We start from the raw sequence: 57,671 nt of genomic DNA, 5'->3' as shown, positions 1-57,671 counted from the left end.
CTCTAAGAGACATCGGTCAGGATCGGATCAAGGAACTGCAGAGGATACTTATGGATGATGACTGCTATCTCCCCTGGCACAAGCGTCAGATAAATGAACTGACCTTGCATGCTACACTGACTGCCACTGCCAATCCCGAGCCCCTTAGGGATGGGGTTGATCGGCCTGTAGGAGAAAATGACCACGCTTGGATTGGCAGTGTTAATGACTGTATCACTTATACCTTTGGTGCTGTAAAGCACGTAAAAAGGGCCCGTTTTGTCTTTGATACCGGGTTGGACCGGTCCTTCACCTTTACTTGGTTGGAAGGAAGACAACCAGCAGCACTACCACAAGAGCTGGTCACGGACTTTGAAATTGAAGCCCTAGTCGATGGTCAGTGGCAACATATCAAAGCCATCAAGAATAACTACCAAAGGTTAGTGTATGTAGATTTGGATCTTGCCGCCCAAGGCATCCGCTTTACTCCCAAAGCTACCCGAGGAGCCAGACAGGTTAAGCTCTATGGCTTCACCCTAGAGTAGCTTCGAATGTGCCGACGGTAAACCAAGGAAAGGTGGGAACAGACCGGTGGGAGAAGCATCCCACTACCAAAACCATGGACTATATTAATCATGCAGCAAAACATCTTTACGAGTATTATCCTCCTTTGACCAAGGAGGAGGATTTCGACACGTTTTGGGCAAGAACCATCGCCCAGGCCAAAGGGGTACCACTGAACCCCACACGAAAACCACATGCTTTTCCTAGTCCTTATATTCAAGTGTACGATATTACCTACCATGGGTTTGACCAAACCCCTATTCACGGTTGGTATCTTGTGCCGACCTTCACTAGCAATAACAAGCTTCCCTGTTTAATTCATTACCATGGGGCCCGGGGCAACCGAGGAGTGCCATCGGATTTTGCCCATTGGGTCTTGATGGGAGTCGCCGTCCTATCGATGGATTGCCGGGGCCAAGGTGGCCCTACAGGTAATCTAGCCACCTATTCGTGGGGGAATGCGCAAGTAATGAGCACCAAAGGCCTTTTAGATAAAGACGAATACTATTACCGGGCGGTCTATATGGATTGCCTTAAAGCCATTGATTTTGCCTGTGCCCAGGAAGAGGTCGATTCATCCCGAATTATTCTTGAAGGAACAAGTCAAGGGGGCGGACTGGTCATGGCTGTTAGTGCTCTTGACCCGCGACCGTTCTTGGCTATGGCCCAAGTACCAAGCAATAGCGACTTAACCAGACGTGTCGCAGGGGCCCATGGGGTCTTCGGAGCAGTTGGCGATTACCTGAGGAATTACCCTGAACAGACAGATCAGGTACTTAGAACCCTCTCCTATTTTGATACCATGAATATGGCCGATGCCATAAAGTGCAAGGTTCTTGCTTCTGTAGGCCTTAGGGATAACATCTGTCCACCAGAATGCTATTTTGCGACATACAACCGTATCAAGAGCGAAAAGGACATCTGTATCTATCCTTTTAATGGCCATGACGGCGCGGGGGCACTGCACCGGGAGGTGCAACTGAGATTCTTAAGAAAGAACCTAGGCTAGATCAGATAGTGTCCAACCAGGATTGCACTAATCATGGTTGTTCCAAGTCATAGATCGATTGGTGCATCTATTTAGAACAGCGGTAATTGACATCCTATCTATATTGTGGGTATAATTCCTGTTGGAAGTAGTAAGAGTGATAATCGTGTACCACACGCCTGGAGGGTAAGCCTATGTTAGATATGACTGTAGGTATACCGCGCGGGCTTTTTTTCTATACCTTCTACCCCATGTGGAAAACGTTTTTCCATGAACTTGGCGTAAGAGTTATAGTCTCGCCACAAACAACCAAGAATATTCTTGATGCTGGCGTAGAGGAAACTGTCACCGATGCGTGTATTCCAATTAAAGTATATCATGGCCATGTTGAAGCACTAAAGGAGCAGGCAGACTACATTTTTATCCCCCGCATGGTCAATTATCGAGGCAAGCAAACCTTTTGCCCCAAGTTCCTTGGTCTACCGGATATGGTGCGCTATTCACTGCAGGATTTGCCACCGATCATCAGTCCGCGGGTTGCAGTGAGGGGCAGCAAAAAGCGATTATTTGAAGCCTTCTGTGAAACAGGAATTTACTTTACCGATGACCGAAAAAGGATAAAACAAGCTGGACAAGCTGCCTTGGAAGCTCATCAGGCCTATCATGCGATGCTTCAAGGTGGTATGTCGGTAAAAAATGCTCTGCGGGCTGTAGACGATCGACCGGTCAAGGAAACACCAAACCCACAAACAGATTCCCTGCGACTGGCCATCTTAGGTTACCCGTATATTATTAACGACCAATACATCAGTATGAACTTAACTGAGCACTTGGAGAACTACGGCGTAGAGTATTTTACCTACGAGAACCTACCCTTTGATGCGGTCTATAAACAAAAATACTGGAATAGTAAGTCAGTCTTTTGGTATTTCAGCGATACCATCCTGAAGGCTGCCGCCTACGTTTTTGAGGGGCACGTACCAGTTGATGGCGTTATCCATGTGACCGCCTTCGGCTGCGGACCAGACTTTCTGGTCAATCGACTACTGGAAGGACAAGCTAAGGAAAAGGGTATTCCTTTTCTCACAGCTACCATTGACGAGCAATCCGGCAGCAGCGGGATGCTCACGAGATTGGAAGCCTTCTGTGATATGATCAGTCGTCAACAACGATTAGAGGGGGGAAATACCAGTGCGTAAGATCAGCTTTCCTAGCATGGGTAATTCATCAGTTGTGTTTCGTGACGTGATGGAAGGACTGGGCAATGAGGTGGTCTTCCCACCCAAGCCCACGGAAAAAACCCTCAGTCTTGGAGCAAGGTATTCCCCTGAGTTTGCCTGTGTTCCCTACAAGATTGTCTTAGGAACATATATCGAGGCCCTAGAAGCAGGAGCCAACACCCTCGTAACCAGTGGCGGATGTGGTCCTTGTAGGGCAGGGCTCTACGGCAATTTGCACGATGTGATCCTTAAGGATCTTGGTTATGATTTCGAGATGATTATCTTTGAACTACCCCGTTTTGGTTGGCGCGACTTCTTTAATAACATCCGAAAGGTTAATTCCAAACGTACACCCCTACCCCGTCTAATCAAGGTAATTCGGGCTGGATGGAACAAGCTTGTAGCCCTTGATGAAATTGAAAAGCTTTCCCATATTATTCGACCTAGGGAAACAAATAAGGGGGAGACTACCCATGTCTACAGGCAGTGCCTTGCTCAACTAGACAAGGCGCAAACCCTCCAAGACATCCGTCAGGCTAGAGCGGAGGGTGAACGGAAGTTGCGCAGCATCCCCCAGGATCCCACAAAAAAGCCACTTCGCGTCGGTCTTGTTGGGGAAATATACGTACTTATAGAGCCCTTTGCCAATCTGGATATTGAACAAACCCTCGGAGAACTAGGGGTTGAAGTGCATCGCTCGATTTACCTAAGCGGTTGGACTTTGGATAATACAGTGACCGATACCCTAGGCCAGGTGGGCGGACTTGATATTAAGAAGGCTGCTGCGCCGTATCTGCCGGAGATGATCGGTGGTCACGGTCAAGACTCCATCGGGAATACGATCATCTATGCGAATAGAGGATTCGATGGGGTTGTGCAGCTCTCTCCCTTTACATGTATTCCAGAGATTGTTGCCAAGAGTATTTTGCCCCAGGTAAGTAAGGACTACAGCATTCCGGTCCTCAGCGTGGCATGCGATGAGCTAACGGGAAAGGCAGGCCTACAGACCCGCCTAGAAGCCTTTGTCGATCTAATGGAGCGGAAAAGGCGGAGGGAAGCATCATAACGTTCAACCGAACCATTATCTACAAACAAGCAACTTCAAACCAGCTTACTCCCCTCCCACGATAGTAGCGTAGGTCACTAGACTATATTGGAACAGGAACCAGATCGAAATAACGGGCATAGGTACTTCACACCTATGCCCGTATGCTTAACTCATCTAATCTTGCCGGTTTAACTACTGCGTGATAAACCCATCGGTATATCCTAGTCCCTTTAGTTCCTCCAAAAGACGTTCTGCGTTGGACCGCTGACTAAAGGCACCAACTTGCACCCGGTAAGGTTTAGGAGTAATGTATACTTCATAGCCTGCGGCTTTTAACCGATTGGCCAATTGTTCGGCGTTTTCCCTAATGCTAAAGGAACCAACTTGCACCCGGTACAGACCATTCTGTTCCTCCGTCTTAGGGCTAGTCGTATTCGGTGACGAGCTCGACTTAACAGTGTCCGCAGACAGGGAATTAGATGGATCGTTGTTTTTATCCACGGAATTCATAACCTCTGTTGGGTCAAAAGCAATAGTCGGCGTGCTAGGACTAAGTAGATCCATTAACCATTGACCAATTAGAAATCCAATAAAAATGGCACAAGCCCCAACGGCAACGAGCACCATCGCAAATCCAAATTTACTTAGCCCCTTACTGCTTGTCTCTTTCTTGTCTGTAGACATAGAACCAGACCCTCTCTTAGTTGCTATTCTCAACAACCTGCTTTAACATTCGTCAACCTACGTGGTAATTCCTGCACAACAGCTGGCGCAGTTCCCGTACCAGATACAACGAACCGCTAATGCAAAGAACATCGTCAACATCAATTAGTCTCAACGCTTGTTCTAGTGCAACACCTGGATCTAGCTCAGCGTAGACCTCATCTAGATATGCGCTGGCCCGTTGCCTTAGCTCATGGGGTGAAGTGGGTCGCGTCCGGCTTTGCTTTGGTTGAGTAAATACCGCGACTTTACCCCTAGGCAAAAGGGTCCTCAGTATAGCGTCCACTTCTTTGTCCTCCATAATACTCATCAAGAACACAATTCTCCGCGTTGGGAGCAGATCACAAATAGCCTGCTTAAGTACCTCGGCTCCATCTAGATTATGGGCACCATCTAGAAGGATTAAGGGATTTGTGCCCATGATCTCCAGCCTGCCCGGCCAACTGACCTCACCCAGGCTTTTATGCACTAACCTCCAACAGAACCGGTCTTGTAGGAAGACCCTCGCCCCGGTGATAGCCGCACAAGCATTGATGATTTGGTGACGCCCGAGTAGATTTAAGTGTATCCTCTGATCCTCATAGGTAAAGACTGTCCCGTCCAACGAGACTTCTTGCACGTGCCAAGACGCAGGGTCAAGCTCATATACAGCACTGTGCTGCGCCTTAGCTATGTCCAGGATCACCCCTCTTGCAGCGCTGGATTGTGGGGTTAATACTAATGGTTTACCAGTCTTAATGATACCCGCCTTCTCAAAGGCAATCTGTTCAAGGGTGGTCCCAAGAACCCCCATGTGGTCCAAGGCAATGTGGGTAATCACCGCAACCTCTGGCACAATAATGTTGGTCGCATCAAACCTGCCCCCTAACCCCACTTCAATGACAGCACAGTCTACGGCTTCTTGGGCAAAATATTCTAGGGCTAATGCCGTACAGACCTCAAATTCAGTGGGTTGCTCCAACCCCTGTTGGGTAATCGGCTGCAACTTATCCACAAGGGCACTGAGGCCTTGATCAGAGATTGGTTCCCCATCGATCATGAAGCGTTCATTGAATACACCAATGTGAGGTGAAGTATAAAGGCCTGTCTTTAGTCCATGGGCGCTTAAGATTGCCGCGGTCATCCGGGCGGTAGACCCCTTTCCATTGGTTCCAGCTATATGAATTGCTGGAAAGCGTTCCTGCGGGTCGCCTAAGCTTTGGGCCAGTTGCCTAATACGTGAAAGGCCCGGCTTGGAGCCAAACCGGGCTAGACTTTCTAGATACTCTACCGCTTCAATATATCCCACTGCCATTCGTTCCTTTCGACCGATCAAGAGTACCTTAGACTAGAGTCTTTAAGGTCTCCTCTAGCTTAGCCTTCTGCTCCAGATACTCAGCAAGCTTTGCTCTCTCCTTTTCAACCACTGCAGGAGGTGCTTTCTTTACAAACCCTTCGTTTTCTAGCTTGGTTTGGCATCGTTTAATCTCATTTTCGCAGTCCTTGAGCTCACCTTGTAGTCTCTTGCGTTCCTCTTCAAGATCTAACAAACCCGCCAAGGGCAGATAGATCTCAACACCTGAGGCCACCGCGAAGATCGCTTGTTCTGGCTTCTTAGTGTTGGTCTTCAGAATTTCCAGCTCACCAAGTCCGGCCAGGGACTCCAGATACAACCGGTTCCTTTGTAGGATGGTTTGCTGCGGGTCGTCGGCATGCAGCACAGCTTTGATCTTGCGTCCTGGTGTCACTTGTTTCTCACTACGTACATTACGAATGCTGCGTACAACATCCATGATCAAAGCCATATCCATTTCTGCATCCTGGTCATACAAATCCTCCTGAGGAACGGGCCAAGGTGCCAAGACGATCGTCTCGCCGGTGCTCGGAAGGGCGTGCCACAATTCTTCGGTAATAAAGGGCATGAAAGGATGCAATAGGCGAAGCGTACCATCAAGCACCGTCCAAAGGACCCACTGGGCTGTGTACTTAGCCTCATCCCCTAGATGCCCGTAAAGATAGGCTTTAGACATCTCTACATACCAGTCACATAGCTCATTCCAAATAAACTCATAGAGAGTGCGGGACGCCTCTGCCAAATCGAAGCTATCTAGATACTCTGTAACCCGAGCCACCGTCCCTTGGTACCGGCTGAGAATCCATCGATCAGCCAGACTGCAATTGGCAACATCGTTTTTGGGTTTGAAGCCTTCCAGGTTCATCAAGGCGAACCGGGTAGCATTCCACACCTTATTCGCAAAGTTGCGGCTTGCTTCTACCTGTTCGGGGTAATAGCGCATATCATTACCAAGGGCGCCTCCTTTAACTAATGTAAACCGGAGGGCATCAGCGCCATACTCATCAATAACCTCTAAGGGATCCACACCGTTACCCAGGGACTTGCTCATCTTCCGTCCTTCGCTATCCCGGACTAATCCGTGAATCAATACTTCACTAAAGGGAGGCTCCCCTGTAAACTCAATTCCCATCACAATCATCCGAGCAACCCAGAAGAAGATGATATCAAAGCCGGTAACCAAAAGTGATGTTGGGTAGAACAGATCTAGATCCTTGGTTTGCTCAGGCCATCCCATGGTAGAGAAGGGCCACAGTGCTGAGGAGAACCACGTATCTAGCACATCAGGATCCTGGGTAAGGTCCTGGCTCTGACATTTAGGACAACGAGTAGGATCCTCCTTGCTAACAATAGTCTCGCCACAGTCATCACAATACCAAACGGGAATACGGTGTCCCCACCACAGTTGCCTAGAGATACACCAATCCCGAATATTCTCCATCCAGTTCAGATACAGCTTAGTAAAGCGTTCTGGGACAAACTTAACCCGTCCTTCAAGTACAACATCAATCGCCGGTTTGGCCAAAGGACCCATCTTTACGAACCATTGCTTAGAGATTAAAGGCTCCACTACAGAACCGCATCGGTAGCAGTGGCCCACCGCATGGCTGTGTTCCTCCACCTTCTCAAGTAACCCGCACTCTTTCAAGTCGGCTACAACCCGCTTGCGGCATTCGTTGCGGTCTAATCCCGCGTATTTGCCTGCCTCGGCGGTCATCAGGCCGTCTTCGCCAATAACCTGAATCCTGGGCAAAGCATGACGCTCGCCCATGGCATAGTCATTAGGGTCATGGGCCGGAGTCACTTTCACCAAACCGGTACCAAACTCGACACTTACGAAGCTATCGGCAATAACCGGAATACTGCGGCCGGTTAGAGGTAATCGCAGAGTCCGTCCCACCAGATCCTGGTACCTTTCATCATCGGGATTAACCGCCACCGCGGTATCCCCAAGCATTGTCTCCGGCCGGGTGGTAGCCACCGTAATATAACCTTCCCCATCACTAAAGGGGTATCGGATGTAATAGAGCTTACCGGGGGTATCCTCGTGTTCAACTTCCACATCAGATAGGGCGGTGTTACAGTCAACACACCAATTGATCAAGTATTGACCCCGGTAGATTAAGCCTTTTTCGTACAAAGACACAAAGACCTCTCTAACCGCTTTGGAACACCCCTCATCTAGGGTGAACCGTTCTCTTTGCCAATCACAAGAGGTGCCGAGGCGTTTGAGCTGGTTGGTAATCCGGTTACCGTATTTTTCCTTCCACTCCCAGACCAATTCCAGGAAGGCGTCCCGCCCTAAGTCATGTCTGGTGAGACCCTTCTTGCGTAGCTGCTCTTCAACCTTAATCTGGGTTGCAATGCCCGCGTGATCAGTACCTGGCAACCATAGGGTGTTATACCCTTGCATCCGTCGCCAGCGGGTAATGATATCTTGCAGCGTATTGTCTAGCGCATGACCCATATGCAATTGCCCGGTCACATTAGGAGGAGGAATCACCATGGAAAAAGAGGGACCTTCTTTGGTGTTATCTGCATGAAAGTAGTTGCCCTTCACCCAGTAATCATACCATGTTTCTTCCATACCCCTCGGATTGTATACTTTTTCTAGATTAGCACCCATCTGCCCAAAACCTCCAAATACCTTCCGCAACGTCTAACTCGTTTGCATATTACAGTAATTATACTATGTAGCATCTTTCAAAATCAAGCAGTAGAGCTTGAACCACAGCACTTCCGCGACTAACATGGAAAACATTGTCTAAAGTATACCGGCAATGTACGCTGGTCACTGTGCAGTATTTATTGGGAATCATCAAAAACGTGATTAGACAGTTCGCGCACATCAGTCAACTGGATCCGCTATGCACTCTTAGTTTGAAGGGTTTTGCCGTGTCCAAAATGTAGTACCTTTATCAAAACGGAGAATTTGGCTAGCAAGCATTTGAGACAGTTGATGAGTATTTGCAGGAGCCTCGAGAAAACGGAAGGACAGACCGTTATCAAGTGAAGGTTTGCGCAGTGTTACAGTCTGGGACGGTGTGACAGGCAAGGGAGCAGTGCCAGGAACGGATCATCTTAGTCTTGTAGATGGGGGAATGGAAACCAGAAAGTAACGGCCTCCAAACGTGGAGCGTCTGGAGAAGTCTAAACTTCCTGGCTGCCATTCCCCAAAGACTTAGTACACTTTGCCAGCATCTGCTACGAAGGCAGAGTTGCTTAACATTGGGTTTGCCTTTCGTGTTGGTAGTAACAGGTAGGCTTTAATCAAGATGGCTATCCGGTTGAATAGGAGACTGTCCGGACGCGACCGATGGTTCAATCCCGTGATCTCTTTATGACTATGGACTTTGAGCACTAGATGCTGTAACACGGCCAATGGGGAGAGAAGACCGTTACTATAACAGCAGGGCTGTCTGGGTCATTGTAAACCATCATAACTATGATAGTTTACCTTCATGGCTAAACGCTCCCCTTCGTCTTGTCATCGAGGAGCAATTCTTCTGCCCAATAATTGATTGTTCTTCTGAAAAGCCTCGCCAAAGGGAAAATAGCATCGTAACTTGCCGTACCTTTACCATTGGTTTGGAAGAACTGCTGCATATGTCAAATAGCAGTTCTTCCATAGGTAATCCTTATTCTACCACGAAGGTTGTGGTTGCCAATATCGTGTACCCACCATCTATAAACAAGTGAACTGCGTATTCATCGGAAGGTAGGGGCCACGTTGTTCCTGGAGCACCGCTGTATAAGACGACTTCGCCACAGACAGCTCCATCGGTATATGTCCAACTATACGATCCTTCACCTGTACCAGGTATCATCTCTTTAGGGTAGATGCCGATCCAAGAATCCGGGTGACCGGAACCATTGGAAAAACTGACCGTTATTGGTTCACTTGGTAAGTACACATTTTTCGTAACCTCAATGCAAGGCGACTCTGCGGACGCAACTTCCAGATCGTCCGGTAAAACTGCTGGCGTCAGGCTAAAGGCAGAAACCACAGCCCTGTGATCCGAGGGCCAAGGCGCGACAACAATATCGGTATAGATGCCATCTTCTCCTACGATCTCGCTCATTGCGGTGACAGATGGACCAGCGGCGTACACAAAGTCAATTCGATCGTGTACTTCATTTTGACTAGTATAGCCCGCTGGATAGCCCGGCGTCCAAGTAGGTGCTGGATGTGTCACTGGATCTGGGTGGATTTCGCGGTAGGTATCGCGAAAACCTGCTTCTTCAAGTGCGATAGATACAGGCCAGTCTACCTTTGTACGAAACTCTTCCTCAGAGGCTGCAGCAACATCACTAGTCCAATCAAGATGACTCGGAACGTTGAAGTCGCCGGTAAGAAAAACAGGAATGTCTTTTTCAATCAGTCCTTGTAGAGCGACTATTTTCGGTGCTATTTCATTCATGTGACCCTGTTCATTTGCCAGGACTCTATCAAGTGCGATTCCGTCACGCAAATCGTACGGGCCATAAGGCTGGTAATTCAGGTGCACATTAGAAACCGCTACTCCTCGATTATCCTCGAGTAGTACGTAAACGTAATGAACTGGTCCCGTTGATGGTATAACAATCGGGAAGCGACTCAGTATTTGCAGCTTTCGATGGTAATGGTAGCCCAAAGCAGCAGCCAGCCTCGGGAGATTCTCCTTAGATTCCTGGATACCAACAATATCTGCATCGGCTTGTTTAATTGCTTCAACTACCGCGTCAAAGTCAACCTTCGTGCCCCCCATCCAAATATTGAATGTCATTACCCTCAACTCTACAGTGTCATCCATCTCATTTTCGTATTCTGATTTTGCAGCACTGCTTGTTCCAACCATAAACAATACGATCAGAAATAGGACTAACAATTGTTGATATGCCTTTTTCACCCTTCATCGTCCCTTTCCTCAGAGTTTGTTATTCACTTAACTAAAAACATGACTCCGTTCCGCACCGGTGTATACCGGTATTATACCAGGCTTGGTAAGTCGTGTCAAAGAAGCTAGTTAATTTACGGCAGTTCCTAGACTTCTTGGTCTTTGGACAGGAACACCTAAAAAGAATGATACGACTTCATTTCGCCCAAAAAACGTAGCGTCAGGAGCTGAACGATGATCTGTAGGAAATGTGTGCGTACAATGAGGATCTGCTTGCCAAGTCTGTTCGTTTCAGCAAATCCTGGCAGACTACAAGACAAAAAAGCGCACCACCCTTCGCGGAGGGAGTGCACTGTTGCAGCAACGGTTTAACTCTGCTGGGATTTCTTCACTTGCATCTTGATTGAGTGAGCAAGCAATACGACATTCCACTCACTGAGCAAACCTGAAATCAAGGATGTCCCTGACAAACTCAGTACCCTGAGTAACAACTACAGATCCAAAGATGTCACAAATGAATGCCAGCGATACCAGCCAAAAGGCCGGCATCACTAGCACCTCACTCTATGGACTAACTAGGTCGCTTTCACCCTGCGGCGATAGGTAGTTTACTCACCAAAAGCAACCGCCAATCGATCTACTAGGATCTTTCCTTTAGTCTTATAGATTCCATTAGAATCACTGATTACAATCCGAACCCGTTCCACACGGTCGAGACGAACGTTTTCAACGTTCCATTTATTGGGGGTCTCGGCAAGATCGATCACCCATTCGTGCCAACCTTCCCAACCCACCTGCCCCCAAACTGAGCACTCTAGGAAACCATCCCAGAATAGAATAATTACGTTATGGGGGGTACCGTCACCATGTACCCAGAGCTTGACTTGATCGAACCCGTCGATATCCATCGGTTTTTCACAATCGATGATGACTTGTACTTCACTCCAGCTTTGATCGGGAGTGGTCAAGTCAAAGACCAGTGCAGCACTGCTCTTTCCTTCAATGGCACCATCGGAAGTAAGCTCGAATAGTTCCAGAATGCCGCCATTAGCCGCCTCGACCCGCAAATTCTCATCAGTGTCAAAGTCGTGAATTACCACCTCTCTAGCCGATACGGTGGCCCCGAGTAACACGACAAGAAGCAACACCAAGTATGTTCGTTTCACCTTAAGTTCCCCCTCTTCGCTATTTTAGTTCATTGAGTAATCTATCGATCTGACTTTTTGCGTTCTCTAGGATCTGTTCAATAGCCTGGTTCCCACCCATGTATTCCTGTAAGGATGAAGTGATGATCTCGATCGTATGCGGATATTCCACCCCAACACGGTCGATTGGCGCTGACATCAACCGTTCAAACACCGCCTCGGTGGCCCGCCAGCCAGCAAGGGCGGCATCATCTGCCGCGATCATGTCGACAAGAATTGGAAGATTGCTTTTTAGTGGCACCATGGGAATGGTGGGACCCATCGCTTCCAAGGCCTCAGGCGAGGTTAACATCCACTCAATGAAATGCCATGCTTCGGCTGGATGTTCACTCTCTCGGTAAATGCCTACTGAATGGCAGGTAAGGGGCGGATGGAACCCAAACCCGGCCGGTCCTTGGGGCAAAATTGTAATCCCGCTACCAAAACGAACATAGTCCATGATCTTTGTGGCTTCCTGACTCCAGTTGGTAGTCATTGCCACTTGGCCGGTGATAAAGCCGATCTTATTGTTGACCAACTCAGCAGGGGCCTGAAATCCATAGACAATATCTAGCTCCTTTAGAAACCTAAAGGCATTTGCCGCTTCGGTACTGCTAATTAGGGATTCGGAACGATCCGGCGCGTACATTTGCCCGCCAAAGGCGTACAGCAAGGGCTGCCACAGCGCAATGTGGGAGCTTGCTCCAAAATCTATGGCCCATTTGCCTTCCCGCGGATTGGTTAGTTTCTTGCCCGATCCAAGGAGATCATCCCACGACCAATTATAGGTAGGATATGGTAAGGCGGCCTCGTCAAAGGCCTGACAACTATAGTTAATGAAGACCACCGGCGATGTGTCCCATCCATGAAACGGAAAGCCATATACTTTACCGTTAACCCGGATCGTCTCGAGAGCTCCCGGCAGAAACTCATCCTCATACGGTATTACTAGATCGGTTAGATCCATGAGCGCATTCCATTCCGCCATTTGTCCGTAGACAAAGGAACCTTCTGAGGAGATGATGTCCGTCGCCGCGCCCCCCGCAACCAGTACTGGCAAACGTTCCTTGTAGAAGTCCCAACCAACGACGTTGTTCCGAATAACTATGTCCTTATCGGGAAATGATGCATAGTAAGCTTGGATAATACGCTCGTTACGGTCAATTACTGTCTGATCCCCCCAGGACATCCATTCCAGATGAACTGTGGCCGTAGCTACTGTGCTGATCAGGATTACGATTAGACAACACAAAACAAGACAGAAACTTCTCTGTTGCACCACAGGCTCCTCCTTTTAGTGAACAATCTAGAGCGTGCTTAACTCCTTGGTACCTACACCTGTGATTGATATCGATTACAATAACAACATACTTCGATCCACGACCGACTCAATCCTGCCAAAAACGTCATTGTGCCTATCTGGTGCTAAACCAGGCTATTACAGGACAAAAACAACATTCACTCCGTTCACATACTCTGTGTCATTAGCTAGCTTTGCTGTTACACCCCCTTGATTGGCAAAACGTATGCCTACTATGTAACCACGTTGGAGCTCACAGACGGTAAGAGTTGTGGAAACGGATACCACTTTGCCCGGTTGAAGATCCGCCATGTGGCATACCGGTTTTGCGCAAATAACACTTCCCTGTTCATCGGTGATGACCACTTCTAGCTTCGACATACCATGGGGGGCGGAGAAACCATAGTTAGTGAGTTCCAATGATACCTCCACCTGATTCCCCGACACATCCGCCTTGGCATTGTGTGCTTCAATGTAGTAACCTAGGTAATCCCGGATATATTCAAACAGTGAGCGGGTTATTGGGTTACCGTCGGAGTCTTTAAGCCAGGCCGGGGCATAGCGAAATTCGTTATCATCTAAGAAGGCCGCATCTACTATGATCTTCTTCCATTCCTGCATATTGTGGGTAATGAACGGACCACTTTCCTTGTAATTATGAACAATGCTCATCGTAGAGAAGTAATGGTTCATCAGCCGTTTTGCTACGCCAACACCATCGATAACCCCATTGTTGAAATACTTGTCCTTGCCCCAAGGCATTTCCCCATCTACCAACATATTCCTGCAGTCTGTGATATACATAGCATACAATGGACTTGCGGGTAGAGCAGTGCTCCACGCATGGTCAACACCAACCAGATAATCGTCATGATAGGATACCCGGTCTCTTCTTAGGTCATCCTTTCTCAGTACGTCCTTATAGCTAGCCAGTCGAACCTGAACCACCTTATCTGGTGGCGTCATATCTATGATGGCCTCCAAGACCTGCCGTTTATCATGTTCATACTTTGCGTTATGCCATTCCCCCCACATACCAATGAACCCTGCCTGAATGACATGGATAATGTCGTTGTTCTGTGCCACGATGTCCCTTAGCTGCTCAATATGTCTGAGCATTTGCTCGGTCGTCGGCCCAATTTTCGGACCAGTCTCCTGGTATTCGTAGGCGAATCTTAACAGAATCTGCATGTTCTGCTTTCTAAAGAACGCGAAGTAATCCTGCAGATTTATCAGGGCACGATCGTCTAGATCCTTCGCTGAGTATTGGGTAAGATATATGTAAACCTGGGCCAGCTGAGGGGCCTCATCTTCGTAGTACTTGATCTGCGTTAGGGCATACTGCCTTGCATCCATCACACTCTCTAGGAGATTACCGGTCGCAATATCCATATTCAGTTCAAGTCGAAACCCCCTATTAGGATTATGTAGCAACTCCTCGCTTTTAGTTCCCGGCAATGGCTTTAGCCGATCAGCATAGCAAACAGCAGGCAAATGTTCTTCTATCGTCCTCAGTGAATCTGGGGTTGTTTCTGCAATCATCTTCCCGACTGTCCTCTCTGTGCTCATAGTAGCTTCCCTTTCTGATTGATCTATCACGCCATCCTCTAGTGCAAGTACACGCGTATGGCTATCAGCCACCCAGTTCAGCCCCGCAGAGCTTTCGCCCTTAGCACCGACGTTGGCGGCAATTAAGGTCAGGTTCGTAGCAGAGGATATCGACAAAGCAAGACTCCGTCCCAAAGGTAAGAAGAGCATCAAAGTGAATATTAGTAACACAATCCAAACTGTGGGTAGCATCCTCGATTCTTGCCCAGCATATATAGACGACCAACGTTGTCTGTTCAAGCCTTATGCACCTCACTAAGAAAATCGTTTTTCAATGTGCCTCACTCGGTGGCTTTTTACGTACTCCATTTCACCGCAGTAGGTCTTTGGAAGTAGAAGCGTACCCATCACATTATGGCCTTTAGTCCTAGGAAACTAAAAGCCACAAACCAGTTGACTCGACCAAACCCGTTTAGGCAAAGTGGGTTGTAACATACCGAATTATCGGAACTGATTCGTTGTTGCTGATTGACCAAGTTGCCTTCGTTAGCACTAGCACCCATCTTCTTCTGCAATCGATTACATTCGTGGTGCACTGCCCTGACGCAGGACTCATTGGCCACCGTTAAACACAACCCTGCTTCATCCACCTTTAGACGCAAAGTGAGATAGATATATCTACCTGTGATAGCCATCTACGGATAACAGTCACCGAATAACAGCTCGTTAACCTCCAATGATATCGATTACAATGTCTATACTTCGCCATCGCGCAGGGAGACTCCTGCATACATTTGTCAATTCCTTTTTAGGAGCAATTCTTCGAACCTACTGATCCACGCATGCAAAGCTTCGCTTGGTGGATCTGACACACAACAGGTGAGGAAATTTCGTTAGCTAATCGTTTTTGGATAGTGACTATCGCTGCGGCAGCCATTTCCCTGTGCGGTATGGCCACCGATGCCAACGGGGGAACAGTCATCGTGCTTTCAGGTATATTGTCAAATCCGACGATAGAAATATCCTCAGGGACGCGCAAGCCCATCTCCCGTACCACCCGTAGGATCTTAAGGGCAATAAAGTCACTATGCCCAATAATAGCAGTGATTCCTCTCGCTTCAATAAAGGAGGGCAGCTCCTCCCTAAGGGCTTCAACTAAGTCCTCTCTAGTACCTACGTAGGGCATGGTAAGCAAATGACTACTAAGGCCACTATCCCGGAGCGCTTGCTCATAGCCAAGGCAGCGGTCTGTTTTGATGATAGGCCCTACGAATCCGATGTGGCGATGTCCTAAGGATAGCAAATGATTGCATACTTTATAGGCCGCCTCTTGTAGATCCACGCCGATCACATCGAACTCACTTTCGCCAAGACAATCCCCCAGGCCAATCACCGCTGCACCCTGTGCTTTGATTTCCCGGGCCGCATCCCGCCGTTTACCCTCAAGGGCACCCGGGGCAACTAGGACACCGTCCACATTGACACTTCCAAAAGTGTAAAGTCGCTCAACACCTACCTTTTCGCAGCCATCATCATTGCTCACGATGACAACGAAACCCTCCTCTTTGGCGACATCGTCCACAGCTCGGGCTAGAACCGCGTAGTATGGGTTCATGATATTCTCCACCAAAAGCCCTAGAATTCCTGTTCTATTGGTTCTAAGTGCCCGAGCTAAACGACTAGGAGAGCGAAACCCCGTTTCTTCTATAGCCCGGTAGACACGTTCACGGGTGTGGGAAGCAACAAGAGGGCTTTGGTTTAGTACCCGTGAGACCGTAGCTGAAGAAACGCCAGCCACTTCAGCAACTGTGTGGATTGTTGCCCGACCCAGTGGTTCAGGCTGTTTGTGATCCCACGCCTCGGAACGCACTTTTTCCTGGGGCACCAATACTCCTCCTTTCTCTATGGCGGCGCAACTATTTTTCCTTGCGTCTATCGTACTTTCTCTTATACTAACATGTAATCAGCGCTGAAGAAAGAGATCAAGACCAATCGCAGGCTGTTGCCTTGTTACGTTTGGACAACTAGCGAATATACAAAGACAGTACTATCCCCTGCCTTTCCGGCAAGGGGCGTTATCCGCAACTGTCCTTGACCCCACTTACAACCTTACGGGCAAAAGGACCACCCGAAAACCAGCATAGGCAGTCCTTGTTGTAGGTGTCCTCTCTAGAAGCCATCGGTTCTTATCCTGGGGCTTTTTCTGCTATAAAATACCGCTCTGCAGAACAGGCCAAGTATCAGCACACCCTTCCTCGTCATCGGGAAGAGTCCCCACCTGTAAAAACCGATGGCTAGACCCATCGCGGTCAAGCGAAATTCGATTCTTATCTTTGCGCTAGCCCATCAGTAACGCCATAATGGCTTTTTGTGCATGAAGCCGGTTTTCCGCCTGATCAAAGACGATGGAGTTGGGCCCATCCATGACTTCATCAGTAATCTCCTGGCCTCGGTTGGCCGGTAGACAATGCATCACCATTACGTCAGGTTTGGCACTCTGTACTAGTTTTTGGTTAACCTGGTATTTTCCAAAGTCCCTAAGTCGTCGTTCTTCCTCGGCCTCCTGTCCCATACTCGTCCAGACGTCGGTGTAAATTACGTCCGCCCCGGCGACTCCCTCGTAGGGATTGGTTGTTAATTCCACCAGGGAACCGTGTTCCTGGGCAGTAGCCTTAGCCCACTCGACTACTTCTGCATTGGGTGCATAGCCCGGTGGATAGGCAATGCTAACGTTGACACCCATTTTGCTGCAACCGACCATGAGTGAGTGGGCCATATTGTTCCCATCGCCAACGTATGCCAGTTTAAGCCCCTGTAGTCGGCCCCGTTTCTCTTGAATAGTAAAGAGATCACTTAGTACCTGACAGGGATGACAGAAGTCGGTAAGACCGTTAATTACCGGGATGGTGGCGTTCTGTGCCAAAGTATCTACTTCCGCCTGCTCAAAGGTCCGAATCATAATTCCATCTAGATAACGGGACAGTACCATCGCCGTATCATACACACTTTCGCCACGGCCCAGCTGAATGTCATCGCTGTTTAGGTACAGACCACGCCCACCAAGTTGATAGATACCTACTTCAAAAGAAACCCGGGTTCTCGTCGATGTCTTCCGAAAGATCATCCCCAGGGACTTGCCGGCCAGCAGTCCATGGGGTTGACCCATCTTCTGTGCTTTCTTTAACCTTTGGGCTACCTCAAGAAAGCGTGTAAGCTCCTGGGGGGAAAAGTCATATAACCGCAGAAAGGACCTTCCCCTTAGACTCTCTGTAATCTCATCATTTGGAATTAGAACTTCCCTGTTTTCCAATTTACTCCCCCCACAGTCTAGATTACTGGGTAGATCCATGCACTGCATCAGGCCAGGTCTTGCGCTCGACTGCGGGCAAATACTCAATCGCATCTTCCGAAGGTAAATCTTCCTCCAATGCCTTAGGTACTAAAGCCACATCCAGTACCCGGTCCATATGCTTTACAGTAATAATCTCCAGTTTTTCTTTGATCAAATCAGGAATTTCCTCTAAATCCTTTTTGTTCGCCTCAGGTATAATCACCTTACGCATACCTGCACGTTGTGCAGCAAGGAGTTTCTCCTTCAGACCTCCAATGGGCAATACCCGTCCCCGTAAGGTCAGTTCCCCTGTCATTGCCACATCCCGATGCACATAACGCCCCGTCAAAGCCGATGCTAAGGCCACCGCAATGGTGATGCCTGCAGAAGGACCATCCTTTGGAATTGCCCCCTCGGGTACATGGACATGGATATCATAGTCCTCATAAAAGTTCGGTGGAATGCTTAACTCCACGGCCTTGGAGCGCACATAGCTGAATGCCGCTTGGGCCGATTCCTTCATTACATCCCCAAGCTTCCCGGTTAGTACAAGTTTACCCTTACCGGGAACAACAACTACCTCAATAGATAACACATCGCCGCCGTACTGAGTATAGGCAAGACCATTGACCAACCCAATCCGGTCTTCTTTTTCGCCTTGCCATTCATAGTATTGGGGCGAACCTAGATATTTCTCCAAATTACGCATGGAAATGCTAATCTGCTTCTTCCCACTTTGGACAAACTCCTTAGCGGTCTTCCGACAAAGGGAAGCAATCTGGCGTTCAAGACTACGTACTCCGCTCTCCCTAGTATACCCGTTGATAATCTTGCTGATTGCTGCGTCGGAAAACCCAAGTTGTTTCTTCTTGATCCCATGGATAGCCATCTGCTTTGGCACCAAATGCCTTTTGGCGATCTCTAGTTTTTCATACTCTGTATACCCTGGGATCTCGATGATTTCCATACGATCCCGCAGAGCCGGTGGAATATCGCTTAGGACGTTTGCCGTCGTAATAAATAAAACCTCCGAAAGATCATAGGGTACTTCCAGATAGTGATCTTGGAAAGTATCGTTTTGTTCAGAATCTAGCACTTCAAGTAGTGCCGAGGCAGGATCTCCACGGAAATCCGAAGTCATCTTGTCTACCTCATCCAAAAGCACTACTGGATTCACTGCCTCAACCCGGCGCATCACTTGGATAATCTTGCCTGGCATTGCTCCCACATAGGTCCGTCGGTGACCGCGAATCTCCGCTTCGTCCCGAACACCACCCAGGGAGAACCGATGAAAACGTCTGCCCATGGCCCGGGCAATGGATTTACCCAGGGAGGTTTTACCCACCCCCGGTGGCCCGGCCAAGCACAAAATGGGACCCTTGACTTTGCCCGTCAAATGGCGCACCGCCAAAAACTCTAGGATTCTCTCCTTGACTGTCTCTAAGCCAAAATGGTCCTCATCCAGCACCTTCGCCGCGTAGTCAAGATCCAGTCGATCTTCGGTCTTAAAGGACCAAGGTATGGCTACTAACCAATCGAGATAATTCCTGATCACTGTTGCTTCAGCCACCATCGGCGGCATCTTATACAATCGTTCTAGCTCGTAGAGGGCCTTTTTCTCTGCCTCGTCGGGCATCTGGGCCTCAGCAATCTTCTGTCTATACTCCCTAATCTCAGGATTGCTGTCTTGATCCTCTCCAAGTTCCTTTTCAATCGCCTTAATCTGTTCTCGTAGATAGTATTCCTTCTGGGATTTCTCGATCTGTTTGCGGACCCGCAGATGGATTTTCTTCTCCAACTGCATAATATCCATTTCCTTGGTCAACAACGTGCATAGAAGCTGCAGACGTTCTTCAACATCAATGCTCTCAAGAACTAACTGCTTCTTCTCCACAGGCAGAATCATCTGGGAAGCGATTGTATCCGCAAGCCTGCTTGGACCCTCCACAGTGTTTACGGTGGCGAGGATCTCCCCAGGCATGGAGCGACTTAGTTTAACATACTGCTCAAACTTGGTTACCGCGGTACGCATTAAAGCCTCCACTTCTCTAGTCTTAATCACATCAGGTTCCAGTGCGTAGGCCCGTACCTTATAAAATGGTTCTTCATGTAAAAAATCAAGAATGCGGCCCCGGGATACCCCCTCGACTAATACCCGCAGCTGTCCTTCGGGCATCTTAAGCAGCTGTTTTACCTCGGCAACTGTCCCAATACGATAGATGTCTGCCGGTTCTGGTTCCGCCTCCTCGACATGCCTTTGGGAAGCCAAAATAACGGTCCGCTCACGGATCATCGCCTCTTCCAGGGCCTTGATTGAACGGGTCCTTCCCACATCGAGGGGGGTTACCGTATGGGGGAAAACCAGCATTCCCCGTAATGGAATTAACGGCAGCTCTTCTACCCGTGTTACCTGCTTCTCCTGTGCCACCCACATCACACTCCGAACAGAACGTTCTAGTTGTACCGAAAAACAAAAGCAGTTACATAAGTAACCGCCTTCCGGTATGATATTATACACTATTATTCTATTCGGTGTGGTGAATTCCTGCCGCAAATTGAAAACGAGGGTGGTCATTGCCTGGTAAAGAGGACATTTTTAAACAAAGGTACCGGTTCCTATGGATACTGGACCCGGAATCCTTGCCGCATCCACCCCGGTTTCTTTCTGCTTCCGATACAAAGCCACCTCCAAGACCTCGGAAATCTCCGTCACTCCTACTACCTCAATATCTTGCAGGGCAGCAAATAACTCCTGCCAATTCTCATGGGGTATGATGACCCGCTTCACCCCCGCCAGCCGAGCAGCTTCCACTTTGGCCACAATCCCACCCACCGGTTTTACTTTACCGTGAATGGATACCTCCCCGGTCATCGCCACAGTGTTATCTATTGGTTGATTCGAAATAGCGGAGTAGATGGCACAAACCATCGCCACTCCCGCCGAAGGGCCATCCACGGGAGTTCCACCGGGGAAATTGATGTGGATATCGTAGTCCTTTGGTTCAACACCCAGGGCGTTTTTCAGAATGGTAATCACATTGTCCACCGAACCCTTCGCCATACTCTTGCGTCGCATCCGGTGGTTACCACCACCTAGTTCTTCCTCCTCAACTACTCCGGTAATGATCAGTTCGCCGCGCCCAGGTTGACTCGCTGGAATAGCCGTTGCCTCAATTTCCAGTAGTACCCCCATATTGGGTCCATAAACCGCAAGTCCGTTCACAAGCCCCACCTCGGGAGCGTCCGGAATCGTTGCCTTGGGGCGGGGATTGTACTGACCACTGGCAACTACCCACTCCACATCTTCCTGCTCGATACTACGCCTACCTTCCGTCTGGGCGATGCCCGCCGCCAGTTGAATCATATTCACAGCTTCCCGCCCGTTGGTAGCATACTTCTCTAACACATCGAGCACACCGTCTGGAAGCGTAAAACTGATCTTTTTTGCCGCCATCTGAGCAATCTTCCGTACTTCCTCAGCTAATAATGGACGGAAATACACTTCCATACAGCGGGACCGAATTGCCGGAGGGATATCCCAAGGCATTCTCGTGGTAGCACCAATGAGGCGAAAGTCTGCGGGAAGACCCTTCTGAAAGATCTCATGAATATGCAAAGGAATATTTGTATCCTCCGAGCTGTAGTAGGCACTTTCTAGAAACACCTTGCGGTCCTCTAATACCTTTAGCAACTTATTCATCTGGATTGGATGTAGCTCTCCGATTTCGTCAATGAATAACACCCCGCCATGAGCTTTAGTGACTGCACCAGGTTTTGGCTGGGGAATGCCGGCCATACCCAACGGTCCAGCACCTTGGTAAATTGGATCATGCACCGAGCCCATGAGCGGATCCGCAATGCCCCGGTCATCAAACCTAGCGGTAGTTGCATCCACTTCCACAAACACAGCATCGGACCGGAAGGGGGACAGGGGGTTCTTCTTCGCTTCTTCAAGCACTACCCTGGCCGCTGCGGTCTTTCCCACGCCAGGAGGACCATAAATAAGCACATGCTGGGGATTAGGACCGCACAGGGCAGCCCGTAAAGCCCGTAGCCCATCTTCTTGCCCTACAATATCCTCAAACCGGCGAGGCCTCGTTTTTTCAGACAGTGGTTCGCTTAACGAGATAGCCTTCAGCTTTCGGAGCTTCTCTAACTCCCTTTTTGATTCCCGGTCAATGGCGGACTTATTCGATTGCTGTTGCTTAAGCAGATTCCAAAAGTAAAGACCGATTACGATCGCAAAGAATAGGTTAATAAGCCCCACAACGGCCATCAGATTCATGGTTTCACCTTCCCCTAGACTTCTCTTAACCTATTATGCCCAAGGCGGACACCTTTAAACGTGTTCTTACCTGTTTTTCAAATCCACTCTCGCAAAAGAAGACTCAACACCACCTTGAGCATATATGGCAATTGGCCGTATTAATGTTAACCCACGATTCACCAGGTTTTTCCTAAATTGACTCAAAAGGTAGTCCGTGTTAGCATTGAGTACAGTAGTAGCTTAACGTGCATTCAAGCCTCTCCCGCGCATTTGTCCAATCTCCATTAGGACCAAGATGGCAACACATCTACAAAGCTACTTTAGATCATACGAGAAGCTGGACAGCCAGGAACACCGTGCGGGGAGAACACTAAATGAGGGTGATGGGGATTGTCCACCAATGGACAGCAAGAACGGGGTAAAGGCATGTCCCGGAAAACTATTGTAATTGTCTTGGGTATCTCAGTTGTGCTTTTTGGAATCGGGGCACTACTACAGGATCCTCTTCGTCTGCATCCTGCCCTATCAGCGGTTGTGGTAGAAATAGACTCCGGCGAAATATTGTATCAGCACAATGCCGAAAAACGAATTCCTCCTGCGAGTCTTACTAAGTTGATGACCGTCCTTCTTGCTGTGGAGGCCATCGAAAGTCGTCAGGTAGACTTACTGGATCTGGTTTCAGTAAGTGAATATGCCGCCTCAATGGAGGGCTCCCGCGTCTGGCTTGGCGCAGGAGAGTGTTATACTGTTGAGCAACTTCTGATGTCTTTAATGATCGCCTCAGCAAATGATGCAGCGGTTGCCATTGCTGAATACCTGGGTGGAAACGAACCCCAGTTTGTGAGCCGCATGATGGAAAGGGCTGACGAACTAGGTATGCAGAATACCCGCTTCGTAAATGCAACCGGTCTTCCCGCACCCGACGGTGAGGAGGAAGGATTCACTACTGCTACCGACATGGCCCGTCTGGCCCAGGAAGTGCTTTGCCACCGGCAAATCCTCGAGTGGAGCCGCACCCCAAGTCAAGTGCTTCGGGAGAATCCCTTGTTTGTTATGCGCAATACAAACCCTCTTTTGGGAACATACCCCGGCTGCGACGGACTAAAAACCGGGCACACCGAGGCCGCTGGCTATCATTTGATTGCCACAGCTAAACGAAATGGAGTTCGGCTAATTTCCGTAATCATGCATACTAACAGCAGACGGGCCCAAGCGGCCGCTTCTACCCGTCTGCTAGATTATGGGTTTAGGAAATGCATGGACACACCTGAGCTAGTCAGCTCCCCCTAAAGCCCGAAAGAATCACGTATCACGTCCTTTGTTAGTGCGACAACATCAGGCCGTGCAACCCGCGTTAGATGATTGGATGGTAGATTGATGTCGTAGGGTCCTAATGGCTGATCCTTGAAACGCTTTCTCGAAATTTGCCCCCCCAAAGACTCCATCACTCCAGGAACTATACGCTTATGTACAGAGATACCCCTTACTACGTAATCTAGTAGGCATTAATCTGTTTCTGACACACCAGGAATTTCATGGTACACTGTGGAATATATGTATATAACCTGATTTCCGAGTTTGTCCGTATATTTCTTTAGGAGGTGTTAGTAATTAGACGAATTATTGTTTGTTGTTCACTTTTAGCACTAATTTTGTTGTGGCCGCTTACAAGTTCAGCAATGTACGCTCCCGAGGGAATAGACACCGGCGTTATTAGTCGAGCGAAGTCCATGGCAACAGAGTACATTGACGAGCCCGAGTTTCTGGCTTTTGCACACAAAACGGGGCACCTTATTCAAATCCTTAGTGAAGACAACAGTACTGTAATATGGCTTCATCTTTTTACACCATATGCCCGAATGCTAGACAAACTACATCGAGACATGAAACAGAAACAACGAGAAGAACAGAACCGATTTACAATTACAGGTGACACCTCAATCACCGAAGCCTCAGAAGACGAATTGGTCCTCCTCCCAGGGATGTTTTCTAAATTTCCAATAAGGGCCGAAGATCTATGGCTGGAATTCCACCTTCCAGAGTCCGGGGAAACGATTCAACCTCGAGAAATAAGGCAATCTGACTCCGGCCCGATATCCGATTCTGACCACGATTATTGCTTCGCGGCAGTAGTCGAGTATGTTTTTTTGATTCATGATTTTCCAATGGTTAACGGAAACGCCGACTACGAAGTAGTAGCTGTATTTACTCATGCAACAGGCGAGACCATCGACGTCATTGCCAAGACAACTATTGATCTGTCCCAGATTGACTGAATTGCTCCGGAATATGCAGTTTCGATCCTGATGCCTATACATACTGTGAGATACTTAGCAAAGACTCAGAAGGATGGGAGTACCGGTACGAAACCAGTCCACATCTTGGTACTGTCAATCAGTTCTTTGCTAAGAGTGAGCAGTACCTTTCTTTTGAGCACGAAGAAAAGGATCCGTATACTGCTACTCCACCTATTGAATGGTATGACTGATTCCCAACGTTGTCTACATGTATGCAGGGTGGCGCCCGACGCGACCACCCTGCGTTCTGATCAACTCGGATTCACTTGACCATGTATATGGATAGAAAGACCTTCCATCGACTAACCGCGGTTACACCAAGCACATGCATCCAAAATAATATGAGGCCGATATACCTAGGGATGAGCAGAGACGTCCGCAAATAGTCATCCGTCCGTAGACCCATCTTCGATACGCCACGTTACATGAAAGTTCCCCTGGGCCCCTTCACCTGTTACCACAACCCGATAGGTACCCGTCCTGGTAATATCAACCCTAGTCGTTGTTTCCTCGGCACCAGCTTCAATAGTAGAAATGGTAGCTTTGTCCGGCCCGACAACTGAAACAGAGATAGACCCTCTTTCAAGATCTGCGCTGCAGCTCAGACTTAGGTACTCACCCTCCTTTGCCTTAACCCGCTGAGATTGTGTCCCATCAAATCGACGAAAACGAGCCTTAATTGTTCCCGGATAGCTATTACTCACCCACCCGATCTTCACTGCCCCATCACACCCGACAAGGCCTATGGCAAGAAGTAAGGTCAACATCAGCATAACAAAACGTCGCAATTAAATCCCCCAATTCCTCTCACTATCGTTGATGCTATGCACAAAAGATGCGAAAATTCATTCTAGATCATATCATGTTAAAAAGAGGCTGTGCAAGGCGTTTAAAAAAGTATAAACTGTGTTTCGGGGATAATGGTGGCATAGTCGAATATCGCGTTTCCAGCGGCCCCGAGTGGCATACTCAAGACAACCCGCGCACCTTTTCTCCGCTTGCCCCATCTTCATAAAAGGAGGTGAATCCTGCGGATCATCGCTCTGATGCAGAGCTTATTCACTTGGCCACATCCAGAGATGTCGGCATCGGGCTCAGTTCGTATCGGACAGCAGGAGAGCATCCGCCTACAAGTGATTGATCTTTCTAAGAACATCACCGAAAGTAATCTGCTGATGTAAGGATTTGTCACATAGATAAGTCACGCTGTGTTATGCCGGAGCTACAATGGTCGGTTGTGGAGCCAGGGTAACTATGGGAATTCATGGCATGAGTCACTACCCCACACCCAACGCCTTAGTATCGATGTTGCTTGTGTTCATTGGTACGACTGCTTAGCAGATATTGCACTATCAGTTTAGACAGACGGAGGATTATCTGCCTAAAGAAGGCCTACCCTAGGGTAGGCCTCTTTTTATGCCGATACTTCTTTTTGCCCCACCTTAACAATTTCTGGCGGGCTCTTCTCCAACACCGCATCCCTGGTCACAATGCACTTGGCAATGTCATCCCGAGAGGGAATCTCAAAGGAAATATCTAGCATAATCCCTTCTATAATCGACCTCAATCCTCGGGCTCCGGTCTTCAACGCCATCGCTTGTTCTGCAATCGCCACCAGGGCATCTTCCTCGAACTCAAGCTCAACGTTATCCAGTTCAAAAGACTTCTTAAACTGCTTTACCAACGCATTCCGGGGCTCGGTAAGAATCTTAACTAACGCACCCGCATCAAGGGCATCCAAAGCCACCATAATCGGGAGACGACCCACGAATTCAGGAATTAGCCCAAATTTCAGTAGATCCTCGGGCATCAGCTGCCGCAGAATTTCACCAATGGGCTTTTCCTCCTTGCTCCGGATATCAGCGCCAAAGCCAATTGCCTGCCGACCAACCCTATTCTCGATAATCTTTTCTAGACCATCGAAGGCGCCTCCACAGATAAATAGGATGTTGGTGGTATCGATCTGAATACATTCCTGATGGGGGTGCTTTCTGCCGCCCTGGGGTGGTACACTGGCAATGGTCCCTTCAAGGATCTTTAGCAGGGCTTGCTGTACACCTTCACCGGATACATCCCTGGTAATCGACGGATTCTCGGATTTACGAGCAATCTTGTCGATCTCATCAATGTACACAATGCCCTTCTCTGCCCTTTCTACATCGTAATCCGCAGCCTGGATGAGTTTTAGGAGGATATTCTCCACGTCTTCGCCCACATACCCAGCTTCAGTTAACGACGTAGCATCAGCAATAGCAAAGGGAACATTAAGAATCCTTGCTAAAGTCTGCGCCAACAGGGTCTTTCCACTACCCGTGGGACCTAGTAACAAGATGTTACTTTTTTGAATCTCCACATCGTCGCCCCATGTTTGGGCATTCATCCGCTTATAGTGATTATACACGGCAACAGAAAGAACCTTTTTCGCCTGTTCTTGTCCGATAACATACTGATCTAAAATAGCCTTAATGTCAGCGGGTTTGGGGACACTGTGCAACTCCACATCGAGATCGTCGCTTAGCTCTTCCTCAATGATCTCCGTGCACAACTCAATGCACTCATCACAGATGTAAACGCCGGGACCTGCAATGATCTTTTTCACTTGTTCTTGTTGCTTGCCGCAAAACGAACACTTTACCTGTCCCTTTTCATCCCCAAATTTAGCCATTTCATCACCTCAAATCGCTAGTTTGGTGTAAACTAACAAGGTGTTATTTCTGCACGACACGTCTATCGTCCCTCAAAACGCTATCGATTAAACCGTATTCTACAGCTTCCTCGGCTGACATATAGTAGTTCCGCTCGGTGTCTTTTTCAACCTTTTCCAAGGGCTGACCAGTATGGCGGTTAATAATCTCATTGCCAATGCGTTTGAGTCTTAGAATTTCCCTAGCTTCAATCTCGATTTCCGTAGCCTGTCCTCGGACGCCGCCCATGGGTTGGTGGATCATGATCCGGGAATAAGGTAGGGCAAACCGTTTCCCTTTGGTACCAGCAGTTAGCAATAGGGCTGCCATGCTTGCTGCCATCCCCACGCAAATAGTGGAAACATCAGGCTTAATGTATTGCATGGTATCGTAGATCGCCAGCCCAGAATAGACAACACCACCGGGACTGTTGATATACAGAGAAATATCCTTGTCCGGATCCTCCGATTCCAAGAACAACAACTGGGCGATCACCACGTTAGCCATATAATCGTCGATTGGCCCACCAATGAACACAATCCGGTCCTTCAGCAACCGAGAATAGATATCGTAGGCTCGTTCTCCCCGATTGGTCTGTTCTACTACCATTGGAATTAATGTGCTCATTAGAACACCTCCTGTGCTTAGCCTAATGGTTATTCTGCGTCCTCTACTTCCTCTACTTCTTCTGCATCGTCTGCTGTCTCTGAGGAAATTTCACTTAGTGTCTTCTCAATAACGTTAGGAACTGACGCATCAACCACAAATTCCATAGCCTTTGTTCTTTTTAGGCTAGTTTCAGCTAGATCCTTATAGAGTGCAATCTGTGCATCGGTTACTTTCGTACCCGCTAGCATTTCCCTAACCCATTGATCAATTTCTTCATCAGTCACTTCAATTCCTTCTGCCTCAGCTACAGCGTCCATCACAAATTCCCAGCCAAGCTCCCGAGTAGCTTCTGTTTTTGTTATTTCCTCGAAATCTTCCTCGCCAACACCGTATAAGCTCAAGTACTGTTCCAAAGAAATCCCCGAGTAAGCAAGTCTTTTGGTATACCTGTTGCGAATCACTTCTGCCCTTTCGCTGACAATCTTGTCGTGCAGGTTAAACTTGCTCTCCTCAATTGCTTTGGCAACCACCTTTTCCTCGAATTTCTCTGTTGCTTGGGCTTTAGAGGACTCCTCTAGTTGACGTCGGACCTTATCCTTAAAAGCCTGGACGACTTCCTTCTCGTCTTTCTCTGTCACAGTCTCCTCGGACGTTTCTTCCTCGCCCTCGTCCTCCTGTGGAAGGGCAGCCTCTATATCTCCAACAAACTCGGCGTCCAATTCCGGGACCCGTAACTGCCGGATTTCCTGTAACGTAACTCTAACCGCTGCTTCCTTACCGGCGTATTCGTCACTACGGTCTTCTGGTAAGGTAATCTCAAGCACCTTTTCCTCGCCCACCGCTAAACCAATGAGCTGGGCATCAGTGTCAGGACCAAAGTAGTCATCTCCAACCTGAATGGTCACACCTGCGCTGGCCCCACCGGGAATAGGTTTGTCCTCCACTAGCGTCTCGATATTGACGATAGCCGTATCCCCATCCTGTAGGTCATCCCGGTCTATGGTAACATACTCAGCATACTGGTTTCGCAACTGGTCAATGTAGGCCTCAACATCCTCATCGGTAACCACAGGTTCAATCTTGTCCATCTCAATACCCTTATATGTGCCAAGTTCAACCGTTGGACGAACGGGAACATCCGCTGCAAAGGTGAAATCACTGCCGTCCTCGTTGAAATCGAGATCCGAGATCTCCGGCTGAGCCATCGGTTGAATCTTTGTTTCGGATAATGCTTCGGTATATGAGCGACTAACAATCTCTGGATAGCTTTCCTCTAACAGGATCTCTTTACCGTAACGCTGCTCAACAATCCACCGAGGCGCTTTCCCCTTACGAAAACCGGGTACGTTCAACTTGCCCACGATTTTCTTGTATGCTCTATTTAACTCTTCCTCGACAACCTCATCATCTACCTCAATCTTTAGGCGTACCACATCATTTTCCAGATTTTCCACTGAGACCTTCATAGTATTGACCGTAGACCTCCCTTTTAAACACACCGCACGATAATAATGGGTGTCTATGCAAAAAATTAGCGGAGAACAGGCATTGCCTGAATCCGCTTGGCAAACAGAGTTATGGTGCGAGAGGGGGGATTTGAACCCCCATGCCGGTGAAGGCACTGGATCCTAAGTCCAGCATGTCTGCCAGTTCCATCACTCTCGCCTGCTGTAGAAGCAAATTCAAAGGATATTATACCAGGAACTTCCCAACGTCGCAAGATCGTCTTTGCACAGTAAAACGAACGTATGGTGATTATACCTTGTTTAAAAAGGGCTGTCAATAGACATACATTCACAAAAAATCTCCTGGTACCAAAGGTATAAAAATGGTGAGCCATCTGGGACTCGAACCCAGGACACCCGGATTAAAAGTCCGGTGCTCTGCCGCCTGAGCTAATGGCTCACTTGCACTCACACATGATATCATGTGTCCAATGTTGCGTCAAGGGTGGAACCTTATCTTTCCCGTGACGCTACTTATTTTATTAATTAAAGCTGCCGATGTCAAGGCACAATTTCAATATTCAGCCCATCACAAAATGGGACCCTCTACCGTGGAAGTAGTAGCACCGTGGGGTGATGTTAGAAAGGTACAGACCGACTCGAGTTCAGTGAAGCTCACTTCATTCATTTCTGCGGCAAGGGACCGTTCCACCCAACGCTCAAGATCGTATTCCCATTGTCTAAGATCTGCCGCTGTGTAGGTATTAGGTTGCTTGTCCACTTCTTTATGGTGTGTAGGCATAATAGAATCCAGTTGTTATAGCAATCCCCTTGTTTAGGAGAGAGACTAGGATTTGCGCGAAGTCCCCCATCGCTATAGGCCTCGATATGTGCTATTTCGCCTAGAACTATCGGAGGCAAGCTCAGTTTATCGCACGATACACTTGATACCGCAGCTAGGAAAGGCGCATTGACCAGCGGGTAAGGAGTGTAGCAGTTTTACGTCGACACTTGGATATCGGGATGGTCTCTTAGCAATCGCCGCTCCCGTCTAATCCTTTATACAACAGATTCTGTAAGAACGAAAACCACCGAGGCACTATCCGTGGTTACTTGAAGTGGCCCGCCCGGCAGGACTCGAACCTGCGACCTTCTGATTCGAAGTCAGCAACTCTATCCAACTGAGCTACGGGCGGGAAATAAAAATGGGGTGAGCGAGGGGACTCGAACCCCCGGCCTCCAGGGCCACAACCTGGCGCTCTAACCAACTGAGCTACGCCCACCACGTCTTCTGGTGCGCCTGGGAGGACTCGAACCCCCGACACAGAGCTTAGAAGGCTCCTGCTCTATCCCCTGAGCTACAGGCGCGAAACCTGGAGCGGGTGATGGGAATCGAACCCACGTATGTGGCTTGGAAGGCCACCGCTCTACCATTGAGCTACACCCGCATCTTAAAATATTATAACTTACTTGGCTTCCATAGGCAAGATGCATGGTCGGGGTGCGCGGATTTGAACCGCGGGCCTCCTGCTCCCAAGGCAGGCGCGCTACCAAACTGCGCTACACCCCGTAGTGCCAAGCGAAATCAAGTATAGCATAAATCAAAAGGCAAGTCAAAGCTAATTTTTCTACACGTTCCTCAGTGTTCTTGGCGTTAGCCTCACGTTCTTGCCACTTTTCTTCTGCCAAATCCAATTATCTCATGGCCAACTAGATCGTATGGAGCCATACCCGAAGCTTTTCCTTGAAATCACTTAGGGCTTTTGCTCGGTGGCTAATCATATTCTTTTCTTCAGCACTAAGCTGGGCATAGGTCCGTTCATAACCGGTCGGGATAAACAATGGATCGTAGCCAAAACCGTTAGTTCCCTGGAGCGCATAACCAATCCTTCCCTCACAGGTACCCGCCGAGAAAAGCATTTCCTTGTTTTCTCGTCCCGGAAACACAAAGGCGATTACACAGCAAAATCGGGCAGTCCTCTTTTCCGAAGGTATGTTGGCAAGTTCCCGCAACAGCCTAGCGTTATTCTCCGCATCACTAGCCGACTCTCCTGCATAGCGCGATGAATGAACCCCTGGTCTTCCTCCGAGAGCATCAACCTCCAGACCTGAATCATCGGCAATACAAGGAAGTCCGGTATGCTCAAAACCGTTCATCGCCTTCTTAAGGGCATTTTCCTTGAAAGTACTACCATCCTCTTCAACGATGGGCCACCGCGGAAAATCATGGGGAGTTGCGACTGTTAGGGGCAGGTCAGCCAGCAAAGACTTTATCTCCACCAATTTATGCTTATTACCCGAGGCAAGGACGATTCTGGACACCCTGTCAGTCAAGCTTTACCCCTCCGATTTTACTGGCCATTTTCTCCGTAATAAGCCGACGCTGAATAGTAACTATTTCATCTATTCCCTTTTCCGCAAGTGCAAGTAGTTGGTTGTATGTCTCCTTGGAGAAGGGATCTCCCTCGGCAGTGCCTTGGATCTCGACGAATTTTCCGGCACCAGTCATAACCACATTCATATCCACAGCCGCCCGGGAATCCTCAACATAGCACAAATCTAGCATGGGTACTCCATCCACCACACCCACACTCACCGCCGCCAGGTAATCTGCCACCGGAAAGGTTTTCGCTTCCTTGCCAATGGTCCACAGAGCATCACACAGAGCAATAAAGGAGCCAGTAATAGAAGCAGTCCTAGTGCCACCATCGGCTTGGATTACATCACAATCAATCCAAATGGTCCGGTCTCCTAGGGTCTTAAGATCAATTATACTACGCAAGGCTCGACCCACTAGTCTTTGAATCTCCTGGGTCCTACCACTGGGCCGTCCTTTGGATACTTCCCGAATATTGCGGGTTTCCGTAGCCCGGGGGAGCATAGAGTATTCGGCAGTAATCCAGCCTTGACCGGTTCCTCTCAACCATGCCGGCACCCGTTCTTCAATAGATGCAGTGCAGACCACCTTCGTATCGCCGACCTCAATTAGTACAGAACCCTCTGCATACTTGATGTAATCCCTGGTAATCTTAACTGGGCGCATTTCATCTGGACGGCGACCATCCTGTCTTTCCATGATTATCTCCTTTCCTTGTCCCTCCCCGAGTAATGTTCCATTCCCGGTAGGAGAGCAAACGAAGTCCTTGACCATAACCTCGCAAAACACCTGGCCACAAGACCCCATTGATCGTTGCACAAAGCTGTCCTATCTACCAACAGTCTAGCTCTGATCTTGACTACTTCTTTATTATAATTATTCTATGAGCCTAAGTCTAATCCTTGGACGACTCGGGACTGACAAAGTACAGCCAACTTAAGCTGTCTTTACACCCGTTAGTTCGAACACCAGTTGTCGAAATAGCTCCCCCCGTTGGGTGAAGCTCTCAAACATGTCATAGCTCGCACAGCCTGGCGAAAGAAGCACCACATCCCCGCTTTCTCCCAGTCTAATCGATGTTTGCACTGCTTCCTCCAAGCTTTCCACTCGGTGAATATCTGGTGGAACATCCTGGTACTCGGTGTGGATGGTCCTCTCGATCAAGTCAGCTGTGGCCCCCAAAATAATGTAAGCCTTCACCCGTCCTTTGCCCGCACGAATCATTTCCTCGAAGGGAATCTTCTTGTCATAGCCACCACAGATTAAAATAATAGGCTCATCAAAGGACCGCAGTCCCGCCGCCGCACGAGTGGGGGTGGTGGCAATGGAATCGTTCACAAATTGCACATTTTGCCAGACAGTAACAGGTTCTAGTCGATGGGCTACTCCGGTGAAGCCTTTGATCACTTCAGCCATTGCCCCAGGACCAATTCCGGCAAGGGCGGCTGCTGTAATAGCTGTTAGAACATTGCCAACATTGTGCACTCCCCTAAGCTTAATATCTGATACCCTACAGACAGGTACCCCGGCCTTCGAGTCTACCCGGTAGTAAAGCCGATCGTCTTCGATGTAAGCGCCCCGCTCAGGGCGTGATGTTATGCTAAAAAAGTAGACCTTGCCAGGAGCTTGTGCCGCCATCTTGACACAGATAGGATCGTCCAAATTGGTGATAAAATGGTCCTCTGACCCTTGGAACCCATAAATATTAGTCTTGGCTTCGATGTAGGCTTCCATAGAAGGATGAACATCCAGGTGATTAGGTGTAATATTTGTCACCACACTAATCTGGGGACTCGTCCTAGTCAGTTCTAACTGAAAACTAGATAGTTCCAAAACCACCTGGGCATCTGGTGTGATCCGATCTAACTCACCGATTAGGGGAACCCCAATGTTACCGCCAACAAACGTCTCCCTTCGGCTTGTAGCCATCATCTGGCCGAGGAGGGTGGTGGTTGTAGTCTTGCCACTGCTTCCGGTTACGCCCACCATCAAAGCAGGACATCCTTCCATAAACAAACCAACCTCTGTTGAGAGCCTGACACCTGCCTTGGCGGCCTCCGCGATTTCCGGCAGATCCTTACGCATCCCTGGGGTCAGGAATACTTCCTCGAAGGAGGCCAAATTCCTTAAGTACCCATCTCCTAGCTGCAACACTATGGGCATTTTCTGTAGTTCCTGTAAGTCTGCAATCTCACTTGGATCCTTTTGGTCACAGGCGGTAATCTGTGCACCTTTCTCACTCAAGAATGAAATAAGGGCTCGGTTACTAATCCCTAAGCCCACCACCGCAACTTTTTTCCCTTGATAGTCCACAAGTAATCACCCTTCAAAAGATGATCTTGGATACAACTGGTCCATATCAACAGCCTTAACTACTTCGAGCTCATACCCTAGACCCTTTGCTCTATTTCTAAACTCCTCAGGATTACCACTACAAAAGTAATAATCAACTCTAGGTCCCGGACAGTCACCAATCTGTCTTTGTACCTCTAAGGCTGTCTCCTCTGCCGGATCAATAATCTGAATGCCCTTCGGGAGAAAACTCTCTAGTTCAGGCACAAGAAATGGATAATGGGTACACCCTAAGATGAGAGTATCAATTCTTTGAGAGACCAATGGTGTAACATAAGCCTTTAGGGCATCGAGGCTTTCCTTGGTTCCCGTACGTCCGGCTTCCACTAGGGGAACCAGCAAAGGACAAGGCTGACTGTAAATTACACTATCGCTCTGGTCTGCCGCCTCACGCTCATAGGCTTTACTGTTAACCGTTGCGGTGGTGGCAATTAAACCAATCTTGCCTGATTTACTGACCCGAACCGCTGCTCTTACTCCAAAGGAGATCACACCAACTAAGGGTATCTGAAATATCCTTCTCATGTTGTCCAAGGCTAGGGCTGATGATGTATTGCATGCCACCACAATCAAATCTGCCTGTTGTGACTGCAAAAACGAGATGATCTGCCAAGCATATACATTAATCTCCTCTGGGGTTTTGTCCCCATAGGGAAGCCGTGCCGTATCTGCGAAATAGGTAATTGAGCAATCTGGTAAATACTCTCGAAGTTTACTGACTACCGTCAGTCCGCCTAATCCAGAATCATACACACCAATTCGGTTTGCCATGAACCCACCCCTGCACCTAAGACCCACAATTATAGTATTCCCTGCTCCATCGGAGGTTACCAAAAAACCCGGTAGACCCCACGGAGTCTACCGTAGCACAATTTCCAATCGAAGTCCATTGTAATACCTTTTTCGGGAAGGATGCACCCTAAAGGCAACTGTGTATTCCTGTGGGACTTTCCGCTAGTCTATCCTGTTTTTGGTGGAATCATACCCCACCACAAGACTCGGATCGGCAACGAAGGGTCCACTTGTATCCAGATGGCCAAAGAGGGAATCAACCGGCTGGCCTTCAATTAGTATCTGCACGGCTTCCACCTCAGCAAACTGTGTCAGCGTATTTACCAAAGAGTATACAGCCAGTGTTTCTCCGGAGGTACCACCAAGGCCACCGACGAGTAAGTCTCCCTGGAAATCTACATAAACTAGACCATCATGCAAGGTAACCTTAGGCTGACTGAGCCCCTGGGGAAAAGTCGCTGAAACGTCTGCCTCTTGTGGTCCTGCCAGAAGAAGAGCAACAATTTGCCCCAAATCCACTGCAGGTACCTTTGTCTCCACCGGAACAAGATGCTGACCATCAAGAGATGCAAAGTACAACACGATATTTATCTCCTTGGGCCCCACCAGTCTAAAGATACCCCAGATAGCCAAGATAATACAAAGTGTGCCCACAGCAAGTATGATAAACCGTTTCATCGATACGGCGCCTCCTAGTCAATCATGTACAATAAATAGTCTCGTTCAAAGGCAGTCTGTCCTCTTTCCGCTGTTTTGGCTATCCTAGTTCCTGCAAGGCCAGAACTTCCTGCTTCAGCTACATTGCTTTCAGGGTGCAGCCCCACCGCGGGAATTCCCAGTGGTCCTAAGATAAAGAAGTTCCGCTCCAGCTGTTTTGGCGGAAGCTTACTGGCTCGCCAGAGCAACTCCACCTCTGGCAGAACCAATAGTTCATCCCGTAACCACTGACTGCTTGGTCCCTTCGCCTCTAACTTGACGTCCAAGATCTGCGAGGTCTCTTCTTTCTGCATTGGCTCCAACTCCGGCAGCCATGTATGATCATAGGTGATCCCCCGCTGTCCTCCAAAGTACTGATTTATACCCAGAAAGATTCCAAGGGCAGCCTGTTTTTGAAAGTCAGGATCCTTAAGTAGTTTCTCCTCTTCAGGATGGGTAATAAAAGCAACTTCGACCAAAATGGCAGGAACCTCCGCCTGCCTTAATACGAGTAAGTCTCCCCGGGCCTTTACTCCCCGATCTATCCGGTTAATGGTTTTAACCAGTTCACTATGCACGGCCATAGCTAGCTTTCTGCCATCATCCCGTCCGGTTTGGTAGAAGGTTTCAGTCCCTTCGGCCTGTTGACGGATGGCGCCATTGGCATGGATACTGATAAACAAATCGGTTTGATCCTGCTGGGCAGATTGTATACGGGCTGCCCAGGTTGGGTTGATGTCGCTTGCCCGGGTAAGGATAACGTTAGCACCGCTGGTTGTTAGCATCTGCTCTAGTATCTGAGATATGGCCAGTACCACATCTTTTTCGTACGCTCCCGAAGGACCAATGGCCCCAGGTGCATACCCCCCATGTCCAGGATCAATTGTGACGGTTTTACCCGCAACAGGCCGCGTGGGGAAAACCATACTAAGGGTAGATGCATCAGGCCTTGTCACCGCGGGCAGTATCGGGTAGTCCAGGTCAAACACTAACCTCGTCTGCCCCGGCAAGTGTTCGGCAATCCGAACGCCGGTAATCGGAGGGCAGGGATTAAAGCTACTTTCCAAGCCTGGCATGGGGACAGTCCCTGGCACGTCCACAAAGAACCTCGCCGGTTCTTTGAGCAGGTGACTACTTGGCTCCATTGGTCCACTGCAGCTGGCAATGACTTCGACACCATGCTCGTTCACACTCATATCCAGGGATGCTAGCCGGTAGTAAAGATCAATAGGGAGGATCCCTGTTGCGGCATCCCATTCCCTAGCCACCGCGGCAAGGGGATATGCCAAATCCAAGACAATCCTCACCACATCCTGGGTGTATTGGCTTAACCGCAGCCCCCGTACCGCCTCATCCCCAATTTCCAGCTGCTGGAAAGGAGTGACTAAAACCGCCGGCTCAAGGTCGATTACCAAACGGAGGGGATCCTTTAGACTACTGATGCGCGTAGATACTTGACCCGTTGTAGCAACGGCTACCCGGGCATTGGACGATTCTCGGTCAAACAAGGCCCCGGTGACATTCTGCACAAACCCTTCACTATCACTAAAAGTAATCCTTAGGATCTGGTTGTCGCCTTCACTCCTGCTTTGTACGGTATAGCCCACCAAACAATCTAGATCAATCACTACCCGAGCCTTTTCCGTGGTATACTGACCAACTCGAGCTCCTTTGACGATCCCGTTTTCTACCATCACTTGCTTTGGTGCATCGGGAACCACCACGTCCTCCAAATCTACAACTAAACGTTCCGGTGCAGTAAGCATAAAAGCATTATATTCTGCAGACTGGGTCATAGTCAGTTCGACATAGCAGACACCGTCAGCCTCGCCACTGGTAACCCCGATCAACTCAATGGTATTTTGAGCAGACGCAGGACATACCATCAGAAACAAAAGGACGACAAAACTCAAGGCTAGTTTTCGGCTAATCCGCAGGTCACGTAACATGGAATACTCTCCAAATTCTCAGGTGATCGAGGAAATCCTGTCAAATTCGAAACATTCCTTCGATCTTTTACATTCTCCACAGGTGCTCCTCCTTCCTGCAAGATCCAGGGGGGTAGATAGAGACTTTAGTGCATTGGCAAAAATCACTATTCACAATTCTAGAGGATTTTCTGTAATTATCTCGAATCATGATCGCACATGGGTAAATACCCATGGGTTGTCTTCACCTAGAAGGAGCCTTGGGCCTTGGGGAAGGAAACCTGGACACTTCAACAAGACAGCTCAAGCCACCTTCCGCGGGAGAAGATACAGAAGACCATTTCTACCAAGGAGGACTCAAGTCATGAAAAAGCTAGTTTCAATAGTACTAGCAACAGCAATGGTGGCTCTTTTGGCTGTACCAGCAATCGCCGGAACACTAAACTTCAATGGCAAGCTGGATATGTCGTTGGATTACACCAAAGACCTAAATGCACAAGAGGGTCAACTAACTCCATCAAGCACTCTGAAGCTGAACTTCACCGGTGCTGAGAATGGAAAAAATGGCGTATTTGTTGAAATCAACAACGCCAATGAACTCACCTATCCCTTCCCTGCCGGGTCAAATGGGCAACTAAACTGGAAACCAGCAGTAACTAAAGCCAAACTGGTCATCCCAGGTGCCTACCGGAAGGGCTCGGCAGAGGTAACCACCCACTTTGGAAATGCCCTAGACATTGCATATTCCAAATGGGTAGGTACCGTTGGGGCCGATCAACCTGGTCTGCGGATCGAAGGTTCCAGAATCAATGCTGGACCGACAGAACTAGACGTCGACGGGTTTATCGTCTTTAACGAAGCAGGTCAATCCAAGGGACTGCAGGTAACAACTGACCTCCTCGGCCAAAAGCTAACCGGAGTCTATGTGGAGAAGGATCAAGATGCCCAGACCAAAGATCGTTCTATGCACGTAGCCGGAAGCTTCATCACCGAGAACCTACAGGTTGCCGGGGAATTAGCCCGGGATATCGATGATAGGACACAGGCCATCGCTGATGTAAAGGGAATTATCACTCCTTCACAGAAAGGCAACTCCAGTGTCGAGGTCTGGTATCGTGAGGTTCCCCGTGACGAGAACGGCAACTACGTCTGGAATGCTCCTTACCAGAAGCTAAACGACAGCACCATTAAGTGGCTTAAGGATAATAAGACCGGTGTTCGTGTATCGGCTAACAGCGCCCTTGATCTTAGGAATGTACCGGTGAGCCTAAGTGCCAGTCATGACCAGCGGTTTGCCGATGAGGTTTACGGGTTTGCCGGGGATAGCACCACTGCCCTTCGGGCCGGTGCGGAGCTCTTCAACACCAGCATTGCACAGACGGTCAAGTTCAACTCCAATGCTAATGTTTCCGATGAGTATATCACGGAACTAGCCCGGGCCATTGAAATTGGCGACCAGAGCATCCAACCTGAGCTTTCCGTAGCGTACAAGCCTGGAAACAAGGCTATTGAAAACCACGTCAAGGTGAAGAATGTCAGATTTGCGGACATCAATCTTACCCCAGAACTATGGGTAGATTACAACCATGAAGCACAGGATATTACCAAGAAGCAGGTCAAGGTTGCCGCAAATACAGTGGTTGATCCTGACAACTTTGCACCGATCGCCCTTGATGGGTATACGTTGATGGACCTGGACAATCCTGCAGGCAACAAGTCTATGCTGACAGCCACCACATCCCAGGAGCTTTTTGGCATGAACTTGGATATTACCGGGCGGAGCGTCTTGGCCTTCAACGAAGATAACATGGATTCCAAGCTTGCAGCTAAAGTAAAATACACCGCGCCAAACTCCATTCACTTCCAGGGCACCTACTACTGGTATGATGCTGAGAACGGTACCCCTTGGAACCAGGATGACCTACTGCACAAGGACGACGTTGCACAAGGTCTCAACCTTAGAGCTTGGAAGAGTATCGCATTTTAGTTTAGATCCTACCGGGCCCCGGATCAACCGGGGCCTTTTCCTTTTCACGATAAGTGCAACCTATACAGAATCATCCCCATTGGGTAGAATAGACTTTAAGGACTACTCTACAAGGATGGGTCAGGATGAATCAAAAAATGCCTCTTAGTCAATCCACGGTGTATGTCATTGGACATAGAAATCCCGATTGTGATTCCATCGTCTCTAGCATTGCCTATGCAACGGTAAAAAACGCCCAATCCCCAGGTTACCTTGCTGTTCCCGCCAGGATTGGACCGATCAACAGGGAGACCGCCTTCGTATTGGAGGAGTTTGGCTTTGCACCACCACTGTTTCTGCCCCACGCCCACCCTCAGGTTAAGGATGCCTCCTTCGATCCACCAATGCTCCTTCCCAAAGACGCCACTCTCCTTGAGGTATGGACACAGATGCAGAAGGAGCGGGCAGTAACAGCATGCGTCGTTGACGATGCGGAAACTCTAGCAGGGGTTGTTACCATCGGAGATATTGCCAAGGCCCAGTTTAAAGCATCAATAGACGATTCCCGTTACACATGCCCCATTGCCAATCTTGCTGAAGTACTGATGGGGGAGATCCTTGTGCAAGGAGCCGACTATTTTGCAGGCTCCGTGGTGGTTGGTGATACGTCCCAAGCCCAAGTTTCTGCAGACAACCTCTTTCTTATAGGAGATAGGACTAGGTTGCAGATGGCAGCTATCAAACAGGGGGTAGGTGTCCTTGTTGTCACCGGTGATGCAGACGTTGCTCCCCAGGTAGTGGAACTTGCGGCTAAACAAGGAACAACCCTACTCCGTGTGCCCTTGGACACCTTCAGTTGTACCAGCCTACTGTGGCAGGCTGTACCGGTGGATCAAGTCATGACCAGCAGTAATATTAGGACCGTAAATACCGATGATCTGTTGCGGGAAGTCAGTGATGAGATGAAGGAACACCCCTTCAAGCTATACCCTGTCTTGGACGAGCACAATCGTCCCATCGGAGTCATCGGACGTAATCATCTTGCCGACCGATCGGCAAAACAATTCATCCTTGTAGATCACAATGAGAAAAACCAGTCCATAGATGGAATAGAGCAGGCAAGGATTCTGGAGGTAATCGATCACCACCGCATTAGTGCCGTGGAGACAGATCAGCCCATTCTATTTGTAAACCGGCCTTGGGGAGCCACCGCAACCATTATTAGCCAATTGTCTCGGGAGCAGCATATACAGCTAAGACCCCAATTGGCCGGACTCATGTGCGGGGCGATTTTATCGGATACCCTAGCCTTTAGATCTCCCACGTCCACCTCTCAAGATGAACATGAGGCCCACTACTTGGCCCAAATCGCAGGGATTGAGCTAGACTCCTTAGCCCACAGGCTGCTTCAAGCTGCCTCAGATATTGAGCAGATCGACCCCCAAGAGATTCTAAGATCAGACTTTAAGGAGTTTACCGTGGGGAAATCTAAAGTAGGCATTGGCCAGACCATGATCTACGGCCAATCGGTGGATGCTTTGAAAAAGGATTTACTAAGAGCAATGAAGCACCTGATGGACGATGCCGGGTACGCACTTGTGGCTTTAATGCTCACCAATGTGCTCAACCGGGCAACTGAGATGCTGTGGGTAGCCAAAGATCCTACATTGGCAAAGAGAGCCTTTAAGGCGCCCCACGGAGCCACCTCCTTCACCCTGCCAGAGGTGATGTCCCGGAAAAGACAAGTGGTTCCTGCGGTAATCAAGGCTATCCGGGAACAAGACTAGCAGTTCACGTTACCCAAGCAATTAGTACCTAGGTAACGTACCCATCGGGGGAGATCACAAGCCCACCAAGACTCTCGGACCTATTTCGCCTGACATGACTTATTGCTGTAGTTTTCAACTAACAGCTTGAAATCTAAAAAGGCAACTCATACTCCCATAGGGGAATCTGAATTGCCTTCCGGATAAGTCTTTATATACTACGATTCTTACTTAAATCCAAAGTTCTTTACTAACACAATGGGAGTACCTGCATCTGCGGAGCCTGCTGCAAGATCGGCAATAGTCGCAATAATGCTAGTGATCCGCCTTGGGGTCGTACCTAGACTGCTTTGGGAACTCTCGGTATTATTCAGTAGCTCAGCGATCTCTTCTCGGGAATGTCCCTCGCGAAACATGGTCTCAACTAGTAGTTTTAGTTTTGCACCCTGACGGAGGGAAGCATGTCGAAGCCCTTCACTGCACCCAATGGCCGGATATGGATCCGCAAGTTCGTAGATGCCTGTATCAGGATCCTTGTACGCACCATCACCAAACACCAACACCTCAATATGCTTACCCGTCACTTCCTTAACGCGCTTAACAATGGCATCGCATACGTCGTCGGCATTATCTGGAAGTAACTTTAGGATTCCCTTCTCCAAATCTGATACATTAGAGCCGATAACCCCCCATGGCTTGGGGCCAAAATCCTGTAAGGTTAGCATTGGCGTCTTGGTGCCAAAGGAATGAAACAGATTCTTAAGCGATTCCCGCTCGTGTACTGCTCCAATGATAATCCCATCAATGTTCCCAAAGTTGAATACGGTAAGGGGGTTCTCGGTATAGATTATCTCACACTTGGCGCCTTCTTTTTCAATAATCTCCGCATACATACGGGCATAGTCAATGCCAGTAATCGGGTGCGGAAACAGTCTTTCGCCGATTTCCTCCAGGGTAATCAGATCATCCGCATTGTACAAAGTTAGCCGATCGGCATAGGAATATACCTGGGGTTGGACCTTGCCTGCTAGAAACTCCTCGGAATCGACAATGGCAATCTCCCTAGCCTGTAGGTCCACTGCTACAGCTAACGCAGCTTCGGCACCGGTATCTTGCATGATGCCAATCGCTTTATCTGCTGTACCCGCCAGATCCTCGAATGTGACTTCCGCCACCATCCGCCGCCCATCGGGAGACTCAAGGGTAATGTCAGCCACACCCTTGCCAGTGATCTTGCGAATCGCCACCACTGTGTATCCGATCTCCTGAAACTTCAATGCAGCAATAATTTCCCGAATCAAAACGTTCATCTGGGGGGTGTTTCCCCGGACCTCTTGAAGACTACCCAACACCCGTTTTAGACGAAGACGGCTGTTTGCAAATTCCTCATCCATCACTTGATTACCAACTTCGTCGAAGGGGACACTTAGCTGCACCAAAACCCTACCATTATTCACTGCTCTGGCAACAGCCTCTAAAATCAAGGCAAACCGATTCCGACTCACAATAGGGCTAATAATGGCAAGGGTGCCCGTCTCTTCAATCGGCATCTTCTCCCTTAAGTCCTCCACTAGCTCATCGCAAGTGACATACCGGTTTTGGGAACGAGCAACCACCGACTCAGTAACGCAGACAATGTCCTTGTCCTCTACGGTATCTTTGACCGCATCGACGGCAATCTCCACGATATCGTCAGTAGGCATGATCAGTCCCGTTTTCAATCCTAATACCACTACACCTGCATTTTTTGGTAATGTGAAGCTCACCTAGTCATTTCTCCCTTCAGAAGGGCTTATAACAAACTCTATTATTTCACGACTTGGCATGAATTGCAACCCACTCACTCAACCAAGTGAGATTAACGATTTCCGAGAATGCATTAGAGAAACCTTCTGTAGGTCGGTAGAGTGCCATTAACCTTGCGTTCTCGTTTTTTGGCTAGAAATGGTCTAACCTAGTTGAGGGATGACAACTTACCGACGCGTCTTCATGATTTTTGCCCTTCGATGTACGGTACTTCACACAAGCAGTTCATTGTACGATTGGCATTGCTCGTAGACCTAGTCCTGCTTACACTAAGACCTTTGAATGCGTCACTGGAACCTATGCCTTTGCCGAAGCCCCTGGAACTCGAACAAGCAAACACGTAGAAGGAAAACGTAGCACGCAACCAAAAATGCTCTACAAACTGGTAACTGAGGATGTTTCTACTTGAGTATAATCGACGCGATGGCTCTGGTTTGTCCCAGTGTGGACGTTCAAATAGCATCAGAACCGCAACTCTCTGAAATCTGTACCCCGGAAAGAACGTAGCGCTGTAGCCAATATTCTATAGAGACCACCCTTGCTGGTGATTGACACTGAATACCAGCAAGTGCTACAATTTCTTAGGACATAATATGAATCAGGAGTGTCTTACAATGAAAACAATTGATGAGGCAAAATACGCGGACTTAGTGGTCCAATGGCTTCAAGAGAAGGTTGGCGGCGCGAAGGCCAAGGGCGTTGTGCTCGGATTGAGCGGGGGTTTAGACTCCGCAGTAATGGCCGTCTTGGCCAAAAGAGCCTTTCCCATGGATACCCTTGGACTGATTATGCCGTGTCACAGTCAAGGGGAAGATGCGGAACATGCTCTGGAATTAGCCCGTCAATTTCAGATAAAGACCAAGACAGTTGATCTGACACCAGTCTATGACCTTCTTGCCCATACCCTAGAAGAAGCTGCCGAGACCAAAGGGACTCAGCTAGACGTAGCTTTGGGCAATATTAAGTCAAGGTTGCGCATGAACACGCTGTATTATTTTGCCGCGGCATATAACTATCTTGTAGTCGGTGCTACAAACAAAAGTGAACTGATGACAGGATATTTCACCAAACACGGTGACTCTGGCGTTGACTTGCTGCCCATTGCTCAATTGGTCAAAGCGGAGGTTCGACAGTTAGCAGAGTATCTCCAGGTGCCAAGCATGATTATCCAAAAACCACCCTCCGCCGGATTCTGGCCAGGACAAACCGATGAGGACGAGATGGGAGTCACTTATGAGGAACTGGACAGCTACCTACGCGATGGTGATGGCTCCCAAGATACAGTAAGGACAATCATCGATCTGCAGACAAGGACTGAGCATAAGCGAGCCTTCCCGATGATGCCCGAGTTTCCCCTACCGTATATCAAATCATGACCGAGAGAAAAAAGGGTCGGATCCCATTACCTGCTGGGAGACCGACCCTTCTAATACTACTCCATTGGTCTAGGCGGCAACTTTAGTCTTGGCGTGCTTAACCACCATTTTACGCCGCCACATCACAACTAATCCCACAAGCAACGGTATCAGGGCCACAACAAAGATCACCCAGAGGTCATCATCTTGGATCCACCGCAGTTCCCGAACACTTCCCGGTACCACATCGCCATTGGCATCTACAAACCGCAGCTGCCAAGTTCCTTGGTTATCCGTAAGGTCCAACTTGTAACCTTCAAAGGTGGCAGTTCTACCTGTCATTCCTTCAGCTTCTGGGTCAAATTCAACCACGTTGTAGCCTAGGGCGTATCCCGATGTCTGCTCCACATAGTAGGGTTTTTTCGAGATCTCCTGGACGACCTTACCATCATGAAGCACCTGGAGAGTTAGACCTGGCATTTCCTCAAGCTGTACCCAAAGCCCCATCCCTTTAGTTCCCTGTCCAGCTAAGGGACTGTGCAAGGAGAGCATCCTAATATAGTAGAACCGATCGTATTCCTTGCTTTCAAAGGGCAGCATATAAAAGGCCGTCTCATCTTTAACATAGATCACTTGACTAATGTCATTGGACAGTAGGAACTGATTCCAACGGCTGTCCGGCCTCATTTGGTACCCAAGGCCCGTCCGTCGATGGGAGTAGACTACTAGTTTCCGTGCGCTATCGGCTACTTCCTGTCCTTCGGTATCTAGCATACGGATTTTGTACTCACCCGGGGGCAGGTTTAACACAAAGGCAGCCTGTGGCTTATACACATAGAACTTGGGCATCTCGGGCTGTACTGGTGGTTCGGGAATCTCCTCTGGTTTTTTGGGAATCCCCGTCTCCTGTACTTCCTTAAGCATTTCTGTCATCAACGCATCCCAAGCTGCCTTATCATCGTAAAACTGCCGCACAGCATTCCAGTAGTTGTCCATGGCCGTTTGGTATTCCTGATACTTAATAGTGGCCTCTTCATCAAAGGCCAGGTGCACCTGCCCCTGGCCATAGGACTCAGTGTAATACGTGGTGTAATCCCTTTTTTCCAGGGTTTCATACAATTTACCTCCCTGGTAGATCTCAAGGGTACCATCAACAACTTCCCGGTACTCCATCCAGTTGGCCTTGTATTCACCGGTGATCGGCCAATAATAAACCTCTGTTTCAGCGGTGTGAATAATATTGTTATGGTCTGCGATCAGATAGATCGTATCTGCCTGGCGTGGAGCAATGGTGCCTTCTAATGTCATGCCAGTCCAAGCGCTAATCCCATAACACATCTGCCATTCCTTGGTTGGGGGTACGGCACCTGCGGGAACACAAATCGCTGCTAGAACAATACTTGTCAGCAAAGCAATTAGTAAGGTGTTTTTACTCATCGTTTTACCCCCCTCTTGTTAAAACAAACAATGGACGCAACTAGAAGCACAAGACTATAGACCAGGGTCTGACCGATACTTACTAGGTAATTACTTACCTCATGCAACGCAGCGGCATCAAATCCTCTTTGCAGATAGGCAAAAGGTGATACCCAGGCCAAAACAGTATTGACTGCCTGAAGGATTACCCGCAAATAGGTCTGGGTCATCGTCAGTTGGTCACCTGGAATGTTAACAAGTACATTATAGCCTAAGGAAAACCCTAGAAAGAAAATGACTAATGCTAGAAAAACAATGATGGACGAACGGATCCGCCCGATGAGTGAAGAGATAAAAATACCAAAGGAAACCATCGCACCCGCCACAAACACTGAAAAGATTAGCATGAGTAGGAAGGTGACGGAAAACCCAATGTTAGTGAAACTCCCAGCGATAACAAAGTACACTGCGAAAAATACCAACATGGTCACGAAGGTCATGATTTGTTCGATGAATCTGCCAAAAACATAGGAAACACTATCCACAGGACCATAAAACAGCACCTCTAGGGTTCCTGTTTCCCTTTCTCTGGCAATAGCCATGGCAGAGCAAAGGGCCAGATAGGTTGTCCCTAAGGCGACCGCGAAAAACAGAGCAAGGGTCAGTGGACTTGCGATGACCGTTGCCTTAATATCGGCCACTCCTGATAGAGAGCTCTTTAGTACAAAAGCCGCAATAACAAGGGATAGAGCCATGACGAAGTATATCCCTGGCTTGTACCACGTGTCCTTCCATTCCCTGGTACTAATCAGCTTAGCGGCATGGAACCGACGCGACATTGTACTCATGCTGCTCCCTCCTTTGTCAACATGGAAAGGTTCTTTTCGGTAATCGTCACAAAGGCATCTTCCAGGCTTATTTCCTTAACCTGCATGCCTAAAACAAGACCCTGTTTGCTGGCAATAGCTTGGGCGATCTCTGCCCTTCCGTCAATCTCAGGCTTAACCTTAATCACTAGGTAGTTGCCCTCTGTCTCGACACTAAGGACTACATCCATCTCTTGCACAGCTTGTACTAACTCATCGGTAACAGTGGCCAATTCAACGACGATCTCCCGTTCTTCGGCAATCCGCCGCTTCACCTGATCCATTGAATCCTCAATTAATAGCCTTCCCTTGTTCATAATGCCCACCCGATCACAAGTCCGCTCAACTTCGGAAAGGATATGACTGGACAACAGAACCGTTACACCCCGCTCTTTTTCCTCCGTGATGATGTCACGGATTTCCTTGATACCGTAAGGGTCAAGACTGTTAACTGGCTCATCTAGAATCAGAAGCTCTGGATCGTGCAAAAGCACCCGGGCAAAACTCAGTTTTTGCTTCATTCCCTTGGAGTAGCCTCCAAGAAATGCCGAGCGCCGATCCCATAGGTTGACCCGGGACAGGACCTCTTGTACCTTCTTTTCAGGATTTGGCACTTGGTATAACCGGGCAAAGAAGTTTAGGTATTCGTACGCGGTCATTTCTTCATACAAATAATGGAATTCTGCTAGTACACCCATCCGCAGCTTAACGCCAAAGTAGTTATCCTTGATCTGTTCACCAAATAACCAGCATTTTCCGTAGGTGGGCGGAAGCAAACCTAGGATCATCATAATCGTGGTTGTCTTCCCCGCACCGTTGGGTCCGAGAAATCCGTAGATCTCGCCCTTCTGTACGTGAATGTTCAAGTCCTTGACCGCGGTTAGAGCATCATACCGCTTGGTCAGGTTCTCGGTACGAATCATGCAGCAATTACCTCCCCCAGATATATATTTGATCATTAGTAAATCTAGCCTTTCGACCTTTGTCCTTCGTGCACGCGTGCCAAATAGGCCTGTCAGTACCCACTAATACATGAAAACAGTATATCAAAGTTGACCCATCTTTGCAACTAAGCTAAAGCGTGCAAACTATTGACAGTATTGCACCAAGAGGGTCTCCAGGGGAGGGCTTAACCAACATAAATAAAAGCTATGCGAAAGAGCATCGGCGTCTTGTGATATCTCTATTTGCTTCTAGTCTGTCTTCCGCATATAATATGCATAGAAGCTGCAAATAGTAGGATGTGATCCGTTTGGCGAAATCAGAAGGGATTAAGGTCATTTCGGAAAACCGCAAAGCCCGACATGATTACCATATAGAGGAAACCTTCGAGGCTGGTATTGTGCTTACCGGAACCGAGGTCAAGTCCTTAAGACTTGGTCGGGCAAATTTAAAAGACAGCTATGCCGGAGTTGAAACCGGCGAGGTTTTCCTGTATAATTGTCACATAAGTACCTATGATCAAGGAAACCGATTTAATCATGAGCCAAAACGTAAGCGTAAGCTGTTGTTGCACAAGCGTGAGATTAATCGGCTTATTGGTCAGACAAAGCAAAAGGGTTATACTTTAGTGCCTCTTCGCTTGTATTTTAGCCGAGGTTTGGTTAAGATAGAGCTGGCCTTAGCTAAGGGAAAGCGAAGCTTCGATAAGCGAGAAGACATCGCGAAAAGAGACGCCCAGCGTCAGATTTCAAGGGCACTAAAGGAAAAACAGCAAGCATAATTTCCTGGGGGTGTATTAGACTCGACACAGGTAGAAGGAACATCGGTAGCGAGTCGAGGTCCCGTGCCTCGTTAAACAGCGGGAACAAACAATAACTGCCAATAACGCAGACTACGCACTGGCTGCTTAAGTAGCCACGCCCCCTTGCATCACGCCTGCAGGATGCAAGAGTGGGTGTCATCTTATGCAGGCTACCTCGGCCAAAAGCCTTTAAGGCAGAGGGAATCCTAAAAGGCTAGCTTACAGCAGATCGGGCCCTTACGAGTTGCTGGGAGCGAATTCAAAATAAGGGCTATGCTCGTAGAGACCGGTGTGGCTTTGCTTGTGGACAGCGGTGCAATTCCGCTCACCTCCACCAAACTTTGAATTTAAAGCAAGGCAGTCTCAGCCTTGCTTTTTTGCTAACATTGAATAAGAAGCGAGACTTATCTATGGAACAACACATGCTAACTCGGAATGCACATTTGGCCTTGTTGCTTCTGGGAATACTAATGAACATCATCGGGCCGACTTTGCCCTTTGTAATTGCAGACTACGAAATTTCATTGTTAACGGCCGGAACGGTGTTTACGCTGATGTCAGTGGGACGACTCATTGCGGTGTTGTTTGGCGGCTCCATCTCGGATATCTACGGTCGTAAGCCGCTAATTGTCTTTGGTTCCATGCTTCTGTCCTTGAGTTTAGCCGGATATGGATTGGCAAAGACCTGGCTCAGTCATCTGTTCTTCATCTTTACCACGGGCCTAAGCTACGGCCTTTTAGACATCGCGGTTAATGCCCTGATTGCAGACCTGTATCCCGAAAACCGGGGCTATGCCTTAAACAGATTACACGCCTTTTTCGGAATTGGTTCCTGTCTTGGATCCCTGATTGCAGGTATCTACCTATCCATGAGCACCAATTGGCGGGCGTTGTTTTTCATCATCGCCGCCTGTGCGCTCCTTTACTGCATATCATCTTGTTGCCTCATCTATCCGCAGGCAGACTCCTCCACAAGCAGGAAACTAGATCCAAGCGTGGTCCGCGCCATTGGCGGAAATATTGCCTTTTGGCTTTTAGCTATCACCATGTTTGCCTATACAGGGGTGGGACATGGCATTGTGGGATGGCTTAATCAGTATCTGTCGGCTACCTTTACCTTTACTCCCTTAGCCGCTTCCTTGGTTCTCTCCTTATATAATCTTGGGTTATCCGCTGGCCGGTTAACCTGCAGTCGCTTATCTTCTAGCCTTGGGTATAGAGGGACAATCTTGCTGTGTACCGGAGGAGCCGCTGTGTTTTTAGGTATGGCTGTGTTCGGCCAAGCATTACCTCTAATTACCATCGGGTTCATGCTAACCGGATTTTTCTTAGCCGGCTTATTTCCCACAGCAATCGCCATGGGAAGCGATCTGTTCCCACAATCCATAGGCACAGTCTCCGGCCTTTTGATTACCAGCGCCTCCTTAGGCGGCATGGTTATTCCCGCTGGTATTGGAGCGATTTCAGACCATGCAGGAATGGTTAAGGGAATGGGAACAACTTGTGTGATCCTGGTTTTGGTATTTGCAATTAGCCTCAAGCTTCCAAGATCAAAAAAAGCGGGCCACCGCCCGCCTGCCGACCTGAAGGGTTAAAGAAAAATCGCCATAACCACAGATAACCCCATAAAACAAACCGCTAATACCTTCGTTGCCTTCTCCAATATTTCTATGGAACCTTTCTTCCTGGAGAAAAGTTGAGCACCCCCACCAATCGAGCCGAGACCCTCTCCAGCACTTGGCTGCAAAAGGACAACCACAATTAGGCTTAGGGAAATCAACCACTGTAATACAGAAAGCACCGTTGCCACAAAAACCACCTCCGCTAGAGCCTATTGTACCACACCTTAGGAAACAAGCACAAGATGTTTGACATCCTGTGCTTGTCATCTGTCATACTACCGAAGATTGTAAAATGCATCCTTGCCCAAATACTCGGCTGTATCCCCTAGCTCCTCTTCAATGCGCAGCAGCTGGTTATACTTGGCAACTCGATCCGTCCGGCTAGGTGCACCAGTCTTAATTTGACCGGCATTGGTAGCTACAGCAATATCTGCAATGGTAACATCCTCTGTCTCCCCGGACCGATGGGAAATAACCGCCGTATAGCCAGCCCGTTTGGCCATTTCCACAGCATCAAGGGTCTCGGTAATCGTCCCGATTTGGTTAACCTTCACCAAAATTGAGTTACCTACACCTAATTCAATACCTCGGGATAGACGCTTGGTATTGGTTACAAACAAATCGTCGCCCACAATCTGTAGCTTCTTACCCAAAGAGGCAGTGGCCTTGCCCCAGCTATCCCACTCTTCTTCACTCAAGGGGTCTTCAATCGAGATAATCGGATACTTGCTGACCAAGGACTCGTAAAAGGCAATCATCTCATCAGGAGTCCTAGTCACACCTTCTCCTTCAAAGTGGTACTTACCATTGGCAAACATCTCCGTTGAGGCCACATCCAGAGCAATCATTACATCTTCACCGGGCGCATAGCCGGCCCGTTCAATGGCTTCGAGAATAACTTCAATGGCTTCCTCGTTGGATTTCAGATTAGGAGCAAAGCCGCCTTCATCACCAACGGCCGTATTCAAGCCCTTCTCCTTCAGGACGCTTCTAAGGCTGTGAAAAACCTCGGCACCCATACGCAGAGCTTCGGAGAACCGCTTGGCTCCCACGGGCATCACCATGAACTCCTGGATATCCACGTTGTTATCTGCATGTTCCCCACCGTTGAGAATGTTCATCATCGGCACAGGAAGCACCTTGCCGTTTACACCGCCCAAATAGCGGTACAAGGGTAAGCCTAGGGAGTTAGCCGCAGCTTTAGCCACCGCCATGGAAACACCCAAGATCGCATTGGCGCCAAGTTTGCCCTTATTATCCGTACCGTCTAGTTCGCACAAAAAGGTGTCGATACCCACCTGATCAACAGCGTCCCACCCGATCAGTTCCTCAGCGATCTTCTCATTGACATTGTTGACTGCCTTAAGTACGCCTTTACCGAGATAATGATCCTTATCCCCATCTCTTAGCTCAACAGCTTCAAAGGCACCAGTGGATGCTCCCGAGGGAACCGCGGCACGACCCATGCTACCATCGGCCAGATAGACTTCTACTTCCACGGTGGGGTTACCCCTTGAATCCAGAATCTGTCTTGCGATTACACCATCAATAATGGTCATTGTTTTGCCTCCTTTGTAATCAAAGATTCGCCCTTCATAATAATGGGCTGATCTATGTTTAGCAATTCCAAAATGGTAGGAGCCACATCGGCCAGTATTCCAGAACGCATTTGTACCTTATCCTTTAGTTTATCACAGATTAGTATGGCTGGTACAGGATTACTGGTATGGGCTGTATGAGGTTTACCGGTATCCGGATCCACCATTTGCTCCGCATTTCCATGATCGGCAATCACTAGTAGACATCCACCGGCATCTTGTACCGCCTGGACAACTTTGCCTAAGCATTCATCCACCGCGGCCACCGCCTTAAGGGCAGCTTCCATTACACCGGTATGCCCCACCATGTCCAGGTTAGCATAATTTAGGACAATAAGGTCAACACCCTTTTGGATCTCTTCAAGAACTGCCTCGGTTACCTTTGGTGCACTCATCTCTGGCTGCAGATCATAGGTGGCCACCTTCGGAGAGGGAATCAAGCGTCTTCGCTCCCCCGGGAACTCCACTTCCTGACCCCCGTTGAAAAAGAAGGTAACATGGGCATATTTCTCTGTCTCAGCGATCCGCAGTTGGGTAAGACCTGCGTCACTGACGACCTTCCCTAGAGTAGTCTCTGGCTCATCGGGCATAAAAGCAAAGGGAATCTCCAAATCCTCCGCATACTGCGTAAAGGAAGTAAAGTGAACCTTAGGCCACTTTTCTCTTTGAAACCCTTGGAAATCCTCCCGGACAAAGGAGTAAGTTAACTGCCTAGCCCGATCACTTCGAAAGTTGAAGAAGATAACCGCATCATTGTCCTCAATCACAGCAGTGGGCTTTCCCTCCTGACCAATGACTGTAGGCAGGACAAACTCGTCGGTTTCATCGGCATCGTAGGCATCTAAAACAGCTTGCACAGGATCCTCGGCCATCCGTCCTTTCCCAAGGACCATAGCATCATAGGCTAGGTTTAGGCGCTCCCAACGATTATCCCGGTCCATCGCATAGTACCGACCGGAAACAGTAGCGATACGTCCCACCCCTATTTCCCTCATTTGCTCTTCTAGTCCCTTGACATACTCCAAGGCACTCTTTGGTGGTACATCTCGCCCATCAAGAAAGCAGTGGACAAAAACTTGGGAAAGTCCCGCATCCTTTGCCATTTTCAGCAAGGCATACAAATGATTACTGTGGCTGTGCACACCACCTGGGGACACCAACCCCATCAGATGTAGTGCCCCATCGTTGTCTTTGGCATGTTTGATGGCCCCAAGAAGGGCATCGTTGGCAAAAAACGAGCCGTCCCTAATCGCAACATTAATTCTTTCAACGTGCTGGTAGACAATCCGCCCTGCACCAATATTGAGGTGACCAACATTAGAATCCCCCATCTGTCCTTCCATAAGACCAACGGAGGGACCCGAGGCCGAAAGAAATGAATGGGGGTAAGTATTCCAATACTGATCAAGATTCGGCGTATGGCCTTGTGCCACCGCATTACCATGTGTCTCCTCGCTGTAACCCCATCCATCCAGGATCACCAGCGCAACAGGTCTCATACCCACTGTCTTCCTCCCTTGCATTAACACACCGACTTTGCTCCTGCGGCCACAATGGTCATAAAGGCAGTTGCATCCAAACTCGCTCCGCCCACCAAACATCCATCAATCTCGGGCTGCTGCATGATCTCCTCGGCATTGTTAGCTTTAACGCTACCACCGTACTGAATACGAATAGCATCGGCCACTTTTCCGTCGTACAGTTTGGCAACAGTATCCCGGATGATGCCAATGACTCGATTGGCTTCCTCTGAGGTGGCCGTCTTTCCTGTACCAATGGCCCAAACTGGCTCATAGGCAATCACAATATTTGCGAGCTGCTCCCCTGACACATCCCGCAGGCCAGCCTGCAATTGACCAATAACCACTTGCTCTGTTAGGTCTTGCTCTCTTTGTTCTAAGGTCTCCCCGACACACATAATGGGTTTTAGACCATATTTTAGCGCAGCCTTTACCTTTGTATTTACATCCTGATCGGTTTCATGAAAGTACTGCCGCCGCTCCGAGTGACCGACCACCACGTACTCACACCCAACATCAAGAAGCATTGTTGGAGATATCTCACCGGTATAGGCGCCTTTTTCCTCCCAGAATAGGTTCTGGGCGCCAAGTTTCACATTAGTGTCCTTGATCATATCATAAACCTTCGATAAAGCCGTAAAAACCGGAATTACGACCACTTCAACGTTATCGTATGTAGCCGTCAATTCAGCTACTTTCTTACTTAGTTGCTCGGCTTCTTCGATGGTACCGTTCATTTTCCAGTTCCCTGCAATAATCGGTTGCCGCATCAGTTGGCTTCCCCCCCACCTAACGTAGTTCTACGACCCTCCACCTAAAGGGTGGAGGGTTAGGAATTACTGGCGATCCTTTAGCGCCTCAACACCAGGCAGCGCTTTCCCCTCCAAGAACTCTAGGGAAGCACCTCCACCGGTGGACACATGAGTAATCTTCTCCGCCAACCCCGCCTTTTCCACCGCGGCTGCGGAATCCCCTCCACCGATAATCGTTACAGCATCAGCATCTGCTAAGGCCTGGGCTACTTCAAAGGTCCCCTTAGCAAAGGCATCCATCTCGAATACCCCCATGGGACCATTCCAAACCACTGTCTTTGCTCGCTTAATCACTCTAGCAAACTGGGCTCTGGTCTTTGGCCCAATATCTAGGCCCATCCAGTCCGCAGGAATCTCCTTAACATCGACGGTCTTATGGGGGCTATCAGGGGCAAACTCCTGAGCTACCACCACATCAACAGGCAAAAACATGTTGACCCCCTTCTTTTCCGCCAGATCCATCAGTTCCTTGGCAAGTCCTAAACCGTCTTCATCCAACAAAGAATTACCAATCTCCAAGCCTTGGGCCTTGAGGAAGGTATAGGCCATACCGCCACCAATGAGTAAGGAATCTACCTTAGACAATAGGTTTTGGATAACACCAATCTTATCCTTTACCTTCGCCCCACCTAAAATGGCTACAAAGGGCCGCTCAGGGTTTTCTAGGGCCTTACCCATCACGGAGATTTCCTTTTCCATCAGGAAACCGGCTACCCCCGGAATATGTTTTGCTACCCCTTCGGTGGAGGCATGCGCCCGATGGGCGGCCCCAAAGGCATCATTCACATAGATATCCGCAATGCTGGCCAACTGTTGGGCAAAGGCGGCGGCATTTTTCTCTTCTTCCCCGTGGAAACGAAGGTTCTCCAAAAGAACGACATCCTTCGCCTCCATTTTCGCCACAACTTCCTCCACAACTGGGCCAACACAGTCATCAACCTTGGTGACTTCCTGGTTCAAAAGCTCGCTTAGCCTTTTAGCAACTGGATCCAGACGGAGCTCAGAAACCACTTTGCCCTTCGGCCGACCGAGATGGGAACACAATACAACCTTGGCTCCCTGTTCGATCAGGTAAGTAATGGTAGGCAAGGCAGCTTGAATGCGGTTATCATCGGTAATCTGCCCATCCTGCATCGGTACGTTAAAATCCACCCGCACAAGGACCGTTTTATTCTTCACATCAATATCCCGGACGCTCATCTTCTGCACAGCAATCACCTCCGCAAGAAATGACCGGGTAGACGCTACCCGGTCCATGCACAAACACTTACGCCTTTTTGGCCATGAACTTCGCTAGGTCAGCGACGCGTAGGGAATATGCCCACTCGTTATCATACCAAGCAACAACCTTGACAAAGTTGCCACCCAAAGTATTGGTGAGCTGACCATCGACAATAGCTGAATTGCTGTTTCCCTTGTAATCCATGGAGACCAAGGGATCCTCGGTATAGCCCAAGACACCGGCCAAGGGACCATCAGCTGCTTTCTTCAACGCAGCGTTGATCTCCTCTGCAGTAGCTGTCTTCTCTAGTTCACAGGTAAGATCCACAATGGATACATCGGGGGTCGGAACCCGCATGGCAAAACCGTCCAATTTACCCTTCAACTCTGGCAGTACTAGGCCAACAGCCACCGCTGCACCCGTGGTTGTGGGGATAATGCTCATCGCTGCAGCTCGGGCCCTTCGTAGATCCTTATGAGGTAAATCCAGGATCTGCTGGTCATTGGTATAGGAGTGAACGGTGGTCATAAAGCCCCGTTTGATTCCGAAGTTCTCATGGACAACCTTAGCTACAGGAGCTAGACAGTTGGTGGTACAAGAAGCATTGGAAACCACGTGATGATTAGCCGGGTCATATTGTGCTTCGTTTACACCCATGACGATCGTGATATCCTCGTTTTTCGCCGGAGCGGTAATGATTACTTTCTTGGCCCCAGCATCGAGGTGCCATTGTGCTTGATCCCTCTTCCGAAATACACCAGTGGACTCTACAACAACATCCACACCTAATTCCTTCCAAGGCAAGACTGCGGGATTCTTTTCAGAGAAAATCTTGATCTCTTTCCCGTCAACGACGATCGCGTTGTCGGTTGCGGAAACTTCGGCATCAAAGATACCATGTACTGAGTCATACTTGAGTAGATGCGCAAGGGTCTTAGCATCAGTCAGATCATTGATCGCCACAAACTCCAAATCGGGATCCTTGAACGCACCTCTTAGTACATTCCGTCCAATCCGACCAAATCCATTAATCGCAATCTTAATTGCCATCATACTCTCTCCTTCCTGTTGATTAAGTAACAACCCCAAACCCCTTGGGTATATAGGATCAGCCCTTTCCACCAGTTAGTCTGGCGTGAATCTGTCGGGCAGCTCCTTCGTCTGTAATAAGTACATCCTGATAACCATGGGCAAGCACGGATACTACAGCATCAGCTTTAGTATGCCCTCCGCCGACGGCTACCACAAGACCAATGTTGGCAAGGTCATGAAAATGTAAACCAGCACTGGTAACCGAATGAACAATCTGGCCTTCTTCATTGAAATAATAACCGAAGGCTTCCCCCACCGCACCGCTGTCAAACAGCTTCTTTCTTTGCTCCATACTCAAGGCTCGTCTTCTAGCCATCTCCTGGGCAGTACCGATCCCATGGAGAACCATATCCGCAGAACGGATTAAGTCCACGATCTCTCTTACCTTAGGCTCATTGCAAATCGTGGAAAGTACCTCTTGATCAAGATCATCGGGTACATGAAGCAGTCGGTAGGTACCTCCTAAGTGGTTGGCAAAGGCAGCAGCTATGGTATTGGCCTGCAGCTCTACGTTCTCTCCAAGTCCCCCCCGCCCGGGTACGACAACTACTTCCTTCTTATCCTGCAGAGGCGGTAGGTATCGTGCCACTTCCGCCAAGGTTGTCCCACCAGTGACTACCAGAACCTGCCCGCCCTCAAGACGTTTGAGCAGAAACTGCACCGTAGCCTTGGCGATTTCCTTCTTAATCGTCTCATCACGATCGGAATCGCCGGGAACAACTAGGACTTCCTTTAGGTTAAGCAGTTTTTCAACGCTTCTCTCCAACTCTCCCAATCCCAAAAGATCATGCAAAAAGTCGGTGAGCCTTGCTAGGATGAGCTCGCCTTCAGAAGTTAACCGCATCCCTAATGGGTCCGGTTCGACAAGCCCCTGTTGTCTTAAAACCTCTACCTCCCGGCGAATGGTCCGCTCACTAAAATCCAATTTCGCAGCGAGGGCACGTCGTCCTACCGGCTGAGAAAAGTAGATATTCCGAAGGATAATGTACCTTCGTTCTATCAACTCCCTGCTTTCGGGTACAACGGTTTGCATCACTTCTACTTTCTCCATAAACTAGGCAGCAAATACGTTCGGTATCTACTGCAACATTCCCCCCTGGACAAAGCTCCGGGATAAAGCACGCCCCGCTACGGCCCAAAATTGTCCCACACCCGGGACATTTAGCCGTCAAGGTAAATTATACCCGAGGTGAGTTTATTTGTCTAGGTCCAAAGCGATCCCGAGTGAGTCAACGATTAGCGGGTAGAGGCTCCATCTCCAAGTCGGCTCGGTTCCTTACGTGCTAGAAAGTGGTACCTTCATTGAGTCTGTTGAACAGGTTCGACAATCCACCAGACGAAGTC

At 48.8% G+C, this 57,671-nt stretch carries 45 protein-coding genes, 7 tRNA genes and 1 other RNA gene (1 of these 53 running past the window's edge); 12 read left to right on the top strand and 41 right to left on the bottom strand.

Annotated features, from left to right (window positions below; all coding sequences use genetic code 11):
* The 4 genes from M0Q40_03635 to M0Q40_03620 form a co-directional block, all read left to right on the top strand.
* Positions 1-524 carry the end of an FAD-dependent oxidoreductase gene (locus M0Q40_03635; GenBank protein MCK9221702.1) on the top strand. Its footprint begins 1,237 nt before the window's first position, so only the last 524 of its 1,761 coding nucleotides appear in the window; the start codon falls outside the window, past its left edge; it ends in the stop codon at positions 522-524.
* A gap of 8 nt (positions 525-532) precedes the next feature.
* Complete coding sequence (locus tag M0Q40_03630) at positions 533-1,552, top strand: acetylxylan esterase (protein ID MCK9221701.1); 1,020 nt, start codon at positions 533-535, stop codon at positions 1,550-1,552.
* Positions 1,553-1,725: 173 nt separating this feature from the next.
* A complete protein-coding gene (locus M0Q40_03625; GenBank protein MCK9221700.1) occupies positions 1,726-2,730 on the top strand; it encodes an acyl-CoA dehydratase activase-related protein in 1,005 nt (334 codons plus the stop codon).
* The gene (locus M0Q40_03620; GenBank protein ID MCK9221699.1) at positions 2,723-3,817 is read left to right on the top strand and encodes a CoA protein activase; all 1,095 of its coding nucleotides are present in this window, start codon (positions 2,723-2,725) and stop codon (positions 3,815-3,817) included. The genes M0Q40_03625 and M0Q40_03620 overlap by 8 nt, the downstream gene beginning before the upstream one ends.
* A gap of 174 nt (positions 3,818-3,991) precedes the next feature.
* Here the strand turns inward: M0Q40_03620 and M0Q40_03615 are convergent, their stop codons facing one another.
* The 12 genes from M0Q40_03615 to lonB form a co-directional block, all read right to left on the bottom strand.
* Entirely contained in the window at positions 3,992-4,483 is a 492-nt protein-coding gene (locus M0Q40_03615; protein ID MCK9221698.1) for an SPOR domain-containing protein, read from the bottom strand.
* 52 nt (positions 4,484-4,535) lie between these two features.
* Positions 4,536-5,810 (bottom strand): bifunctional folylpolyglutamate synthase/dihydrofolate synthase, encoded by a 1,275-nt coding sequence (locus M0Q40_03610; protein ID MCK9221697.1) that lies wholly within the window; start codon positions 5,808-5,810, stop codon positions 4,536-4,538.
* Between the two features lie 34 nt (positions 5,811-5,844).
* On the bottom strand, positions 5,845-8,481 hold the full coding sequence (locus M0Q40_03605) for a valine--tRNA ligase (GenBank protein ID MCK9221696.1): 2,637 nt from the start codon (positions 8,479-8,481) through the stop codon (positions 5,845-5,847).
* A 1,012-nt stretch (positions 8,482-9,493) separates the two neighbouring features.
* Positions 9,494-10,744, bottom strand: a complete 1,251-nt coding sequence (locus M0Q40_03600; protein ID MCK9221695.1) for an endonuclease/exonuclease/phosphatase family protein — start codon at positions 10,742-10,744, stop codon at positions 9,494-9,496.
* A gap of 596 nt (positions 10,745-11,340) precedes the next feature.
* A complete protein-coding gene (locus tag M0Q40_03595; GenBank protein MCK9221694.1) occupies positions 11,341-11,898 on the bottom strand; it encodes a hypothetical protein in 558 nt (185 codons plus the stop codon).
* 19 nt (positions 11,899-11,917) lie between these two features.
* On the bottom strand, positions 11,918-13,195 hold the full coding sequence (locus M0Q40_03590; protein ID MCK9221693.1) for an extracellular solute-binding protein: 1,278 nt from the start codon (positions 13,193-13,195) through the stop codon (positions 11,918-11,920).
* A gap of 159 nt (positions 13,196-13,354) precedes the next feature.
* On the bottom strand, positions 13,355-14,941 hold the full coding sequence (locus tag M0Q40_03585) for a DUF4874 domain-containing protein (protein ID MCK9221692.1): 1,587 nt from the start codon (positions 14,939-14,941) through the stop codon (positions 13,355-13,357).
* Positions 14,942-15,171: 230 nt separating this feature from the next.
* A complete protein-coding gene (locus M0Q40_03580) occupies positions 15,172-15,459 on the bottom strand; it encodes a hypothetical protein (protein ID MCK9221691.1) in 288 nt (95 codons plus the stop codon).
* Positions 15,460-15,572: 113 nt separating this feature from the next.
* Positions 15,573-16,649 (bottom strand): LacI family transcriptional regulator, encoded by a 1,077-nt coding sequence (locus M0Q40_03575; GenBank protein MCK9221690.1) that lies wholly within the window; start codon positions 16,647-16,649, stop codon positions 15,573-15,575.
* 453 nt (positions 16,650-17,102) lie between these two features.
* Positions 17,103-18,074: an ornithine carbamoyltransferase gene (gene argF, locus M0Q40_03570; protein ID MCK9221689.1), complete on the bottom strand. Its 972-nt coding sequence runs from the start codon at positions 18,072-18,074 to the stop codon at positions 17,103-17,105.
* A 22-nt stretch (positions 18,075-18,096) separates the two neighbouring features.
* Complete coding sequence (gene lon, locus M0Q40_03565) at positions 18,097-20,463, bottom strand: endopeptidase La (protein MCK9221688.1); 2,367 nt, start codon at positions 20,461-20,463, stop codon at positions 18,097-18,099.
* A 228-nt stretch (positions 20,464-20,691) separates the two neighbouring features.
* Positions 20,692-22,380, bottom strand: a complete 1,689-nt coding sequence (lonB, locus tag M0Q40_03560) for an ATP-dependent protease LonB (protein MCK9221687.1) — start codon at positions 22,378-22,380, stop codon at positions 20,692-20,694.
* A gap of 372 nt (positions 22,381-22,752) precedes the next feature.
* Here lonB and M0Q40_03555 point away from each other — a divergent pair, with 372 nt between their 5' ends.
* Positions 22,753-23,652 (top strand): D-alanyl-D-alanine carboxypeptidase, encoded by a 900-nt coding sequence (locus tag M0Q40_03555; GenBank protein ID MCK9221686.1) that lies wholly within the window; start codon positions 22,753-22,755, stop codon positions 23,650-23,652.
* A 440-nt stretch (positions 23,653-24,092) separates the two neighbouring features.
* Positions 24,093-24,638 carry a hypothetical protein gene (locus M0Q40_03550; protein MCK9221685.1) on the top strand — a complete coding sequence of 182 codons (546 nt, stop codon included), beginning with the start codon at positions 24,093-24,095 and terminating at the stop codon, positions 24,636-24,638.
* A gap of 407 nt (positions 24,639-25,045) precedes the next feature.
* Here the strand turns inward: M0Q40_03550 and M0Q40_03545 are convergent, their stop codons facing one another.
* The 18 genes from M0Q40_03545 to M0Q40_03460 form a co-directional block, all read right to left on the bottom strand.
* Positions 25,046-25,447 carry a hypothetical protein gene (locus M0Q40_03545; protein ID MCK9221684.1) on the bottom strand — a complete coding sequence of 134 codons (402 nt, stop codon included), beginning with the start codon at positions 25,445-25,447 and terminating at the stop codon, positions 25,046-25,048.
* Between the two features lie 626 nt (positions 25,448-26,073).
* A complete protein-coding gene (clpX, locus tag M0Q40_03540) occupies positions 26,074-27,324 on the bottom strand; it encodes an ATP-dependent protease ATP-binding subunit ClpX (protein ID MCK9221683.1) in 1,251 nt (416 codons plus the stop codon).
* A 43-nt stretch (positions 27,325-27,367) separates the two neighbouring features.
* Positions 27,368-27,970, bottom strand: coding sequence for an ATP-dependent Clp endopeptidase proteolytic subunit ClpP (gene clpP, locus M0Q40_03535; protein MCK9221682.1), 603 nt, complete (start codon positions 27,968-27,970; stop codon positions 27,368-27,370).
* Positions 27,971-27,999: 29 nt separating this feature from the next.
* Positions 28,000-29,406 (bottom strand): trigger factor, encoded by a 1,407-nt coding sequence (tig, locus tag M0Q40_03530; GenBank protein MCK9221681.1) that lies wholly within the window; start codon positions 29,404-29,406, stop codon positions 28,000-28,002.
* Between the two features lie 124 nt (positions 29,407-29,530).
* Positions 29,531-29,617 (bottom strand) — tRNA-Leu (locus M0Q40_03525).
* Positions 29,618-29,781: 164 nt separating this feature from the next.
* Positions 29,782-29,857 (bottom strand) — tRNA-Lys (locus M0Q40_03520).
* 129 nt (positions 29,858-29,986) lie between these two features.
* A complete protein-coding gene (locus M0Q40_03515; protein ID MCK9221680.1) occupies positions 29,987-30,199 on the bottom strand; it encodes a hypothetical protein in 213 nt (70 codons plus the stop codon).
* Positions 30,200-30,516: 317 nt separating this feature from the next.
* Positions 30,517-30,593, bottom strand: a tRNA-Arg gene (locus tag M0Q40_03510).
* Positions 30,594-30,603: 10 nt separating this feature from the next.
* Positions 30,604-30,680 (bottom strand) — tRNA-His (locus tag M0Q40_03505).
* 9 nt (positions 30,681-30,689) lie between these two features.
* Positions 30,690-30,765, bottom strand: a tRNA-Arg gene (locus M0Q40_03500).
* 6 nt (positions 30,766-30,771) lie between these two features.
* Positions 30,772-30,845: transfer RNA gene (locus M0Q40_03495), tRNA-Gly, on the bottom strand.
* Between the two features lie 45 nt (positions 30,846-30,890).
* Positions 30,891-30,967 (bottom strand) — tRNA-Pro (locus tag M0Q40_03490).
* A 140-nt stretch (positions 30,968-31,107) separates the two neighbouring features.
* Positions 31,108-31,731, bottom strand: coding sequence for an XTP/dITP diphosphatase (locus M0Q40_03485; GenBank protein MCK9221679.1), 624 nt, complete (start codon positions 31,729-31,731; stop codon positions 31,108-31,110).
* Positions 31,724-32,473, bottom strand: coding sequence for a ribonuclease PH (gene rph, locus M0Q40_03480; protein MCK9221678.1), 750 nt, complete (start codon positions 32,471-32,473; stop codon positions 31,724-31,726). The genes M0Q40_03485 and rph overlap by 8 nt, the downstream gene beginning before the upstream one ends.
* Positions 32,474-32,710: 237 nt before the next feature.
* Positions 32,711-34,087 carry a UDP-N-acetylmuramoyl-L-alanine--D-glutamate ligase gene (gene murD / locus M0Q40_03475; protein ID MCK9221677.1) on the bottom strand — a complete coding sequence of 459 codons (1,377 nt, stop codon included), beginning with the start codon at positions 34,085-34,087 and terminating at the stop codon, positions 32,711-32,713.
* A 6-nt stretch (positions 34,088-34,093) separates the two neighbouring features.
* A complete protein-coding gene (gene murI, locus M0Q40_03470; protein MCK9221676.1) occupies positions 34,094-34,897 on the bottom strand; it encodes a glutamate racemase in 804 nt (267 codons plus the stop codon).
* Between the two features lie 183 nt (positions 34,898-35,080).
* Positions 35,081-35,596 carry a GerMN domain-containing protein gene (locus M0Q40_03465; GenBank protein MCK9221675.1) on the bottom strand — a complete coding sequence of 172 codons (516 nt, stop codon included), beginning with the start codon at positions 35,594-35,596 and terminating at the stop codon, positions 35,081-35,083.
* 14 nt (positions 35,597-35,610) lie between these two features.
* On the bottom strand, positions 35,611-37,563 hold the full coding sequence (locus tag M0Q40_03460) for an N-acetylmuramoyl-L-alanine amidase (GenBank protein MCK9221674.1): 1,953 nt from the start codon (positions 37,561-37,563) through the stop codon (positions 35,611-35,613).
* A 343-nt stretch (positions 37,564-37,906) separates the two neighbouring features.
* Between M0Q40_03460 and M0Q40_03455 the strand changes: the two genes are divergently transcribed.
* Both M0Q40_03455 and M0Q40_03450 read left to right on the top strand, forming a co-directional pair.
* A complete protein-coding gene (locus M0Q40_03455; protein MCK9221673.1) occupies positions 37,907-39,529 on the top strand; it encodes a hypothetical protein in 1,623 nt (540 codons plus the stop codon).
* A 125-nt stretch (positions 39,530-39,654) separates the two neighbouring features.
* Positions 39,655-41,295, top strand: a complete 1,641-nt coding sequence (locus M0Q40_03450) for a putative manganese-dependent inorganic diphosphatase (GenBank protein MCK9221672.1) — start codon at positions 39,655-39,657, stop codon at positions 41,293-41,295.
* A 206-nt stretch (positions 41,296-41,501) separates the two neighbouring features.
* Here the strand turns inward: M0Q40_03450 and M0Q40_03445 are convergent, their stop codons facing one another.
* Positions 41,502-43,040, bottom strand: coding sequence for a coenzyme F420-0:L-glutamate ligase (locus tag M0Q40_03445; protein MCK9221671.1), 1,539 nt, complete (start codon positions 43,038-43,040; stop codon positions 41,502-41,504).
* 654 nt (positions 43,041-43,694) lie between these two features.
* Between M0Q40_03445 and nadE the strand changes: the two genes are divergently transcribed.
* The gene (gene nadE, locus M0Q40_03440; GenBank protein ID MCK9221670.1) at positions 43,695-44,456 is read left to right on the top strand and encodes an NAD(+) synthase; all 762 of its coding nucleotides are present in this window, start codon (positions 43,695-43,697) and stop codon (positions 44,454-44,456) included.
* 69 nt (positions 44,457-44,525) lie between these two features.
* On the opposite strand, the gene M0Q40_03435 is transcribed toward nadE, so the two are convergent.
* The 3 genes from M0Q40_03435 to M0Q40_03425 are packed head-to-tail and all read right to left on the bottom strand — an operon-like array spanning position 44,526 to position 47,640.
* Complete coding sequence (locus tag M0Q40_03435; GenBank protein MCK9221669.1) at positions 44,526-45,872, bottom strand: hypothetical protein; 1,347 nt, start codon at positions 45,870-45,872, stop codon at positions 44,526-44,528.
* Entirely contained in the window at positions 45,869-46,699 is an 831-nt protein-coding gene (locus tag M0Q40_03430; protein ID MCK9221668.1) for an ABC transporter permease, read from the bottom strand. The genes M0Q40_03435 and M0Q40_03430 overlap by 4 nt, the downstream gene beginning before the upstream one ends.
* Positions 46,696-47,640, bottom strand: coding sequence for an ABC transporter ATP-binding protein (locus M0Q40_03425; protein ID MCK9221667.1), 945 nt, complete (start codon positions 47,638-47,640; stop codon positions 46,696-46,698). Before M0Q40_03425 ends, M0Q40_03430 begins: the two co-directional genes overlap by 4 nt.
* A gap of 329 nt (positions 47,641-47,969) precedes the next feature.
* Here M0Q40_03425 and smpB point away from each other — a divergent pair, with 329 nt between their 5' ends.
* From smpB to M0Q40_03410, 3 genes are all read left to right on the top strand, one after another.
* Positions 47,970-48,440 carry an SsrA-binding protein SmpB gene (smpB, locus tag M0Q40_03420; protein ID MCK9221666.1) on the top strand — a complete coding sequence of 157 codons (471 nt, stop codon included), beginning with the start codon at positions 47,970-47,972 and terminating at the stop codon, positions 48,438-48,440.
* Positions 48,441-48,446: 6 nt separating this feature from the next.
* Positions 48,447-48,798, top strand: a transfer-messenger RNA (tmRNA) gene (gene ssrA, locus M0Q40_03415).
* 73 nt (positions 48,799-48,871) lie between these two features.
* Complete coding sequence (locus M0Q40_03410) at positions 48,872-50,056, top strand: MFS transporter (GenBank protein ID MCK9221665.1); 1,185 nt, start codon at positions 48,872-48,874, stop codon at positions 50,054-50,056.
* On the opposite strand, the gene secG is transcribed toward M0Q40_03410, so the two are convergent.
* The 7 genes from secG to M0Q40_03375 form a co-directional block, all read right to left on the bottom strand.
* Positions 50,053-50,271 carry a preprotein translocase subunit SecG gene (secG, locus tag M0Q40_03405; GenBank protein MCK9221664.1) on the bottom strand — a complete coding sequence of 73 codons (219 nt, stop codon included), beginning with the start codon at positions 50,269-50,271 and terminating at the stop codon, positions 50,053-50,055. The two genes, M0Q40_03410 and secG, sit on opposite strands and share 4 nt — an antisense overlap.
* Positions 50,272-50,358: 87 nt before the next feature.
* On the bottom strand, positions 50,359-51,642 hold the full coding sequence (gene eno, locus M0Q40_03400) for a phosphopyruvate hydratase (protein MCK9221663.1): 1,284 nt from the start codon (positions 51,640-51,642) through the stop codon (positions 50,359-50,361).
* Positions 51,639-53,180, bottom strand: coding sequence for a 2,3-bisphosphoglycerate-independent phosphoglycerate mutase (gene gpmI, locus M0Q40_03395; GenBank protein MCK9221662.1), 1,542 nt, complete (start codon positions 53,178-53,180; stop codon positions 51,639-51,641). The genes eno and gpmI overlap by 4 nt, the downstream gene beginning before the upstream one ends.
* A gap of 23 nt (positions 53,181-53,203) precedes the next feature.
* Positions 53,204-53,971: a triose-phosphate isomerase gene (tpiA, locus tag M0Q40_03390; GenBank protein MCK9221661.1), complete on the bottom strand. Its 768-nt coding sequence runs from the start codon at positions 53,969-53,971 to the stop codon at positions 53,204-53,206.
* A gap of 66 nt (positions 53,972-54,037) precedes the next feature.
* Entirely contained in the window at positions 54,038-55,222 is a 1,185-nt protein-coding gene (locus M0Q40_03385; GenBank protein MCK9221660.1) for a phosphoglycerate kinase, read from the bottom strand.
* Positions 55,223-55,280: 58 nt separating this feature from the next.
* Positions 55,281-56,285: a type I glyceraldehyde-3-phosphate dehydrogenase gene (gap, locus tag M0Q40_03380; GenBank protein ID MCK9221659.1), complete on the bottom strand. Its 1,005-nt coding sequence runs from the start codon at positions 56,283-56,285 to the stop codon at positions 55,281-55,283.
* Positions 56,286-56,343: 58 nt separating this feature from the next.
* Positions 56,344-57,360, bottom strand: a complete 1,017-nt coding sequence (locus tag M0Q40_03375; protein MCK9221658.1) for a hypothetical protein — start codon at positions 57,358-57,360, stop codon at positions 56,344-56,346.
* Between the last annotated feature and the right edge of the window lie 311 nt (positions 57,361-57,671).

Source organism: Limnochordia bacterium (assembly GCA_023230925.1).
Classification (GTDB): domain Bacteria; phylum Bacillota; class Limnochordia; order DUMW01; family DUMW01; genus JALNWK01.
The sequence above is the reverse complement of the archived record's forward strand: the minus strand, read 5'-3'. Positions and strand labels throughout refer to the sequence as shown.

Excerpts from the sequence above, each read along its gene's own strand:
- M0Q40_03625 (MCK9221700.1), top strand. The coding sequence starts at position 1,726 with ATGTTAGATATGACTGTAGGTATACCGCGCGGGCTTTTTTTCTATACC.
- M0Q40_03615 (MCK9221698.1), bottom strand. The coding sequence starts at position 4,483 with ATGTCTACAGACAAGAAAGAGACAAGCAGTAAGGGGCTAAGTAAATTT.
- M0Q40_03605 (MCK9221696.1), bottom strand. The coding sequence starts at position 8,481 with ATGGGTGCTAATCTAGAAAAAGTATACAATCCGAGGGGTATGGAAGAA.
- M0Q40_03580 (MCK9221691.1), bottom strand. The coding sequence starts at position 15,459 with ATGGCTATCACAGGTAGATATATCTATCTCACTTTGCGTCTAAAGGTG.
- lon (MCK9221688.1), bottom strand. The coding sequence starts at position 20,463 with ATGCTGGTTTTCCCCCATACGGTAACCCCCCTCGATGTGGGAAGGACC.
- lonB (MCK9221687.1), bottom strand. The coding sequence starts at position 22,380 with ATGAATCTGATGGCCGTTGTGGGGCTTATTAACCTATTCTTTGCGATC.
- M0Q40_03550 (MCK9221685.1), top strand. The coding sequence starts at position 24,093 with ATGGCAACAGAGTACATTGACGAGCCCGAGTTTCTGGCTTTTGCACAC.
- clpX (MCK9221683.1), bottom strand. The coding sequence starts at position 27,324 with ATGGCTAAATTTGGGGATGAAAAGGGACAGGTAAAGTGTTCGTTTTGC.
- clpP (MCK9221682.1), bottom strand. The coding sequence starts at position 27,970 with ATGAGCACATTAATTCCAATGGTAGTAGAACAGACCAATCGGGGAGAA.
- M0Q40_03515 (MCK9221680.1), bottom strand. The coding sequence starts at position 30,199 with ATGCCTACACACCATAAAGAAGTGGACAAGCAACCTAATACCTACACA.
- rph (MCK9221678.1), bottom strand. The coding sequence starts at position 32,473 with ATGGAAAGACAGGATGGTCGCCGTCCAGATGAAATGCGCCCAGTTAAG.
- murI (MCK9221676.1), bottom strand. The coding sequence starts at position 34,897 with ATGGCAAACCGAATTGGTGTGTATGATTCTGGATTAGGCGGACTGACG.
- M0Q40_03465 (MCK9221675.1), bottom strand. The coding sequence starts at position 35,596 with ATGAAACGGTTTATCATACTTGCTGTGGGCACACTTTGTATTATCTTG.
- M0Q40_03460 (MCK9221674.1), bottom strand. The coding sequence starts at position 37,563 with ATGTTACGTGACCTGCGGATTAGCCGAAAACTAGCCTTGAGTTTTGTC.
- M0Q40_03455 (MCK9221673.1), top strand. The coding sequence starts at position 37,907 with ATGAAAAAGCTAGTTTCAATAGTACTAGCAACAGCAATGGTGGCTCTT.
- M0Q40_03450 (MCK9221672.1), top strand. The coding sequence starts at position 39,655 with ATGAATCAAAAAATGCCTCTTAGTCAATCCACGGTGTATGTCATTGGA.
- nadE (MCK9221670.1), top strand. The coding sequence starts at position 43,695 with ATGAAAACAATTGATGAGGCAAAATACGCGGACTTAGTGGTCCAATGG.
- M0Q40_03435 (MCK9221669.1), bottom strand. The coding sequence starts at position 45,872 with ATGAGTAAAAACACCTTACTAATTGCTTTGCTGACAAGTATTGTTCTA.
- M0Q40_03430 (MCK9221668.1), bottom strand. The coding sequence starts at position 46,699 with ATGAGTACAATGTCGCGTCGGTTCCATGCCGCTAAGCTGATTAGTACC.
- M0Q40_03425 (MCK9221667.1), bottom strand. The coding sequence starts at position 47,640 with ATGATTCGTACCGAGAACCTGACCAAGCGGTATGATGCTCTAACCGCG.
- M0Q40_03410 (MCK9221665.1), top strand. The coding sequence starts at position 48,872 with ATGGAACAACACATGCTAACTCGGAATGCACATTTGGCCTTGTTGCTT.
- eno (MCK9221663.1), bottom strand. The coding sequence starts at position 51,642 with ATGACCATTATTGATGGTGTAATCGCAAGACAGATTCTGGATTCAAGG.
- gpmI (MCK9221662.1), bottom strand. The coding sequence starts at position 53,180 with ATGAGACCTGTTGCGCTGGTGATCCTGGATGGATGGGGTTACAGCGAG.
- tpiA (MCK9221661.1), bottom strand. The coding sequence starts at position 53,971 with ATGCGGCAACCGATTATTGCAGGGAACTGGAAAATGAACGGTACCATC.
- gap (MCK9221659.1), bottom strand. The coding sequence starts at position 56,285 with ATGGCAATTAAGATTGCGATTAATGGATTTGGTCGGATTGGACGGAAT.
- M0Q40_03375 (MCK9221658.1), bottom strand. The coding sequence starts at position 57,360 with ATGCAAACCGTTGTACCCGAAAGCAGGGAGTTGATAGAACGAAGGTAC.